We start from the raw sequence: 56,412 nt of genomic DNA, 5'->3' as shown, positions 1-56,412 counted from the left end.
GCTGGTGGATGACAGCCATCTGGCCAACCCGCGCCGGGTTACGCTGGGGCTGGATCAGAATCGACTGGCCATGCTGCTGGCGGTCCTGCACCGCCATGGCGGCATTCCCACCCACGACCAGGACGTGTTTCTCAACGTGGTCGGTGGGGTGAAGGTGCTGGAAACCGCTTCCGACCTGGCGCTGATGGCGGCGGTCATGTCCAGTTTGCGCAACCGGCCATTGCCCCATGACCTGCTGGTGTTCGGCGAGGTCGGCCTGTCTGGCGAGGTTCGCCCCGTGCCAAGTGGTCAGGAGCGTTTGAAAGAAGCCGCCAAGCACGGTTTCAAACGTGCCATTGTGCCCAAGGGCAACGCGCCCAAGGAGGCGCCGCCAGGGTTGCAGATCATTGCGGTCACCCGTCTGGAGCAGGCCCTCGACGCCTTGTTCGAATAGCTGAAGGCCGAGCCAGGCCGTGAAGGGATGAAACGCTGGGAGCGAGCCTGCTCGCGAAGGTGATATTGCAGTCGCCGAAGCTCTTTACAGGCGTACCGGCCTTTTCGCGAGCAGGCTCGCTCCCACAGGATCTTTCAGGCCTCGATCAGTGCGCCGAGCTCGCGTTCGAGTTCCTCAGGATCACCCAGGTTGAACTCGATCAGGCGCCGCAGTCGTTCGATCGACTCCAGGCTGATGTGCCGGCACACGAAACCGAGTTGGCCGTGGTCTTCATGGGTCAATTGCACATCCATCCTGATGTCGACGTCGTCGCTCAAATGAATGTCCACGGAAAAATCCTGTTCCCGATTGCCCAGCCACGGTTCGGGGCACTCGACCAGCAAACCCTTGAGTGACAGGTCGATCAGTTTCACAGGCCAGATGAAGGGCCCCTGGATCAGCTCTGTTCGGGCATCGAACGCAATTCGTTTGAAACGGCGGCGATCGGCAGGGTGCTCGCTCATGGCGCAATCCTCGGATGGGTTCGCTGACTATAGACCCCCCTTGTGACAGCCTGCCAGCCGGGAGCGGCGGCTAGACCAATGTGGGGTATGGTCTTTGGCGTCAGGAGAGCTAAACTCGGGGTGGCTGTCTTTCTTGTCCACCCTGGCTGGAATTAAAAAATGAAAAATAACAATAGCCTGCTCCGCCACATACCCTGGCTGCTGCTGGCAATCGTGGGAGCGTGCGCCCTTGGCGTCGTGGCATTGCGTCGAGGCGAGGCCATCAACGCCTTGTGGATTGTGGTCGCTGCCGTGGCCATCTACCTGGTCGCGTACCGTTACTACAGTCTGTTCATCGCCAACAATGTGATGCAACTCGATCCACGACGGGCCACCCCTGCCGTGCTCAACAACGACGGTCTGGACTATGTGCCGACCAACAAGCACATCCTGTTCGGTCACCACTTCGCAGCCATCGCTGGCGCAGGGCCGCTGGTCGGTCCGGTCCTGGCGGCGCAGATGGGCTACCTGCCCGGCACGCTGTGGCTGATTGCCGGCGTGGTGCTGGCCGGTGCGGTGCAGGACTTCATGGTCCTGTTCCTCTCCACCCGCCGCAACGGTCGCTCCCTGGGCGACATGGTGCGTGAAGAAATGGGCCGTATTCCCGGCACCATCGCGCTGTTTGGCTGCTTCCTGATCATGATCATCATCCTCGCGGTGCTGGCGCTGATCGTGGTCAAGGCCCTGGCCGAGAGCCCGTGGGGCATTTTCACAGTGATGGCGACCATCCCGATCGCGATGTTCATGGGCATCTACATGCGCTATATCCGCCCGGGTCGCATTGGCGAAATCTCGGTGATCGGCGTGCTGTTGCTGCTCGGGTCGATCTGGCTCGGCGGGCAGATTGCCGCCGATCCGGTATGGGCCAAGGCCTTCACCTTCACCGGCGTGCAAATCACCTGGATGTTGATCGGTTACGGTTTCGTGGCCGCGGTATTGCCGGTGTGGCTGATCCTGGCTCCACGTGACTACCTCTCCACGTTCCTGAAAATCGGCACCATCATCGCCCTGGCGATCGGTATTCTGGTGACCATGCCCGAGCTGAAAATGCCGGCACTGACCCAGTTCATCGACGGCACCGGTCCGGTGTGGAAGGGCGGTCTGTTCCCGTTCCTGTTCATCACCATCGCCTGTGGCGCGGTGTCCGGTTTCCACGCGCTGATCTCGTCGGGCACCACGCCCAAACTGCTGGATAACGAAACCAACGCCCGTTACATCGGTTACGGCGGCATGCTGATGGAGTCGTTCGTCGCCATCATGGCCATGGTTGCCGCGTCGGTGATCGAGCCAGGCGTGTACTTCGCCATGAACAGTCCGGCGGCGGTGGTTGGTGGTGACGTGGTGGCCGTGGCACAGACTGTCAGCAGCTGGGGCTTCGCCATTACCCCCGAAGCGCTGCAGGCCGTGGCCAAGGACATCGGTGAAACCACCATCCTGGCCCGTGCCGGCGGCGCGCCGACCCTGGCGGTCGGTATCGCGCAGATCCTGCACAGTGTCCTGCCGGGTGAAAACACCATGGCGTTCTGGTACCACTTCGCGATCCTGTTCGAAGCGCTGTTCATCCTGACCGCCGTGGATGCCGGCACCCGTGCCGGGCGTTTCATGCTTCAGGACCTGCTCGGTTCCTTCGTCCCGGCGCTGAAACGCACCGAATCCTGGACCGCCAACCTGATCGCCACCGCCGGTTGTGTGGCCATGTGGGGCTGGTTGCTGTACCAGGGCGTGATCGATCCATTGGGCGGCATCAACACCCTGTGGCCACTGTTCGGCATCTCCAACCAGATGCTGGCCGGTATCGCGCTGATGCTCGGCACTGTCGTGCTGATCAAGATGAAGCGCCAGCGCTATGTCTGGGTGACCATGCTGCCTGCGGTCTGGCTGCTGATCTGCACCTCCACCGCCGGTTTCATCAAGCTGTTCGATGCCAACCCGGCGATCGGCTTCCTGTCGCTGGCGAAGAAATACAGCGATGCGCTGGCCAACGGTCAGGTGCTGGCACCGGCCAAGAGCGTCGAGCAGATGCAGCACGTGATCTTCAACGCCTACACCAACGCCACGCTGACCGCGCTGTTCCTGTTCGTGGTCTTCAGTATCCTGTTCTACGCGCTCAAGGTCGGTATTGCCGCCTGGGGCACCAAAGAGCGTACGGATAAAGAAGCACCCTTCCAGGCCCTGCCGGATGCGTAAATCGAGGAGTGCAGCATGTTCAATGACCTGAGTCGCCTGGGTAAATACCTTGGGCAGGCTGCACGCCTGATGGTCGGCATGCCCGACTACGACACCTACGTCGAGCATATGCAGAGCAAACACCCGGACAAACCGGTGATGAGCTACGAGATGTTCTTTCGGGAACGCCAGGAAGCCCGTTACGGTGGCAAGGGTGGGCCGAAGTGCTGTTGATCCGCTGAGCGGGTCATGATGCAAGGCAAAAAACTGTGGGAGCGAGCCTGCTCGCGATGGCGATATGTCAGTCAACATCACTCTCGACTGACACATCGTTATCGCGAGCAGGCTCGCTCCCACATTTGTTTAGTATTGAACCCTGAAGACAGGAGACTCGCCTTTGTCCTCTCCCATTCCCGTCACGATCCTGAGCGGTTTCCTCGGCGCCGGCAAAACCACGCTGCTGCGTCACCTGCTCAAGGCCGAGCACGGCCTGAAAATTGCGGTGATCGAAAACGAATTCAGTGACGCCGGCATCGACACCCAGCTGTTGGGCGACGAGCCGGTGCAAGTGATGACGCTGTCCAACGGCTGCGTCTGCTGCACCATCCACACGGATTTGACCAAAGCGCTGTACCTGCTGCTTGAACGTCTGGACAGCGGCGAGCTCGCCTTTGACCGCCTGGTGATCGAGTGCACCGGCCTGGCGGATCCGGCGCCGGTGGCGCAAACCTTCTTCATCGACGAGGAATTGCGTGAGCGTTACATCCTCGACGGCATCATCACCCTGGTCGACGCCGCTCACGCCGATGTGCACCTGGCCCAGACCATCGCCCAGGCGCAGATCGGCTTCGCCGACCGACTGCTGGTGAGCAAGCGCGATCTGGTGGACGAACCGACGTTCAACGCCCTGAGCGAGCGCCTGACCCGCATCAACCGCCGCGCACCGATTCGACTGGTGGATCATGGCAAGATCGATCTGGCGGAATTGCTCGATGTGCGTGGGTTCAATCTCAATGCCGACCTCGGGGGCGGCGTCAGTTTGCGTCCGGTCAGTTCGACACCTTCGGTCGATCGCATCTCCAGCCTGGTGCTGCGCACCGACAAGCCGCTGGATATCGACAAACTCAGCGAGTTCATGAACGAGCTGCTCGAAGACCACGGCAAGCAATTGCTGCGCTACAAAGGGGTATTGAACATCCAGGGCGAGCCGCGACGCATGGTGTTCCAGGGCGTGCTGAAGCTGTACGGTTTCGATTGGGATACGGAGTGGGAGGAAGGCGAGACACGGGAAAGCGTGATCGTGTTCATCGCCGACGATTTGCCGCAGGAGAAGATTCGTGAAGGGTTTGCGCGGGTCGCGGCGTCAGACTGACACGCGCTGATCATTGCCCAGGCAATAAAAAAACCGGCCCTTTCGGGCCGGTTTTTTTATTGCGATGCAGCGGTGCGCTTAAGCGCCGTACACCGGCAGCTTCTTGCAGATGGCCTTGACCTTCTCGCGAACGGCGTCGATCACCGCTTCGTTGTTCAGGTCAGCCAGGATGTCGCAGATCCAGCCGGCCAGTTCCTTGCACTCGGCTTCCTTGAAACCGCGAGTGGTCACGGCCGGAGTGCCGAAGCGCAGGCCGGAGGTGACGAACGGGGAGCGTGGGTCGTTTGGCACGGAGTTCTTGTTCACGGTGATGAATGCCTTGCCCAGTGCGGCGTCAGCATCTTTACCGGAGATTTCCTGCTTGATCAGCGACAGCAGGAACAGGTGGTTCTGAGTACCGCCGGAAACCACGTCGAAACCGCGCTCGATGAACACGCTGGCCATGGCCTGGGCGTTTTTCACCACTTGTTGCTGGTAGGCCTTGAACTCAGGCTGCAGCGCTTCCTTGAAGCAGATCGCCTTGGCGGCGATCACGTGCTCCAGCGGGCCACCCTGGGCACCCGGGAAGACCGCGGAGTTGAGTTTCTTCTCGATGTCGGCGTTGGCGCGAGCCAGGATCAGGCCGCCACGTGGACCGCGCAGGGTCTTGTGGGTGGTGGTGGTCACGACGTCGGCGAATGGCACCGGGTTCGGGTACACGCCTGCGGCCACCAGACCGGCCACGTGGGCCATGTCGACGAACAGGTAGGCGCCGACCTTGTCAGCGATTTCACGGAAGCGCGGGAAGTCGAGGATCTGCGAATAGGCGGAGAAACCGGCCACGATCATCTTCGGCTTGTGCTCGATCGCCAGGCGCTCGACTTCGTCGTAGTCGATCAGGCCGTTGGCGTCGATGCCGTACTGCACGGCGTTGTACAGCTTGCCGGAGGAGGAAACGCTGGCACCGTGGGTCAGGTGACCGCCATGGGCCAGGCTCATGCCCAGGATGGTGTCGCCCGCTTGCAGCAGGGCCAGATAAACGGCGCTGTTGGCTTGCGAACCGGCGTGCGGTTGAACGTTGGCGTAATCGGCGCCGAACAGCTCCTTGGCGCGGTCGATGGCCAGTTGCTCGACCACGTCGACGTACTCGCAACCACCGTAGTAGCGCTTGCCCGGGTAGCCTTCGGCGTATTTGTTGGTCAGAACCGAGCCTTGAGCTTCCATCACCGCAGGGCTGGTGTAGTTTTCCGAAGCGATCAGCTCAATGTGCTCTTCCTGGCGCTGAGCTTCTTGCTCCATGGCGGCAAAGAGATCGGCGTCGTACTTGGCAATAGTCAAATCACGGCTGAACATGGCGGTCCTCAAGGATCGGGGGCAGAAAAGGGAGGCATTCTAACCCAATGGGTTTTAGATGGCATATGAAAGGACATCATGTCGTAGACAAGCGGGCTTCATGACGGGATCGGCGGTGAACAAGCCGCCACATCACGAGCAGGCCCGCTCCCCAAAGGGTCAGGGGCCTACCTGGAAAGCTGCGCAAGCCTACCTGCTCGCGATGCGACCCGCCCGCTCACCCCGGACCTCAGTCGAACACGAACAACGCATCATTGCTGAACTGGGCTTCGAACCGGCCTGCCGCCATCGGCCGTCCGAACAGGTAGCCTTGAACCTCATCGCAACCGTGCTCGCGCAGGAAGTCGAGCTGCTCATGGGTTTCCACGCCCTCGGCGATCACCGCCAGGTTGAGGCTGTGGGCCATGGCGATGATCGCCCGCGCGATCTGCGCGTCCTGTTCACCCGACGGCAGGCCGTCGACGAAGGTGCGGTCGATTTTCAGCACATCGATCGGGAATTGCTTGAGGTAGTTGAGCGACGAGTAACCGGTACCGAAGTCATCGACGGCGATGCTCAACCCTAGGTTCTTTAACCCGTCGAGAATCTGCATCGCCTCGCTGACCTCGCGCATCAGGATACTTTCGGTCAGCTCCAGCTCAAGGCACGCCGGCGGCAGACCGGTTTCCTTGAGGATGTTGGCGATGCGCGTACCCAGTTGACCATCGGAAAACTGCCGCGCAGAAATGTTCACCGACACTTTCGGGACGCGGACCTTGGCCTGGTGCCAGGTCTTGAGCTGGCTGCACGCTTCCCTGATCACCCAGTCCCCGACATCGACCACCAGCCCGAGCTCCTCGAGCACCGGGATGAAATCCCCTGGTGGCACCAGGCCGCGGCGTGGATGGCGCCAGCGCAGCAAGGCTTCGGCGCCGGTCAGGCGTTTGCCGTCGCCACTGAATTGCGGCTGGTAATACAGGATGAATTCGTTCTGATCCAGGGCATGGCGCAGGTCGCTTTCCAGCTCCAGGCGTTCCAGGGCACTGGCGTTCATGTCGGTCTGGTAGAACTGGAAGTTGTTCTTGCCGCGCTCCTTGGCGTGGTACATCGCGGTGTCGGCGTTTTTCATCAACTGGCTGAGTTCATTGCCATCCTGCGGGCTCAAGGCAATGCCGATACTCGCGGTGACGAAGAACTCGCGACCTTCCAGTACGAAGGGTTTGACCAGGCTGGCGAGAATCTGCTCGGCCACGTGAATCGCCCGGTTCAGGGCGACTTCCCGGTTGACCCGCGGTTGCAGGAGCAAGGTGAACTCGTCGCCGCCCATGCGGGCCACGGTGTCGTCATCGTCGACGCAACCGAGCAGGCGCGTGGCCATTTCCTTGAGCATGCGGTCGCCGGCGGCGTGGCCCAGCGAGTCGTTGATCGGCTTGAAGCGGTCAAGGTCGAGGAACATCAGCACCACCCAGAACTTTTGCCGTTCCGCCGATTGCAACGCGGTGTGCAGGCGGTCCTGGAACAGGGTGCGGTTGGGCAGATGGGTCAGGGCGTCATAGTAGGCGAGGCGGTGAATGCGCTGCTCGCTGGCCTTGCGCTCGCTGATGTCGGTGAAGAAGCAGACGTAACTGGCCAAGTCGCCTTCGTCGTCGAGCACTGCCGTGATACCGACCCACGCCGGGTAATGCTCGCCATTGCGGCGCTTGAGCCAGACTTCGCCTTCCCAGGTGCTGTTCTGGTTCAGTTGCTTGAGCACATAACGCAGGTGGGCTTCCTGTTGCTCGTCGACCGTCAGGATGTTCGGCAGCTGATCGAGTACCTGCTCGACCGCGTAACCGCTGACGCGGCTGAAGGCCTCGTTGGCCTGGACGATGTAGCCCGCCGGGTCGGTGATCAGGATCGCCGAGGTCGAGTGCTCGAATACCGTGGCCGCCATGCGCAGGTCTTTCTCGGCACGTCGTTGCTGGCTGATGTCGCGACCGACGCCGAGCACGCCTTCGAAAGCGCCGTGTTCGTCCCACACCAGCACCAGGCGCAGCTCGATCGGAATCTTGCGCCCGTCGCCGCGCAGGCAGTCGAACACGAACAGCTGGGTCTGCACCTGGTTGCGCAGCAGCGCCAGTTGATCGGGTTTATCCAGCGCTTTGCTGACACGGTCCATCAGGCTGAAGATGCCGGACAATTGCTGGGGGTTGGCAATGGTGGTCTGCCAGCCATTGCGGAAAATCCAGTCGACGTCATAACCCAGCACGCCTTGCACCGATGGGCTGACATAGTTGAGCGAGAGTTTGCTGTCGGTGGAGAAGATCACGTCGCTGATGCTTTCGGCCAGCATCCGGTAGCGCTGCTCGCTGTCGCGCAAGGATTCGCTGGCCTCGATCTGCTCGGTAATGTCCTTGGCCACGCCGATGATCCGGGTGACCTGATCGTATTTGTCCCGCGCCAGGGCCTGCTCGCGAATGTCGAAACGCCGCCATTTGCCGTCCCGGTGACGGAAGCGCAGCTGGCATTGCAGCAACTGGGCGTAGCCCGAATGTCGCTGGGCCTGGCGCGAACGATGATAGTAGTCGGCATCTTCGGGGTGCAGGAGGATTTCCCAGAAATACTCGCCCATCTGGTGCAGTTCGGTGCGGTTGTAGCCGAGTGTCTGGCCCAGGTGGTGGTTGCTGAAGATCATTCGCTGGCTGATCACGTCCTGCACGTACAGGTGATCCGGCACGGTGCGCACCACGTCCGACCAGAACCCTTCACGCTCGAGCAGCGACAGTTCGATGAGCTTGCGGCTGGTGATGTCGTTGATGCTCAGGATCACCGCTTTATAGTCGCCCGGGTCTTCCGGCAGGCGCAGCACCAACCACAAGTGTTGGTCGCGGCCGTTGGCGTCCGGCAGTTTGATTTCCAGTTCGAGCTGTTTCTGCTGGTTGAGCACCGCATCGAGCACCTGATTGCCGATGGCGATGCCGTCCAGCGGGTTGCCGTCGATCAACAATTTCCAGGCTTGTTCGCAGGTGCCGACGTTGAGCAGTTGCAGGGCCACCTGGTTGACCTCGGTGATCCGCAGTTCCTGCAATATCTGCCGCCGCTGGTCCGTGACGGCCAGCCAGGTTTGCAGTTGTTCGCTGCCGTGCAGATTCGCCTTGTCGAAAGCACTCCTCAAGCCCGACACGTCGAGGACGCACAGCGCGACGCCGGTGCCTTCGAAAATATCCTGGTAGCGGCGACGACCTTCCGTCACCTGGCGTTGGCGGCGGCGCAGGTTCAACAGGGCAATCAGCGGCAACAGGGAGAACGCCAGTCCCAGCAGGCATTTGCCGATGAAGGCGGGCAGCAGTTCCTCGATGACCCGTTGACGATCGAACAACCCGCGCAATTGCCAGTCGCTGTAGCTCAACGGCACCGTCAGCACACTGTTGGCGACATCCGCTTCGGTCAGTTCGCCGGGTTTGGCCAGGGGGCCCGACGGGTCACGGCTGAGGACCTGGTGATTGACGCGGTTCTCCACCAGCCACATCGGGCGGATGCCGGTTTCGTTCAGTTGGGTCAGCGCCGAGAAAAAGTTCGGCTTCAGGCGCAACGCCCAGTAACCGCGCGTACTGCCGCTGGCCTGATGCAGCAGCAGGTGCACCATCGAGCCATTGTCGGCGTTGCTGAAGTAGTGCACCTGGGCGCGGCTGCGTCGAACCAGCTCGGCAAGGTAGTCGGCGTCGTCGCTGTCGGTGGCGCTGTCGCTGAGGATTTTGCCGGAAGGGCTCAGTAACGCAATGCTGAGCAGGTCGGGCATGCTTTTTCGCAGCTTGCGCAACAGCTCCTGTTGTTCGTCTGCACTTTGCGGTTGCTCGACGATCGGTAGCAGGTTGAGGGCAATCTGCGCGTTGAGCGACATGTTCAGGCTGACTTGCGCGGCCAGGTCGGCGGTGTAGTCGATGGTGTACTGGCGCTGGTTTTTCTGGGTTTCCCGCAGTTGATCCAGCAGCTGCCAGAAGAGCAGGGCGAGCAGCAACAGCACCAGTGTCGCCAGCACGCCTTTCAGGGTTCCGCGCAGGGGGGAGCCGGGCGCACCGGTCGGTGCACGGGTGATCGGGGGCGGCGTGACGTTGGACAAGCTGTGATCCTGCGGTTTGGCTGGACTGGCGCGACGTGCACTATAAGCCGGACGCCCGAAGGGCGCCTAGCATGCCTTGACTTGTGGCAAAGTGCCAGCCCCGTTCGGCTGGACTGCCTCTCGTCATTCAGGTAGCTTTGCCGGTTACGCGGGAGCGTTCCAGCTCCTAGAATCAGGTTTTTTCAGCGCGCAGCAATGATAGCCATCAAGCGTCGACGCGCACCGGCCTGGCCAGGCTTCGCCTGCGCTCCACCCATTCATCAGTCACTGACCCAAGGTTCTCCATGGCTCAATACGTATTCACCATGCATCGGCTGGGCAAAGTTGTTCCGCCGAAGCGGGAAATCCTGAAAAACATTTCGCTGTCCTTCTTCCCTGGCGCCAAGATCGGCGTGCTCGGCCTCAACGGTTCGGGTAAATCCACGCTGTTGAAAATCATGGCCGGCGTCGACACCGAATTCGAAGGCGAAGCCCGTCCGATGCCGGAGCTGAACATCGGTTACCTGCCACAGGAACCGATCCTGGACCCGACCAAGACCGTCCGTGAAGTGGTCGAGGAAGCGGTCAGCGTGATCAAGGACGCCCAGGCGCGCCTGGACGAGGTCTACGCGGCCTACGCCGAACCGGATGCCGACTTCGACAAACTGGCGGCTGAACAGGCCAAGCTCGAAGCCATCCTGCAGGCGGGCGACGGTCATAACCTGGAACGTCAGCTGGAAGTTGCCGCCGATGCGCTGCGTCTGCCGGCGTGGGACGCCAAGGTCGAACACCTGTCCGGTGGTGAAAAACGTCGTGTGGCCCTGTGCCGCCTGCTGCTGTCCGCTCCGGACATGCTGCTGCTCGACGAACCGACCAACCACCTGGACGCCGACTCCGTCGCCTGGCTGGAGCATTTCCTCCACGACTTCCCGGGCACCGTGGTGGCGATCACGCACGACCGTTACTTCCTGGACAACGTCGCCGGCTGGATTCTGGAACTCGACCGCGGTGCGGGCATTCCTTACGAGGGCAACTATTCGGGTTGGCTGGAAGCCAAGTCTGACCGTCTGGCCCAGGAGTCCAAGCAGCAGTCGGCCCATGAAAAAGCCATGAAGGAAGAGCTGGAGTGGGTGCGCAAAGGCGCCAAGGCCCGCCAGTCCAAATCCAAGGCGCGTCTGCAACGCTTCGAGGAAATGCAATCGCAGGAATTCCAGAAGCGCAGCGAAACCAACGAGATCTACATCCCGGCCGGTCCGCGCCTGGGCGACAAGGTCATCGAGTTCAAGAACGTCACCAAGGGCTACGGTGATCGCGTGTTGATCGACAACCTGTCGTTCTCCATGCCCAAAGGCGCCATCGTGGGCGTGATCGGCGGTAACGGTGCCGGTAAGTCGACCCTGTTCCGCATGCTGATGGGCAAGGAAACACCGGATTCGGGCAGCATCGAAATCGGCGAAACCGTGCAACTGGCCTGCGTCGACCAGAGCCGCGAAGACCTGGACGGCAGCAAGACCGTGTTCCAGCAGATCTCCGACGGTTCGGACCAGATCCGCATCGGCAACTACGAGATTCCGTCGCGTACCTATGTCGGTCGCTTCAACTTCAAGGGCGGCGATCAGCAGAAGTTCGTCAAGGACCTGTCCGGTGGTGAGCGCGGTCGCCTGCACCTGGCCCTGACCCTGAAAGAGGGCGGCAACGTCCTGCTGCTCGACGAACCGTCCAACGACCTCGACGTTGAAACCCTGCGCTCCCTGGAAGAAGCCCTACTGGACTTCCCGGGCGCCGCCATTGTGATCTCCCACGATCGGTGGTTCCTGGACCGTGTGGCCACGCACATCCTGGCGTACGAAGACGACTCGCAAGCGGTGTTCTTCGAAGGCAACTACACCGAGTACGAAGCCGACCGCAAGAAACGCCTCGGCGAGGCGGCCGCCCAGCCGCACCGCGTACGACACAAGAAGCTGGCCTGATTTCGGGTTGGCTGGATGAAAGAGCGGAGCCTTCGGGCTCCGTTTTTTTTGCGTTTTTCCTGTGGCCGCGTGGGGTATTCATCGCGAGCAGTGGCACAGGACCGATTTTGTGGGAGCGAGCCTGCTCGCGATAGCCTTTCAATGGGTGGTGCAATGCCTGGCTCCGACATCCCTTTTCTGGTGCAAAAAACGCCGTATTTCCGGATGAACTTATATCCAATGCACCATTTAATTTCATAACTGCGACATTTTGCGCTGTTCCAGTGCGTGAATCGTTTGTTACAGTCCGGCTCAAAATCTTCCAACGACAACAAATTTGCCGAGACTTTTCCATGATTGAATCCGTCGACTCCTTCCTTGCCCGACTGAAAAAACGCGACCCGGACCAGCCGGAATTCCACCAGGCCGTGGAAGAAGTCCTGCGCAGCCTGTGGCCGTTTCTCGAGGCCAATCCGCATTACCTGACCTCCGGCATCCTGGAGCGGATGTGCGAGCCGGAGCGGGCGGTCGTGTTTCGCGTGTCATGGGTCGACGATCAAGGCAGGGTGCAGGTCAATCGCGGTTTCCGCGTGCAGATGAACAGTGCCATCGGCCCTTACAAGGGCGGCTTGCGCTTCCATCCGTCGGTCAACCTCGGCGTGCTGAAATTCCTCGCCTTCGAGCAGACCTTCAAAAACTCGCTGACTTCGTTGCCGATGGGCGGCGGCAAGGGCGGTTCGGACTTCGACCCCAAGGGCAAGAGCGACGCGGAGGTCATGCGTTTCTGCCAGGCCTTCATGAGCGAGCTGTACCGCCACATCGGTGCGGACGTTGACGTGCCGGCCGGCGACATCGGCGTCGGTGCGCGTGAGATCGGTTTCCTGTTCGGCCAGTACAAGCGCCTGAGCAATCAGTTCACCAGCGTGCTGACCGGCAAGGGCCCGAGCTACGGCGGCAGCCTGATCCGCCCGGAAGCCACCGGTTTCGGCTGTGTGTACTTTGCCGAGGAAATGCTCAAGCGCCGCGGTGAAACCGTCGAAGGCAAGCGCGTGGCCATCTCGGGCTCGGGCAACGTGGCGCAATATGCCGCGCGCAAGGTCATGGACCTGGGCGGCAAGGTGATTTCCCTCTCCGACTCCGAAGGCACGCTGTATTGCGAGGCCGGCTTGACCGAAGCGCAATGGCTGGCGTTGCTGGAGCTGAAAAACGTCAAGCGCGGCCGCATCAGCGAGTTGGCCACGGCATTTGACCTGGAGTTCCGGGCCGGCCAGTGCCCCTGGGACCTGGCGTGCGATATCGCGCTGCCGTGCGCGACCCAGAACGAACTCGACGCCGAGGCTGCGCGCACCCTGTTGCGTAACGGCTGCGTCTGCGTGGCGGAGGGCGCGAACATGCCGACCACCCTGGAAGCGGTGGACCTGTTCATCGACGCCGGCATCCTGTTTGCGCCAGGCAAGGCGTCGAATGCCGGCGGTGTGGCGGTTAGCGGTCTGGAGATGTCGCAGAACGCCATGCGTCTGTTGTGGACCGGTGGCGAAGTGGACAGCAAGCTGCACGGGATCATGCAGTCGATCCACCACGCCTGCGTGCACTACGGCGAAGAGAACGGCCGGGTCAACTACGTCAAGGGTGCGAACATCGCCGGTTTCGTCAAAGTTGCCGACGCCATGCTCGCCCAGGGTGTGGTTTAAGCCGTTTCGATGCGGATGATCTCGATCGTCTGATCCCCGGCCGGGCGTTGCCACAGCACCTCGTCTCCGAGTTGTGCGCCGAGCAATGCCCGGCCCAGGGGGGAGCCCCAATTGATCAAGCCGGCCGGCGCGTCGGCCTGGTCCTCGCCCACCAGTTGCACGGTGCGCTCGGTGTCGTGTTCGTCGGCGAACGTCACACGGCTGCCGATCTGCACTTTTTGCGTTGAGCTGGGTGCCGGCACGACCTGCGCACTTTGCAGGCGTTGATTGAAGTAGCGCAGATCCCGCTCCAGGTCGGCCAGGCGTTGCTTGTCGGCCTGCTCGCCTTTGGCCGACTGCTCGCCGTGGCGTTGCTGCAGCTCGCCAACCTTCGCCTGCAACTGGGCAAGGCCTTCGGGCGTGACGTAATTGGGCTGCGTGCTGACCTGGCGTTCGACGGGCTGGTCGGCTTGCGCGGCGGCGTTATCTTCATTGACGAAGGCGCGACTCATGGGTGTCCTCCCTGTTATAGGGTTTGGGCCATGGTCACAGGCTTTTGGTTTCCTGTCAGTGACTCATTGCGAGTGAAAGGCCCGGGCGGTGTCCTGGTCTTTCTGCTGCTGCCAGGCTTTTTCCCGCTCGTCCCAATGGTGGCTGCGATAGTCATCGCGCTCCTCGCTCTCGCGCATGGCCTGGCACTGGCGAAAGCCATCGCTCCAGCCCTCGGCGTAGGGCCGGTCCTTGAGGTAGCGCGCAACGTTCTTGCGAAATTCGCCGGTGATCGCACCGGCGGCCTGGCGACCGCTGCTGCAACCATCGTCGAAGCCATCGGCGAATGCCGGCGGGTAACCCCTGGCAATCAACGCTTCGTGGGTCGTCTGGCAACCCGCGATCAACAGCACCACACCCACCACCGCCATACAGCGCCGCATCGTCGTCTCCCGAGCCGCTCAGCGGCTGATGAAGCAAGTCTACGAGCAGGTTCGTGAGGCGTTCGTGAAAGGCGTGTGATGGATCTGTCATATCGAATGTGGGAGCGAGCTCCCACAGGATTTGCGTCAGTAGTGATACCACTTCACCTCGAGCATCACCTCGTTTTCAGGGGTGGCCAGGTGGCTGAATTCACGTTGGGCGCTCAGGCGCAGGCCGAGGTTGCGCGACAATTCCCACTGCTGATTCAGGCTCAGGCTGCGGCGCACCTCGCCATTGGTGAAGAAGTCACCCTTGGCTTCCAGGCTGAAGTTGCCCAGCGGGTTCTTCCACAGCAGGCCACTGTTGAACCCGGCGGCGGGCGAGATGAACTCGGCGAAATCGTTGTTGTGTTCGACCCGCACGGTGCCCAGGGCAAAACCCAGCATGTCCTCACTCAGTTGCCACGTGCCGCCGCCCCCACCGTTGACGTGGCTGACCAGGGTTTCGTCATCATGCTTGCCGGGAACGCGCTCCAGCCCGCCAGTGACTTGCCAGGACAGCGGCTGCAGCAGCTCGTTGCGCGGCGTCAGCGAGCGGATGGTCGCCAGGTCCAGTTGCTGCAATTGCCACTGATTGCCTTCGTACTGGCGCAGTTTCATCTGCAGGATTTCGATCTGTGCGCCCAGAGGGAAACTCTCGGCGTTGTCGTTGAGGTCGTGATAGGCCATGCGCAGGCCGTATTCGCCGAAGGCCTGGTCGCCCCGGGTGCCGATGCCGGCCTGCCAGGTGCGGGATTCGTGGCCATCTTCGGGCAGGCCGGGTTGGGCGATGTCCAGTTCCGGCGCCGGGTTCTGGTTGATCGCCCGCAGCAGTTCGAAACTGCGCTGGGCCCGCTGCGGGTCACGTTCCTGACCGTTGGCGCGGTAGCGTTCGAGGCGATAAGCGGCATCGATGATCAAGGCCTGGCGCTCGCGGGGTTGTGCCTTGAACGCCGGCTCCTGCAATTGTCGCTGATCGGCGCTGACCTTCAGCACCCACTGTTGTTCTTCAGGGTCCAGCGTCTCGGCGCGACTCAGCAGTTCGCGCTCACGCGATGGCCGGTACTGGATCGACTCCACCAGGCCGGATTCCTTGACCGCCTTGACGGTGTCGGTGGGGATCGCCGTCAGGGGGAACTGTTCCGTCAGGCGCAGACTCGGGCGTGCGACCTGCAACAGTTCCAGCAGGCGATAGGAGCAGTTTTCGTCGAAGAAGAAGTAGTCGAACTGGATCTGCTTCAGCTCCCAGACGTGCTCGACCATGCGCTCGGTTTCCTGCTGCGTCAGGTTCAGGCGGTATTCCCACAGGTCACGGTTTTCCAGGCTGCGGTATTCCGAGAGTTTTTCCTGGTAGGGCACCAGCGCAAACAGGCCCGGATAGCCGCCCATCAAGCCCTTCCAGGCGTACAGGATGCTGTTGTCCGAGCCTTCGATGTAGGCGCCGAAGTTGATGGCGTAGCTGAGCAGCGAGGTCTTGTCGCTCTGGACATCCGCCTGGTCGATGCGCAACAGGGTGTGGCCGAACATCGACGACGGGCTGTTCAGGTAGGCCGCCGGGAAAATCATCACCGCGCTGTGGGGCGAGACATCCTTGAACCATTGCTTGAACTCGGCGCATTCAGGCGTCGGCAGGTCGGTCAGATCGAGCTGCGCCTTGAGCCAGCGGGTACGGGAGGGATAGACGCATTGGGCGTGTTGCTCGCCGGCACTGGCCGGTGCATACAGCGCCTGGACGGTGGCTGCCAGCTCACGGTCGGGGTGTTCGTTGCCGTCCGGCGCCAGGAAGAATTTCCGGTCGCTGACATAGCTGCGCCAGCCGCCCAGTTTGGCGGTTTCGTAGTGGCCCAGGGAAATCCAGAAGGGATCGTTGGCCAATTGCTGCAAACGTTGATTGTCGATGTGAGGCGCGGCGGAGAGCGGGGCGCAGACACACAGCGCCAGCCAGGCAAGGCGTTTGAGCATAGTCGGGCAACTTAAATTCGAAAAAACAAAGACCCAAGGAGGGGCAGGTCCAAAAAAACAAAACCCGCTCCCCGAAAGGAACGGGCGGGTCGAGCTTAAGCTTGAGTAGCGTACTTGGCCAGACGCGGATCGTTCTTCAGAACGGCCAGGGTGTTGGTATGCACGTCTTCAGCGGTCACGTCAGCCTTGCTGAAGATCTGCTGGAAGTGCTCGTGGGTCACGGCAGCGAAGTGCGCACGGTCTTCCGGCGCCACGCCCAGCACCACGGCATAGGTCGTCAGTGCTTCGCCATTGCCTTTGGCCATGTCTTCCGACAGCTCGTTCATCATGCCATTCATGGCAAACCAGGATTTGCCGCCATAGGTCAGCGACGCATTGGTCGAGCAACCGTTGGTGCCGGAAGTCATGCCGAACGTTGCGTTACCGGAAGTGCCGTTGGTGGTGGATGCCAGGAAGTGAGCCGGAGTACCACGCTGACCTTCGAACAGCATGTTGCCCCAACCGCAATCCGGGCCGCCTGGCGCCTGAGCCATGGCGTTGATGGATACAGCGGTGAAGAGAGTACCGAGAAGAATCCGTTTCATAGCTTTGTTCTCTTTATGTGCATACCAATGGACAAGGGTTTGGCCCGAACTGGCGCCAGAGGGCCGGTTATTGTTCCAGCCGCGCAGGTTGGAGTTTAGGCAGGTTCCAAGGGTTCCGTTACTTTTTGCGAAATATTCGTTGAAAACGTTGATTTAGACCCGGTCCGCCTGGGGGAGCCGGTTTGTCTATGCTCAGGCTGACGCTGCGCCTTGCAAGTGGGCTATGGGCAGCGCCAGAATGCCGTTATCTGCCCCGCCTGATGTAAGGAAGCCCGATGCCTGATCCTGTTGCTGCCAGCTTGCGTCTAGCGCCCGAAGCGCTGACCCGTCCGTTTTCCGCTGAACAGTTCAGCTTCTCTACCACCAATGATCTGGAGCCCTTCCGCGGTGTGCTTGGCCAGGAACGTGCGGTCGAAGCCTTGCAGTTTGGCGTGGCCATGCCGCGCCCCGGTTACAACGTGTTCGTCATGGGTGAACCCGGCACTGGCCGGTTTTCGTTCGTCAAACGTTACCTGAAGGCAGAGGGCAAGCGATTGCAGACCCCGTCGGACTGGGTCTACGTCAACAACTTCGATGAACCGCGCGAACCCCGTGCCCTGGAGCTGCCGTCGGGCAGCGCCGGCGCGTTCATCGGCGACATCAACGCCTTGATCGACAACCTGCTGGCGACGTTTCCGGCGGTGTTTGAACACCCTTCCTACCAGCAAAAGAAAAGCGCCATCGATCGCGCGTTCAACCAGCGCTACGACAAGGCGCTGGACGTGATCGAGCGTCTGGCGCTGGAGAAGGACGTCGCGCTTTATCGCGATGCCAGCAACATTGCGTTTACCCCGATGAGCGACGGCAAGGCCCTGGATGAAGCAGAGTTCGCTCAGTTGCCGGAAGCCGAACGCGATCGCTTTCACGACGACATTTCCGCCCTCGAGGAGCGCCTGAACGAAGAACTCGCCAGCCTGCCGCAATGGAAGCGCGAGTCGAGCAACCAGTTGCGTCACCTCAATGAGGAAACCATCACCCTGGCCTTGCAGCCGCTGCTGTCGCCATTGTCGGAAAAATACGCCGAGAACGCGGCGGTGTGCGGTTACCTGCAGGCCATGCAGGTCTACCTGCTGAAAACCGTGGTCGAACAATTGGTCGACGACAGCAAGTCCGACGCGGTCGCCCGCAAGATGCTCGAAGAGCAGTACGCGCCGAGCCTGGTGGTCGGGCATGCCGCCAGCGGCGGTGCGCCTGTGGTGTTCGAGCCGCACCCGACATACGAAAATCTGTTCGGCCGCATCGAATACAGCACCGATCAGGGCGCGCTCTACACGACTTATCGGCAGTTGCGTCCGGGAGCGTTGCACCGGGCCAATGGCGGGTTCCTGATCCTCGAAGCAGAAAAAATGCTCAGCGAGCCGTTCGTGTGGGATGCCCTCAAGCGCGCCCTGCAATCGCGCAAGCTGAAGATGGAATCGCCACTGGGCGAACTGGGCCGCCTGGCCACGGTGACCCTGACTCCGCAACACCTTCCGTTACAGGTCAAGGTCGTCATCATCGGTGCGCGCCAGTTGTATTACACGCTGCAGGATCTCGATCCGGACTTCCAGGAGATGTTCCGCGTCCTGGTGGATTTCGACGAAGACATCCCGATGGTCGACGAGAGCCTGGAGCAATTCGCGCAATTGCTGAAAACCCGCACCTCGGAAGAAGGCATGGCGCCGCTGACGGCGGACGCCGTCGCGCGCCTGGCGACCTACAGCGCGCGCCTGGCCGAGCACCAGGGGCGTCTGTCGGCGCGTATCGGTGACCTGTTCCAGCTGGTCAGCGAGGCGGATTTCATCCGTCACCTGGCGGGCGACGAAATGACCGACGCCGGGCACATCGAGCGCGCGCTGAAGGCCAAGGCCACCCGCACCGGGCGCGTTTCGGCGCGGATTCTCGACGACATGCTGGCCGGGATCATCCTGATCGACACCGATGGCGCCGCCGTCGGCAAGTGCAACGGCCTGACGGTACTGGAGGTCGGCGATTCGGCCTTCGGTGTGCCGGCGCGGATTTCCGCCACGGTCTATCCGGGCGGCAGCGGCATCGTCGACATCGAGCGCGAAGTCAACCTCGGCCAGCCGATCCACTCCAAGGGGGTGATGATCCTCACCGGTTACCTGGGCAGCCGTTATGCCCAGGAATTCCCCCTGGCGATCTCCGCGAGCATTGCCCTGGAGCAGTCCTACGGCTACGTCGACGGCGACAGTGCCTCGCTGGGCGAGGCGTGCACCTTGATCTCGGCCTTGTCGAAGACACCGCTCAAGCAGTGTTTTGCGATCACCGGTTCGATCAACCAGTTTGGCGAAGTGCAGGCGGTGGGCGGGGTCAACGAGAAGATCGAAGGCTTCTTCCGCCTCTGTGAGGCCCGCGGGTTGACCGGCGAGCAAGGGGCGATCATTCCGCACGCCAACGTGGCCACGCTGATGCTCGACGAGAAGGTGCTGGCGGCGGTGCGTGCGGGGCAGTTCCACGTGTACGCGGTTCGCCAGGCGGACGAAGCCCTGAGCCTGCTGGTGGGCGAACCGGCCGGTGCGCCGGACGAGAACGGTGAGTTCCCCGAAGGCAGCGTCAATGCCAGGGTGGTCGAGCGTCTGCGAGTCATTGCCGAGATGATCAGCGAGGAAGACCTCAAGGAAGCCGAGAAGGAAGCGGCACAGGAAGCGTTGGCGGAGGCCAAGCCGGCCTGATTGGCCGGTGAAGCCAAAACGCTATGAACTGTGCGGACTTGCTCGCGAAAGCGGTGAATCAGTCAGCGATCCCGTTGAGTGTTGAACCGCCTTCGCGAACAAGCCCGTCGCCACCGGCGTACTGGATGCACCGCCAAAAAGTGCCATCACTCTGGCGTCAATATTCACACAATGACCGCTCGGCGCCTTCTGGTCTCAGTTGGCGTCCTGTTCGAACTTTTCTTCTATCCTCAGCTCAAGGATAAGGAGAGTCATCACTGGATCGAGACAGCTCCCCTCTGGGGGCTGAACAGCGGATCTACCGAGGGGCGCCGCCATGTCGCGCAACCTTTGCCTCACCCGTCAATGCCTGGGCCTTGTGACCCGTATCGAGTGTGCCATCCGCCCTTTGGCGGGGGATACGGGCATGTGGACCTTGCTCTTCGCTGCCGGAATGGCCGGCGAACAACCTTCAGCCATCAAGGCGCAGGGCCCGTTTCATGGTCCGTTCGTGGCTGAGTCCATCCTCGACACCATCGTTGAAAGCCTGACCTTGCATGGTTACGAGCTGGCGGACGATCCGCAGATCTGGTGCCTGCACCTGCAGGCCCAGTTGCGGGAAATCAACGGCGGACGTTGCCGCAGTTCGGGCGGTTTTCCGTCCTGACGGTCGACAGAGTCACGGCGCCGGGTCGGACGTCTCAGCCTTGTCGAGCTTGACCTCGAAACCGTACTGCACGGTGCTGAGGTCGGTACGCTGATAGGTTTCCAGGCGTGTGGGCTGGCCGTAGAAGTAATGCACGCCGAATAACGCCGGGCCTTCGGGGCTCGCGTCGTGGCTGACCGAAAGAATCTCCTTGAGGTAGTGACCGCTGTTGTCCCTGGCGAAAAAGCGCCAGTCCTGGGCGGGAAATTGCTTCAGGTCCACCACCAGTGCATTGCCTTTGAGCTCCAGTCCTTTGGGCAGCGCGTGGGTATCGTAGGTCTGCTTGTCGACCGTTGCCAGGAACAGGGGCATGGAGCCCACGGCGTAGGCGGGCGTCTGCGCGAACAGGTTCAAATCGTAGGTGATGACGCCTCTCAGGGGGTCGATCTGATAGGCCTCTGGCGGCAGTTCGATCGGCTCATCGCGCTTGCCGCGGCTGTCCTCGGTAAAGAAGGTGACCGGGCTTTCGCCAGGATTGAATTCGCTGCCCAACAGCTCATCGTTGAAACTTCGGGTGTGCTCGAACTCGATGCGCGCGGCGCTCGGTTCATCGACCGACTGGCGGATGCTGACGCTTTTTTTCAGTTGTTCCTCGCTCAGCGCTGCACCTTTGAGCCAGGTGGGGGCCTGGTCGTCGTACACCACCACGGGCAGCGCCAGGGGCTGGATGGCTTTTTCCGTGGTGTGCCGATCGAAGCGACGGACCGGCAGGTCAAGGTCCTTGCGCGTGACCGTGGCGGTCGAGAAGTCGAGCAGGCTGACCTCGAGGCTGTCGACCGGCCCGTTGAAATACACTTTGGAATACAGGTTTTTCTGTTGCTGCTCGAAGACCCGTTGCTCGTCTTCAAGCTGTTTTTCGAACGCTTCGCTCCAGGCCTTTTCCTTCTGCATCTTTGCCAGTTGTTTTTGGTAGAAGGCAATTTGCGTGGCGCTCTGGTTGATCGAGCCCGAGCGCGAAAGAAATTGCCCGGTGGCGTCCCTGGCCTGGACGATCAGCGGGTTGAGGGGCGTTTCGGCGACCTCGGGCGCCAGCGGCGCGCTGTTGTTGTACTCGATTTCGGCGTAGTTGCCGGTCAGCTTCACCAGCGTGACGCTGAGGTTGTCGTTGCGGCGGGTCTGGCCGATGTCCTTTTTCGTCAGGTCGAAGCTGTAGAGGCGACGCGGTGCGATGACTTCCACTTTGCCCTGCAGGCTGACGGGTTGTGGCTGGTGCTTGTTTTGCAGGCCGTCGATGAACGGGTAGGTCACCGTGAGGTCGTCAGGATCGGTCAGGTTCGAGCTGGAGGGGCTCAGTTGGATGCCGGGATCGGTTTCCGACCATTCCGGCTGGAACGCGATCACGCGCTTGTCACTCAGGGTCACCGACTGCCATTCCAGCCCGTGGGGAAAGAAAAAACCGGCCGGTATGTCGAAATTGAAGGGGAACAGCGGTTGCAGGTCGGTCAGGTAATCGGAACTGGAGTCCTTGTGCAGCACGATCAGGCCATTGATGTAGGTGTCGACCAGGGCCTGGGGCGTGGCGTAGTGCTTGAGCACGGCCAGGACATCTTCTCCGTATTCGGTTTCCACGGGCTTGCTGTCGAGCTTGAGCTGCGCCCGTTCGAGCAATAACAACGAACTGCCCAGTTCGGTCACGGCATCCTTGAGCCTGGGGTCCTGAATCGCTGCCAGCGACGTTTCGAACTGCGCGGTCTTTTCGTCCAGATTGGTCTGAGGTTTGTCATCGCCGGGCGAGCAGCCACCGGTCAACAGTGCCAGAAACATGCCGAGGCTTTTCAAAGGCATTCGCCCATCCATTTCCAGTCTTCCTGTCTGATATCACTGCGCTGTCAATGGTTTGGACACTAGCAGAAAAACCTTGTCATACACGTGCAGGTGGCGGATTTACCGACGGTTTATGGGTGTAACAGGCGGCTGGTATACTCGCGGCCATTTCCAACCACGTGTGAGATTCAATGGAACGCTTTATCGAAAATGCAATGTACGCCTCCCGCTGGCTGCTGGCGCCGATCTACTTCGGCCTCTCCCTCGGTCTGCTGGCCCTGGCGCTGAAATTCTTCCAGGAAGTCTTCCACGTCATCCCCAACGTGTTCTCGATGGCCGAGTCCGATCTGATCCTGGTGCTGCTGTCGCTGATCGACATGGCGCTGGTGGGCGGCCTGCTGGTGATGGTGATGATTTCCGGCTACGAGAACTTCGTGTCCCAGCTGGACATCGACGACACCAAGGAAAAGCTCAACTGGCTGGGTACCATGGACTCGTCTTCGTTGAAGATGAAGGTCGCGGCATCCATCGTGGCCATTTCGTCGATCCACCTGCTGCGTATTTTCATGGACGCAAAGAACGTCGATCCCGAGCACCTGATGTGGTACGTGATCATCCACATGACGTTCGTGGTCTCGGCATTCGCCATGGGGTACCTGGACAAGCTCACCAAGCACTGATTGGCCCGGTGCGGGTGTGAAACAGACGGGCGGTGGCGTTCCGGCTTGTACTTTGAGGTTCTGAAGCCTATCCCTAAAGGGATGTTGTCTCGCCAGTGCGTGGGGTGCGTTCATGAACTTCGTAGAGCTACATGCTTATGCCATCGCCGGGAAAATCGATGAGCTGAACCTGGTCTCGCTGGAAGGCGGGATCTATCTGCTGGAGGCGCGCATGCACGGTGCGGCGTATCCGTTGAGCGATGCCCGGGGCCAGATGTTCCACTTGCGCTCGGTGGAGCACGCACGGGCGGTGCTTCACGACTTTCCCGACTTGCCGTTCAACCTGGTGCACACCTCGGTCCATGATGAAATGTGCGGGCTGGAGGCGGGGACCGGGGAAAGCCTCAAGGTGCCCATCGGCTTCGGTTCTGCCTGGCATCACTGACGCCCCTCATCAGCACATCGACATCTGTGCTAGTCTGCTGGCCCTTTTTGGTTCCGGGCGCTCCGGGGACGCTGTGCATGCACGGCAAATCCAGGGTCGCCCGCACAGCGGAGCAGTGTCATGTCCGAAGTAAATCTGTCCACCGACGAAACCCGCGTCAGCTACGGCATTGGCCGTCAGTTGGGCGACCAACTGCGTGACAACCCACCACCGGGCGTCAGTCTGGACGCGATCCTGGCCGGTCTGACCGACGCGTTTGCCGGCAAGCCAAGCCGTGTGGGCCAGGAAGAATTGTCCGCCAGCTTCAAGGTGATCCGCGAAATCATGCAAGCCGAAGCGGCTGCCAAGGCTGAAGCGGCCGCTGCGCAAGGCCTGACCTTCCTGGCTGAAAACGCCAAGCGCGACGGCATCACCACCCTGGCCTCCGGTCTGCAATTCGAAGTGCTGACCTCCGGTGATGGCGCCAAGCCGTCCCGTGAAGACACCGTGCGTACCCACTACCACGGCACCCTGATCGACGGCACTGTGTTCGACAGCTCCTACGATCGTGGTCAGCCTGCAGAATTCCCGGTTGGCGGCGTGATCGCCGGCTGGACCGAAGCCCTGCAACTGATGAACGCCGGCAGCAAATGGCGTCTGTACGTGCCGAGCGAACTGGCTTACGGCGCTCAAGGCGTCGGCAGCATTCCGCCGCACAGCGTACTGGTCTTCGACGTCGAGCTGCTCGACGTTCTGTAAGACCCGGCCCGATGGCACATCGGGCTAATGTGGGAGCGATCCTGCTCGCGAAGGGGTGATACTCAACGCCTTCAATGAGGGTGACACCCTTTGCGAGCGGGCTCGCTCCCACTGTTCTTTCGCTGTTTCATAGTTCGATCTTGTTGTGCAGCTCATGGGTCGGTCGCAACGCCCGGGCATAGCAGAACAGAAACAGATTGCGCACCAGTTCCTTGAGCACCACCGGCTCGCTGGAACTCAAGCCACTGACGTCCAGGTCACCCTGATCCTGCAGCTCGCTCAAGGCTTCCTCTTCCAGTACCGCACAGACTTCCCCGGTTTCCCGGTGCAGGATCCGGAGGTAAGGGTGTGGGCGATCCAGCCAGGCGTCGATCAAATAAGTCATGGTTCTCATCTCCATTGATTGGGTTCAATGAGAATAATTCTTATTCAAGAAATAGCAAGGGCCTATTGGCCAATTGTGATTTTTTCCGGGTACAGATTGTGTCAGGTCAAACGGCTGGCGTCTGGCGATTGCGGGGGGAGGGGAGGGCGAAGCACCATCCCACGCCGGGCGTGGGATGGCATGCGGCAGGCTCAGACTTTTCTGACGAACTCGGACTTGAGCTTCATCGGGCCGATACCGTCAATCTTGCAGTCGATGTCATGATCGCCATCGCACAGGCGGATGTTCTTGACCTTGGTGCCGACCTTGACCACCAGTGAAGTGCCTTTGACCTTGAGGTCCTTGATCACGGTGATGGTGTCGCCATCCTGCAGGACGTTACCCACCGAATCCTTTTTCACCGCATCATCGGACGCAGCCTCGGCTTCGCCACTGGCGGACCATTCGTGGGCACACTCCGGACAGATCAGCTGGGCGCCGTCTTCATAGGTGTATTCGGAATTGCATTTCGGGCAGGGTGGCAACGTGCTCACTAAAGCTCCTTGGGTTCAGGATCGCTAAAAAGCGCACATTGTATAGGGTTTTTCCGGGGAGGGGCTAACGCTGCAGGAGCGAGCGTGCTCGCCCCTACAGAAACCGGGAGGCTTCAGTGTGTACGGGCGACCGCAAATTCGCTCAGCTCCACCAGCGCATCGCGATACTCGCTGGCCGGCAGTGCCTCGAGGCATTTGATCGCGCGGGCCACGTAATCGCGGGCCAGTTGTGCGGTGTATTCCAGCGAGCCCGAGGCTTCCACAGCGGCGCGGATGCTTTCGAGGTCTTCGATGCCGCCTTTCTGGATGGCCTGGCGTACCAGTGCAGCCTGTTCCGGCGTGCCTTCGCGCATGGTGTAGATCAGCGGCAGCGTCGGCTTGCCCTCGGCCAGGTCGTCGCCGACGTTCTTGCCCAGGGTGTCCGCATCGCCCTTGTAGTCCAGCAGGTCGTCGACCAGCTGGAACGCCACGCCCAGGTGATCGCCAAACGTGCGCAGGGCTTCGGCCTGCTCCGGCGTCGCTTGGCACAGGGCCGCGGCGCTGTGGGTCGAGGCCTCGAAAAGCATCGCGGTCTTGCCGCGGATGACTTCCATGTAGGTTTCTTCGGTGGTGCTGGCGTCACGGACCTTCGACAACTGCAGCACCTCGCCTTCGGCGATGATGCGCGTGGCTTGCGAAAGGATCTTCATCACCGGCATGGAGCCCAGTTCGACCATCATTTCGAAGGAGCGCGAGTACAGGAAGTCGCCCACCAGCACGCTCGGGGCATTGCCCCACATGGCGTTGGCGGTCGAGCGACCGCGGCGCATGCCGGACATGTCGACCACGTCGTCATGCAGCAGGGTGGCGGTGTGCAGGAACTCGATGGTCGCGGCCAGCAGGCGCAGGTCGTCGCCTTCGCGGCCCAGGGCCTTGCCGCACAGCAGCACCAATAAAGGACGCAGGCGTTTACCGCCGGCCGAGGTGATGTAGTCGCCGATTTTCGACACCAGCGGCACGCGGGACGTCAGCTGCTTCTTGATGATGCCGTCGACGGCGCTAAAATCGTCCGCCACCGCGCGGTAGAAAGCTTGGGGTTGCATCAGCGACAGTCGCTCCAGAAGGGTTGCGCGGCATGCTAGGACCCACGTCCGGGCCTGTCAAGGCGCGATGGACGGCCTATTGCAAGGCGCTCGTGCCTTGCGTACAATCGCGCACCCTGAACTTCCTGGGCAGCACCTGCCTTACGCAATTGCAACGGGCCTTCCAGCCCATGCAGCCATGCCAGCCAATACCTCTTCCTATAAAGAGCTGGGTGAGCAGGATTATCGGAGAAATACCATGTCTTATGCAGTAATCGTTACTGGCGGCAAGCAGTACAAAGTCGCCCCAGGTGAATACCTGAAGATCGAAAAACTGGAAGTCGCTACCGGCGAATCCGTTACCTTTGATCGCGTTCTGTTGGTTGCCAATGGTGACGACGTGAATATCGGCGCTCCAGTTGTTGCTGGCGCTACCGTTGTGGCTGAAGTGATCTCCCAAGGTCGTCACGATAAAGTCCGCATCATCAAGTTCCGTCGCCGTAAGCACCACATGAAGCGTATGGGCCACCGCCAGTGGTACACCGAGATCAAAATCACCGGTATTCAGGCTTAATTTCAGCCTAATTCCTCACTAGGAGAATTGAACTCATGGCACACAAAAAAGCTGGTGGTAGTACCCGTAACGGTCGCGACTCAGAAGCCAAACGCCTTGGCGTGAAGATGTATGGCGGCCAGGCTATCAAAGCAGGCAACATCATCGTGCGTCAGCGCGGCACCCAATTCCACGCTGGCTACGGCGTTGGCATGGGTAAGGATCACACCCTCTTCGCTAAAGTCGAAGGCGTGATCAAGTTCGAAGTAAAAGGCGCCTTCGGTCGTCGTTACGTGAGCGTAGTCGCAGCTTAATTGCGAACTCGCTGGAAAAGCCCTGTCTCGCGACGGGGCTTTTTCGTTTGTGGGGTGAGTCTCTTGCAAAACTGTTTGTACGGGTTGTCGGCGCGCTGGACTCGCCGTCGGTGATTGAGGTCGCTACGCTCATTTTTGCAAGAGTCTTATGTCTGGATTTTTTCGGCTCGTCCGTATGGCGAGAGGCGTTGTGTTATGAAGTTTGTTGATGAAGTATCCATTCGAGTAAAGGCCGGTGACGGCGGCAACGGTTGCATGAGCTTCCGTCGCGAAAAATTCATTGAGAACGGCGGCCCGAACGGCGGCGACGGTGGTGATGGCGGCTCGGTCTACATGATCGCCGACGAAAACCTCAACACCCTGGTGGACTACCGTTACACCCGGCACTTCGATGCCGAGCGCGGTTCCAACGGTGGCAGTACCGACTGCACCGGCAAGAAGGGCGAGGACCTGGTGCTGCGCGTGCCGGTCGGCACGACCGTGATCGACTCCGCCACCCAAGAGGTGATCGGCGACCTGACCAAGGCTGGCCAGAAGTTGCTGGTTGCCCATGGTGGCTGGCACGGTCTGGGGAACACCCGTTTCAAGTCCAGTACCAACCGTGCTCCGCGCCAGACGACGCCGGGCAAGCCGGGCGAGCAGCGTGACCTGAAGCTGGAGATGAAGGTGTTGGCGGACGTGGGCCTGCTGGGTCTGCCGAACGCCGGTAAAAGTACCTTCATTCGTTCGGTGTCGGCCGCCAAGCCGAAAGTCGCCGACTACCCGTTCACCACGCTGGTGCCGAACCTGGGTGTGGTCTCCGTTGATCGCTGGAAAAGCTTCGTGATCGCGGACATTCCGGGTCTGATCGAAGGGGCTTCCGATGGTGCGGGCCTGGGGATTCGCTTCCTCAAGCACCTGGCGCGCACGCGTCTGCTGCTGCATCTGGTGGACATGGCGCCGCTGGACGACAGCAGTGCGCCGGACGCGGCTGAGGTGATCGTCAGCGAGCTGACCAAGTTCAGCCCGTCCCTGGCTGAGCGCGATCGCTGGCTGGTGCTGAACAAGTGCGACCAGATCCTTGAAGAAGAGCACGACGAGCGGGTCAAGGAAGTCGTCGAACGCCTGGAGTGGACCGGTCCGGTCTACGTGATCTCCGCGATCTCCAAGCTGGGTACCGAGCGCCTGTGTCACGACATCATGCGTTACATGGAAGATCGTGCCGACCGCCTGGCGAACGACCCGGCTTACCAGGAAGAGCTGGCAGATCTCGATCAGCGCATCGAGGATGAGGCGCGTGCCCAGTTGCAGGCCCTGGACGACCAGCGTGCCCTGCGTCGCAGTGGCGTCAAGTCGGTCCACGATATCGGTGACGATGATTGGGACGAAGAAGACGTGGATGATGAAGATGGTCCGGAAATCATTTACGTGCGCGACTGATTCGTTGCGATAAACTGAAGCGCCGCTCAAACGAGCGGCGTTTTAGTATCTGGAAATCGTCAGTATCTGGGAACTGGTAGACACGAATAACGTTACGGGCAGCGCCAAGTCGTGCTGCCCTCAAGCTAAGGTTGAAGATGATGCGGAGCAAGGTGACAGGTGCGCAGCGTTGGGTCGTGAAAATCGGCAGCGCGTTGCTGACGGCGGACGGCAAGGGCCTGGATCGCACGGCCATGGGCGTATGGGTTGAGCAGATGGTGGCCTTGCATGAGGCGGGCGTCGAGCTGGTGCTGGTATCCTCCGGCGCGGTGGCGGCGGGCATGAGCCGTCTGGGCTGGACCGTACGACCCAGTGCGATGCACGAGCTCCAGGCCGCCGCCGCAATCGGCCAGATGGGGCTGGTGCAGGCCTGGGAGTCGAGCTTTGCCGAGCATGGCCGGCACACCGCGCAGATTCTCCTGACGCATGACGACCTGTCCGATCGCAAGCGCTACCTCAACGCCCGCAGTACGTTGCGCGCCCTGGTCGAATTGAAAGTGATCCCGGTGATCAACGAAAACGACACCGTGGTGACCGATGAGATCCGTTTCGGCGACAACGACACCCTGGCAGCATTGGTGGCCAACCTGGTCGAGGCCGACCTGTTGGTGATCCTGACCGACCGTGACGGCATGTTCGACGCCGATCCGCGCAACAATCCTGACGCCCAACTGATTTACGAGGCGCGCGCCGATGATCCGGCGCTCGATGCGGTAGCCGGCGGAACGGGTGGCGCGCTGGGGCGTGGCGGCATGCAGACCAAGCTGCGTGCGGCGCGCCTGGCCGCGCGTTCCGGTGCGCACACCATCATTGTCGGCGGGCGCCTCGAGCGTGTGCTGGATCGCCTGAAAGCTGGCGAGCGCATCGGCACCTTGCTGTCGCCGGAGCGCGGCATGCTGGCAGCGCGCAAGCAGTGGCTGGCCGGGCACCTGCAGACCCGCGGCACGCTGGTGCTCGATGCGGGGGCGGTGACGGCGCTGTCCAAGGGCAACAAGAGCCTGCTGCCGGTGGGTGTCAAACTGGTCCAGGGCAGTTTCCGTCGCGGTGAAATGGTGGTGTGCGTGGCTCCGGACGGTCGTGAGATTGCCCGTGGCCTGGCCAACTACAGCGCGCTGGAAGCACAGAAAATCATTGGGCAGTCGTCCGAGGCGATTGTCGGTCTGTTGGGTTACATGGCGGAGCCGGAGCTGGTTCACCGCGATAACCTGATCCTGGTCTGAAGGAATACCTGAATGCGTGTGGCAAAAGGATTGTTGGGTCTGCTGTTGGCAATGCCGCTGCTGGCGTCGGCCGAGGAAATCGGTCAGGTGTCGACGGTGTTCAAGTTCGTCGGACCGAACGACCGTATCGTCGTCGAGGCATTCGATGACCCGAAAGTCGAGGGTGTGACCTGCTATCTGTCGCGCGCCAAGACGGGCGGAGTGAAAGGTGGTCTGGGGCTGGCGGAGGATCGTGCCGAGGCCTCCATCGCTTGTCGCCAGGTCGGGCCGATCAACTTCAAGGGGCAGTTGAAGGATGGCGAGGAGGTGTTCAAGGAGCGCACTTCGCTGGTGTTCAAGACCATGCAGGTGGTGCGCTTTCTCGACAAGAAGCGCAACACGCTGGTGTATCTGGTCTACAGCGATCGTCTGATCGAGGGCAGTCCGCAGAATGCGGTGACGGCGATTCCGATTTTGCCGTGGGCGAGCGCTCAGTAACCTCGCACAATTCAATCTGTGGGAGCGAGCAGGCTCGCGATAGCGGTGGATCAGTGGCATTGTTGCTGGCTGACCCCACCGCTATCGCGAGCAGGCCCGCTCCCACATTTTTTTGCGCCGGTTTGTTAAATTTCAGGCAATAAAAAACCGACCCTGAGGTCGGTTTTTCAGTGAACGCGTCGCTTAGGCAGCAGCGGCAACGTTCAGGGCCTTGACGTGGCCATTCAGGCGGCTCTTATGACGAGCAGCTTTGTTCTTGTGGATGATGCCTTTATCGGCCATGCGGTCGATAACTGGCACAGCCAGAACGTAAGCGGCTTGAGCCTTTGCAGCGTCTTTTGCGTCGATGGCTTTAACTACATTCTTGATGTAGGTACGAACCATGGAACGCAGGCTGGCGTTGTGGCTGCGACGCTTCTCAGCCTGTTTAGCACGTTTTTTGGCGGAAGGTGAGTTGGCCACCGTCGAGCTCCTCGAAAGACTTTTTAGGAAATAGCAAACAAAATAGGCCGCGAATCATGCCGATGAGTTGAAGTCTTGTCAAGGGCGGGTGAGACGTTCCGCTAAGTGGTAGGTATAAAGAGGCGGGAGATTTCTTTCCGGCGTTTGACCTGTAAACTCGCGAGCTTTGGCTCTGTGCTGTTGCGGCGCGGAGTATCGCACAAGTAGGCGCGTTGTTCGCCTGCTGTTTATCGACAGGCACAAACTCTTTCAATGAATCTGCTCAAATCGTTGGCCGCCGTCAGCTCCATCACGATGCTTTCCCGGATTCTCGGGTTCGTTCGTGACACCCTCATCGCCCGTGCCTTCGGTGCGGGGATGGCGACGGACGCCTTCTTCATCGCGTTCAAGCTGCCCAATCTGTTGCGGCGGATCTTCGCTGAAGGGGCCTTTTCCCAGGCATTCGTGCCGATTCTGGCCGAATACAAAAACCAGAAGGGCGAGGAGGCGACCCGCACCTTCGTTGCCTATGTCAGCGGCCTGCTGACGCTGGTGCTGGCGCTGGTGACCGCATTGGGCATGCTGGCCGCCCCCTGGGTAATCTGGGTGACGGCGCCGGGCTTTACCGACACCCCGGAAAAATTCGAGCTGACCTCCAGCCTGCTGCGCGTGACCTTTCCTTATATATTGCTGATCTCCCTGTCTTCCCTGGCGGGAGCCATCCTCAATACCTACAACCGTTTCTCGGTGCCGGCTTTCGTGCCGACCCTGCTCAACGTCAGCATGATCATCTTTGCGGTGTTCCTGACACCGTATTTCGATCCGCCCGTGATGGCCCTGGGATGGGCCGTACTGGCCGGTGGCCTGGCGCAGCTTCTGTATCAACTGCCGGCCTTAAAAAAGATCGGCATGCTCGTACTGCCGCGCCTGAACCTGCGTGACAGTGGCGTCTGGCGTGTCATGAAACAGATGCTGCCGGCGATCCTCGGGGTCTCGGTCAGTCAGATTTCGCTGATCATCAACACCATTTTTGCGTCGTTCCTGGTCGCCGGCTCGGTGTCGTGGATGTACTACGCCGACCGCTTGATGGAACTGCCCTCCGGGGTGCTGGGGGTGGCGCTGGGCACGATTCTCCTGCCGACCCTGGCCAAGACCTACGCGAGCAAGGATCGCAGCGAATACTCGCGAATTCTCGATTGGGGCCTGCGTCTGTGCTTTGTGCTGGTGCTGCCGTGCTCACTGGCCCTGGGAATCCTGGCGGAGCCACTGACGGTTTCGCTGTTTCAATACGGTCAGTTCAGCGCCTTCGATGCGTCCATGACGCAACGGGCGCTGATCGCCTATTCGGTCGGGTTGCTCGGCATCATCGTGATTAAAGTGTTGGCGCCGGGCTTTTATGCGCAACAAAACATCCGTACACCGGTAAAAATCGCGATTTTCACGCTGATCGTCACACAGTTGTTCAACCTGTTGCTGATCGGGCCGCTGGCTCACGCCGGCCTGGCCCTGGCCATCAGCGCGGGCGCGTGCCTGAATGCCGGGTTGCTGTTCTATCAACTGCGCAAGCAGCAGATGTATCAGCCGCAACCGGGCTGGGTGAAGTTCGGCGCCAAGCTGGTGGTTGCCGTGCTGGTGATGTCTGCGGTATTGCTGGTTGCAATGCACTTCATGCCGCCCTGGGACCAGGGGCACATGCTCGAGCGCTTCCTGCGTCTGGGCGCGTTGGTCGTGGCCGGTGTCGTCTCGTATTTCGGCATGTTGCTGTTGATGGGTTTCCGTTTGCGCGATTTCAATCGCAAGGCGTTGAGCTAAGTCTTCGCCTTGAAAATCATGGGCGGGCCGGCGGTTTTGTCGGCCCGATCACTTTGGGTTACGGTGCTGCCTGTCGTCGGCCGCCGGGTGTGGTTATAATCGACCACTTTATGAGCAAGAAGCGCGTTATGCAGCTGGTTCGAGGCCTCCACAACCTGCGCCCCCGGCATCGGGGATGTGTCGCCACTATTGGCAACTTTGACGGTGTTCACCGTGGTCACCAGGCTATCCTGGCAAGGCTGCGTGAGCGCGCGCGCGAGTTGGGCGTACCCAGCTGCGTGGTGATTTTCGAACCCCAGCCCCGGGAGTTTTTCGCCCCCGACACGGCGCCTGCGCGCCTGGCCCGCTTGCGGGACAAGCTGCAGCTGCTGGCGGGCGAGGGTGTCGACCGGGTCTTGTGCCTGGCTTTCAATCAGCGCCTGAGCAAGCTCAGTGCCAGCGAATTCGTCGATACCATCCTGGTCGACGGCCTGGGCGTGAAGCACCTGGAAGTCGGTGACGACTTCCGGTTCGGCTGTGACCGGGTCGGCGATTTCGAGTTCCTGCAACAGGCCGGCGTCATGCAGGGCTTTACCGTCGAAGCGGCGCAAACCGTCGAGCTCGACGGTATTCGCGTCAGCAGCACCCAGGTGCGTAATGCCCTGGCGGCGGCTGATTTCGCCCTGGCCGAACGCTTGCTCGGTCGTCCGTTCCAGATCACCGGGCGGGTACTGCATGGCCAGAAACTGGCGCGCCAGCTGGGTACGCCCACCGCCAACATTCAACTCAAGCGTCGCCGTGTGCCGTTGACCGGGGTTTACCTGGTCAATGTCGACATCGACGGCAAGACCTGGCCCGGTGTCGCCAACATCGGCGTACGACCAACGGTCCAGGGGGATGGCAAAGCCCACCTCGAAGTACATCTTTTGGATTTTGCCGGCGATCTGTACGACCGGCGTTTGACCGTGGTTTTCCACCACAAGCTGCGTGAAGAGCAGCGTTTTGCCTCCCTGGAGGCCTTGAAAACGGCGATCAACGCGGATGTCGCCGCCGCCCGTGCACTAGCCGCACCTAGCGCCCATCGCTAATGAAGAGCCTTAAATGACCGACTATAAAGCCACGCTAAACCTTCCGGACACCGCCTTCCCAATGAAGGCCGGCCTGCCTCAGCGCGAACCGCAGATTCTGCAGCGCTGGGACAGCATTGGCCTGTACGGAAAGTTGCGCGAGATTGGCAAGGATCGTCCGAAGTTCGTACTTCACGACGGTCCTCCGTACGCCAACGGCACGATTCACATCGGTCACGCGTTGAACAAGATTCTCAAGGACATGATCATCCGCTCGAAGACCCTGTCGGGCTTCGACGCACCCTACGTGCCGGGCTGGGACTGCCACGGCCTGCCGATCGAGCACAAGGTCGAAGTCACCCACGGCAAGAACCTTGGCGCGGACAAGACCCGCGAACTGTGCCGTGCCTACGCGACCGAGCAGATCGAAGGGCAGAAAACCGAATTCATCCGTCTGGGCGTGCTGGGCGACTTCGCCAACCCGTACAAGACCATGGACTTCAAGAACGAGGCCGGTGAAATCCGCGCCCTGGCCGAGATCGTCAAGGGCGGTTTCGTGTTCAAGGGCCTCAAGCCGGTGAACTGGTGCTTCGACTGCGGTTCGGCCCTGGCCGAAGCGGAAGTCGAGTACGAGAACAAAAAATCTTCGACCATCGACGTGGCGTTCCCGATTGCCGACGAGGCCAGGCTGGCGGCCGCTTTCGGCCTGTCGTCGCTGGCCAAGCCAGCCTCGATCGTGATTTGGACCACCACCCCGTGGACCATTCCGGCCAACCAGGCGTTGAACGTTCACCCGGAATTCAACTACGCCCTGGTCGATATCGGCGACAAGCTGCTGGTACTCGCTGAAGAGTTGGTGCAAGCGTGCCTGTCGCGCTATGGCGTAGAAGGTTCGGTGCTGGCCACCGCGACCGGCTCGGCGCTGGAGCTGATCAATTTCCGTCATCCGTTCTACGACCGTCTGTCGCCCGTGTACCTGGCCGACTACGTTGAACTGGGCGCCGGCACCGGCGTGGTTCACTCCGCCCCGGCCTATGGTGTGGACGACTTCGTGACCTGCAAGAAGTACGGCATGGTCAACGACGACATCCTCAACCCGGTGCAAAGCAACGGCGTGTACGTGCCGTCGCTGGAGTTCTTCGGCGGCCAGTTCATCTGGAAGGCCAACCCGGCCATCGTCGACAAGCTGACCGAAGTCGGTGCACTGATGCACACCACGGTCATCGAACACAGCTACATGCACTGCTGGCGCCACAAGACCCCGCTGATCTACCGTGCCACCGCACAGTGGTTCATCGGCATGGACAAGCAGCCGACCACTGGCGATACCCTGCGCCAGCGCTCGCTCAAAGCTATCGAAGAGACCGGTTTCGTTCCGGCGTGGGGCCAGGCGCGCCTGCATTCGATGATCGCCAACCGTCCGGACTGGTGCATTTCCCGTCAGCGCAACTGGGGCGTGCCGATCCCGTTCTTCCTGAACAAGGAAAGCGGCGAGCTGCACCCGCGCACTGTCGAGCTGATGGAAGAAGTCGCCAGGCGCGTCGAAGTCGAAGGCATCGAGGCCTGGTTCAAGCTGGACGCCGCAGAGCTGCTGGGCGATGAAGCGCCGCAGTACGACAAGATCAGCGACACCCTGGACGTCTGGTTCGATTCGGGTACCACGCACTGGCACGTCCTGCGTGGGTCGCACCCGATGGGGCACGAAACCGGCCCGCGCGCCGACCTGTACCTCGAAGGCTCCGACCAGCACCGTGGCTGGTTCCACTCGTCGCTGCTGACCGGTTGCGCCATCGACAACCACGCGCCGTACCGCGAACTGCTGACTCACGGCTTCACCGTCGATGAGGCCGGGCGCAAGATGTCGAAATCGCTGGGTAACGTCATCGCGCCGCAAAAAGTGAATGACACCCTGGGCGCCGACATCATGCGTCTGTGGGTGGCATCGACCGACTATTCCGGCGAAATGGCGGTTTCCGAGCAGATCCTGCAACGCAGTGCGGACGCTTACCGGCGTATCCGCAACACCGCGCGCTTCCTGCTTTCGAACCTGACCGGTTTCAACCCGGCCACCGATCTGCTGCCGGCCGACGAAATGCTGGCCCTGGACCGTTGGGCCGTGGATCGCACCCTGCTGCTGCAACGTGAGTTGCAGGAGCACTACGGCGAATACCGGTTCTGGAACGTCTACTCGAAGATCCACAACTTCTGCGTGCAGGAGCTGGGTGGTTTCTACCTCGACATCATCAAGGACCGCCAGTACACCACCGGCGCCGACAGCAAGGCCCGCCGTTCGTGCCAGACCGCGCTGTTCCATATCAGCGAAGCACTGGTGCGCTGGATCGCCCCGATCCTGGCGTTCACCGCCGACGAGCTGTGGCAATACCTGCCGGGCGAGCGCAATGAATCGGTCATGCTCAACACCTGGTACGAAGGCCTGACCGAGCTGCCGCAAGGCTTCGAGCTGGATCGTGCGTACTGGGACCGGATCATGGCGGTCAAGGTCGCGGTCAACAAGGAAATGGAAATCCAGCGCGCGGCCAAGGCCGTCGGCGGCAACCTGCAAGCCGAAGTGACACTGTTCGCCGAAGACGCGCTGAGCGCCGACCTGGCCAAGCTGAGCAACGAATTGCGCTTCGTGCTGATCACCTCGACGGCCAGTGTTGCACCGTTGGTGCAGGCACCGGCCGATGCGGTGGTCACCGAAGTCAGCGGCTTGAAACTGAAAATCGTCAAGTCGGCCCACGCCAAGTGCGCCCGTTGCTGGCACTGCCGTGAAGACGTGGGTGTGAACCCGGAGCATCCGGAAATCTGCGGTCGTTGCGTCGACAATATCAGCGGTACTGGCGAGGTTCGTCACTATGCCTAATGGCGTTGGTCGTTTCGGACGGCTGAGCTGGCTCTGGTTGAGCTTGCTGGTCCTGGTCATCGACCAGGCCAGCAAGTTCTACTTCGAAGGCTCGCTGAAGATGTACCAGCAAATCGTGGTGATCCCCGATTACTTCAGCTGGACCCTGGCATATAACACCGGTGCGGCGTTCAGCTTCCTGGCCGACAGCTCCGGCTGGCAGCGCTGGTTGTTCGCTCTGATCGCCGTTGCGGTCAGCGCGGTGCTGGTGGTGTGGCTCAAGCGTCTGGGGCGCAACGAAACCTGGCTGGCCGTTGCGCTGGCCCTGGTGCTCGGTGGCGCGCTGGGCAACCTGTATGACCGCATCGCCCTGGGTCATGTGATCGATTTCATCCTGGTGCATTGGCAGAACCGCTGGTATTTCCCGGCGTTCAACTTCGCCGACAGTGCTATTACTGTCGGTGCCGTGATGCTGGCGCTGGACATGTTCAAATCCAAAAAAACCGGAGAAGCCGTTCATGACTGAACAGGTAGTGGCTGAACAACGCATCCGCGAGCACACGGAAGTCACTTTGCACTTTGCACTGCGCCTGGAGAACGGCGACACGGTCGACAGCACTTTTGACAAGGCCCCGGCGACCTTCAAGGTCGGCGACGGTAACCTGTTGCCGGGTTTCGAAGCCGCCCTGTTCGGCTTCAAGGCTGGCGACAAGCGTACGCTGACCGTCCAGCCGGAAAACGCATTTGGCCAGCCCAACCCGCAAAACGTGCAGGTCATCCCGCGTTCGCAGTTCAAGGACATGGAGCTGTCGCCAGGATTGCTGGTGATCTTCAACGATGCGGCCAATACTGAACTGCCGGGTGTGGTGAAAGTGTTCGATGACGAGCAAGTGACCATCGACTTCAATCACCCGCTGGCCGGCAAGACACTGACCTTTGACGTGGAAATCATCTCCGTCACAGCGCTGTAACAGGTGGGGCGAGCCTGCTCGCTCCCTCAGTGGTTATTCATTGTTTCGCCCGCAAGACACGAGGCACACCATGCAAATCAAACTCGCCAACCCCCGTGGCTTCTGCGCCGGTGTGGATCGGGCGATCGAAATCGTCAACCGCGCCCTGGAAGTCTTCGGCCCGCCGATCTATGTGCGCCACGAAGTGGTCCACAACAAATTCGTCGTCGAAGACCTGCGGGCTCGCGGCGCGATCTTCGTCGAGGAACTGGATCAGGTGCCGGACGACGTCATCGTGATCTTCAGTGCCCATGGCGTCTCCCAGGCCGTGCGCAGTGAAGCCGCCGGTCGTGGCCTCAAGGTCTTCGATGCGACCTGTCCGCTGGTGACCAAGGTGCACATCGAAGTCGCGCGCTACAGTCGCGACGGTCGTGAATGCATCCTCATCGGCCATGCCGGTCACCCGGAAGTCGAAGGCACCATGGGCCAGTACGACGGCAGCAATGGTGGCGCGATCTACCTGGTGGAAGACGAAAAAGACGTCGCCGAATTGCAGGTGAACAACCCTGACAAACTGGCGTTCGTGACCCAGACCACCCTGTCCATGGACGATACCAGTCGCGTCATCGATGCCCTGCGCACACGCTTCCCGGCCATCGGCGGCCCGCGCAAGGACGACATCTGCTACGCCACGCAAAACCGCCAGGACGCCGTCAAAACGCTGGCCGACGAGTGCGATGTGGTGTTGGTGGTCGGCAGTCCCAACAGCTCGAACTCCAATCGTCTGCGTGAACTGGCCGAACGCATGTCCACCCCGGCCTATCTGATCGATGGCGCCGAGGACCTGCAAAAGAGCTGGTTCGAGGGTGTCGAGCGGATCGGCATCACCGCCGGTGCTTCCGCTCCGGAAGTCCTGGTACGTGGCGTGATCCAGCAATTGCAGGCCTGGGGCGCCACCGGTGCCGATGAGCTGGCAGGGCGCGAGGAGAACATCACGTTCTCCATGCCCAAGGAACTGCGCGTTCGTTCGATCTGATTCACTTCTCGCACACTGTCTGCTCAGCCTTGTCGCTGCGCAGGCTGGTGCGGCCACTGGGGGCCAGCACCACCTGTAGCTGACTCATCGGCTCGCGGGCATCGCAAAGGTGCAAGGTCCCACCCTTGAAGGCCTTTGTCGGTGCTTGCGGCATACCCAGCCTGTCGAAGCGTATGTGACGCCTGATCCACCAATTACCCACGATTGGCAGGTCAGCGGCGCTCGCGTGCTCGGTCACCTGCGGATTGTCCGGGTCATCCGCCCCCTTGCCGCTGAGGTCGAAAATGATCCGCCAACCCCGGCCCCAATCGCCGTCGATGCCATGGATCACCACGGTCTGATGATGGGTGATGGCCAGGGCGCGGGCGCTGCGGATGCCGCCAATGATCGACCTCGCGGCCTCTTCTCGTCGGGTTGATTCGGTGAGCGTCGCCAACGCCGGACTGATCAGGTGCAGAACAATCCCGACAATTGTCAGTCCCATAAGCAGTTCGATCAGGCTGAAACCCTGCTGATGCATGACATCTCCCTCCATGGCGTCGGGCAGAGGCGCAATCCTTGTGCCAGTAATGGCAAAACAACCGCACGTCTGTCGGTCGGATGTTCTAGCGTGTAAGCAGGTATAGCCGACGGCAACGGAGGGCACCGATGGATCATCGTACAAAAGGTTTCACGCTGATCGAGTTGCTGATTGCGCTCGCGGTTTTTCTGATTCTCATCACGATGGCCGTGCCCATGTTCACCCGTTCGGTGCAGGGGACCCGGGCCGACACCGAGATCAGCGACCTGCAGCGCGGTCTGAATTTTGCCCGGCTCGAGGCCATCGATCGGGGCATTACCACCCGGGTGCGGCCAACGGCCGGCGGCAGTGGCTGGACCGGGGAGCTGTCGGTGTATGACAGTACGGGCAATGCGGCCAATGTATTGCGGGTTGTTCCAGCGATGAGCAGCGGTGCGACTCTGACGCTAACCTCAGGAGTGACCACCATCGACTTCAACAACCTGGGTGGTCTGTCGGCACCTTCGACAGCGGTGGTGATCAACTATGTACTGGGGACGCAGAGCAGGACGCTGAACGTGTGCTTGAATGGACGAATTCTATTGGGTGGAAGCTGCGGATGAGGGGAAGGAGCAAGCGTGCACAGGAAGGCACCACGCTGATCGAAGTTCTGGTGGCGCTGCTGATCCTGAGTGTCGGCCTGCTGGGGGCGGCCGCGTTTCAGCTCAACGCGCTGAAGTACACCGACAGCGCGCGGATGACCAGCCAGGCCAGTTTCATCGCCTATGACATGCTGGATCGCATTCGTGCCAATTCCGGTGCGGACTACACTGTCACACCGCCGACCTCGGGCAACCTGAATGTCGCCCGGGATCAGGACCTCTACGACTTCGCCTCCAACATCACCACGCTACTGGGCAGCACCGCCACGGGCAGCGTCACCCTGAATCAACGGGTGTACACCATCACCATCACCTGGGACGACTCGCGTGCCGCCAACACGCCCAACGCCCGGCGCAGTCTGGTGCTGAGCAGTCGCGCCGCTGTCGATCCGGTGGTGACCCCATGAACCGGCACCATCGCGGTTTCGGTTTGATCGAGCTGCTGGTCGCCCTGGCGCTCGGCCTGGTGGTGGTGCTCGGCGTGGCGCAGATTTTCATCGCGGCCAAGAACACTTACGTCAGTCAGAATGCGGCGGCCAACATGCAGGAGGACGCGCGTTTCGTGCTGAGCAAGATGATCCAGGAAATCCGCATGGTGGGAATGTTCGGTTGCCTGGCCACGATCGCCGACGCGAGCGCAGGGACGACTTTCGGCGCAAACCAGGCTACGCCGATCAGTTGGGACAACGCCAACCTCAAGCTGACCCTGATCACCGCCGATGTGGGGACGAGTGGGGGGACGCCGACCTGGACGGTGGTGTCCGATTGTCGCAGTACGGCCACCGCCTATTCCGACGCGCGGGCTCCCGCCAGCGGGCAAGTGGCGTTTCCGATCCGGCGCCTGGTCTACAGCCTCAAGAACAATCAGCTGACGATGGGCGTCGGCGTCGGGACGCCGGCCCAGGCAGTACTGGTGGATAACGTCAGCGCCTTCAATGTCATGTTCGGACTGGCCAGTTCGCCCACCGATGGCGCCGCTTCCAGCTACAGCAGCAACCCTGCGGACCCCGCGCGCATCCGCAGCGTTCGCCTGACGCTGACCCTCAGGGATCCGACCAGCCAGGTGCGCGATCAGACCTTCAGCGTGGTTGCCGCTTTGCGCAACCGCCTGCCATGAGGGGAGGGCCGATGAGTTTTTATCCTGTCACTTCGCATCGTCAGCGCGGCATGGCGCTGCTGGTCAGCCTGGTGTTTCTGTTGTTGCTGACGCTGATCGGCATCTCGTCGATGCAGAACGCCAACCTGCAGGAAAAGATGGCCAGCAGTGTGACCCTGCGCAACCAGTCGTTCCAGAATGCCGAGGCGGCGTTGCGCATGGGTGAAAGCGCGGTGCAAGTGAGCACCTACACCTTGCCGATTTGCAGCGGCACCACCCAATGCGCACCACCGGCCGAGTCCTCGTCGCTTACCGGTGCCGGGTTCAATTCCACCTCTGGGGTGACCTGGATCGCAGCCGGCAATGGTTTTTACGGGGTGCAGAACATCGGCGCCACGATGAACGCCGTGAATGTGCCGAGCAACACCTCTGCGACGCTCTACCGGGTCACGGCAGTGGCCATTGTCGGCAACAACGTTCGCAGCGTGGTGGAGAGCATTTATGCCAAGTACTGACACGCGTCCGCAGTTCTGGCGGCAGTGGCTGTGTGGCGTTGCGGCGGGCCTGTACTTGTCGGCCCCGGTATACGCCTTCACGCCTGCGGAGTCGCCCTTGCTGAGCGCGGCGGCGGTGCCGCCCAACGTGATGCTGCTGATCGATGATTCCGGGAGCATGAACAACATTATCTGGGCGCCGGGTTTCGATCCGACCATGAGCCGCCCACAGATCGCGACCTGCAGTTCCAGCTTTTTATGCCTGAGCGGGCAGAACCTGGACATGAGCGATACCAACATCGCACTGTCGAGCCTCAACCGTGGCGGCTGTTCGACCAATGGCAACTGGTACGGCTTTTATCGGGGATTGCTGGGGTTGTCATCGATCTGCCTGAAACTGCCCGATCCGGTGGGCAACCAGAACACCCGCTACACGGCGAACTACCTGTCCTATCTGGTCAGCCAGGCCAACGGTGTGAGTCGGGACTACACCACCGGGGCGATCCCCACCGATTACCGGATCGGCGTGGCGCAGGACGTCTCGACCAACCTGGTCAGCAACAACCGCTCGTTGCGAATCGGCCTGTCGACTTTCAACCCGCCGGCCAGCGGCAACCCGGGCCCGGGCGGCTTCATTGCCCGCGCCATCAGTGACCTGACGCCCGTCAGTGGCAGCGTCACCCAGGCGCAGGCGGACGCCAACTACAACGCGCTGATCAACTCGATCAATGGCTTGAGTGCCATCGCCAATACCCCGCTGGCGGAAACTTATTACGAGATTACCCGGTACATGCGTGGCATGGCGCCGTACTACAACTCGACGCCCACGACCTATACCAGCCCGATCCAGTATCGCTGCCAGAAAAACTATGGCGTGGTCATCACCGATGGCTTGCCGACGTACGACCGGACTTTCCCGAGCAACGATCCGCTGGGCGGCAGTCGTCTGCCGAACTGGGACGGCAACAGCGCGAACGATGGCGACAACCTTTCGGGGGACGGGGAGGGGGACACCCTGTACCTGGACGACATTGCCAAGTTCGCCTTCGACATCGACATGCGCAGTACCGGCACCGATGCCGCCGGTAAAAGCTGGAATGCCGTGGACTTCCCCAGGCAGAACATGAACACCTACACCGTGGGTTTCACCGCCGCCAATCAGATGTTGTCGGATGCCGCGAGTTACGGCCAGGGCAAGTACTATCAGGCCACCGACAGCGCCGGCCTCAGCACCGCGCTGGCCTCGGCATTGAGCGATATCACCTCCAAAGCCGGCTCGGGAGGCAGTGGTACCACCAGCAGCAGCATCGTCGGGGCCGGCTCTGCGTATTACCAGACCAGCTATGACCCCAAGGATTGGCGCGGCACGATCAAATCCTATGGGTTCACGGCCACAGGCTCGGTGAACACCTCCTCGGTGCTCTGGACCACTGACACCGCCATCGTGCCCGGCGCCACCGCACCGATTTATCAATCATGGAACAACGCGACCACACCCCCGAGCGCCATCACCCTGGCCTACGCGAATTTTTCGACGGCGCAGAAGACCGCCCTGGATCAGGGGCTGCCCACCGGCATCAGCGGCACCGATCTGGTGGAGTGGAGCAAAGGCACCTCTAAAACCGGCTTGAAAGCGCGCAGCGTGCTGCTCGGCGACATCATCAATTCGCCACTGGTGCTGGCTTCGCCGACCGAGCAAACGGCGTCCGATCTGGTGAACGACACCAGCTACAGCAGCTACCTGGCCACCAAGGCCAGTAACATGAGCAGCAGCCTGGTGGTCAACGCCAACGACGGTTTTGTCAGCGTCATCAACGCGGCCAATGGCGCCAGGCGTTATGCCTATATGCCTTCCAGCGTACTGCCCTTCCTGCGCTTGATCGCCGATCCCGCTTACATCAACGGCGTCAGCCACAAGTTTCTGGTGGACGGTCAGGTCGGTGTCTTCGACGCGCAAGTCGAGAATGCCTGGAAAACCCTGGCGCTTGGCGGGACCGGGGCGGGCGGCAAGACCTTCTACGCGTTGCAGCTGTTCGATGCATCGGCCGGCAATGCGACCAAGGCGTTGTGGGAAATCAGTGCGCCGACCACGGCAAATCCCGCGAACGCTTTCAATGATCTGGGTTATGCCTACGCTCGCCCGGAAGTGGCACGCTTGCCCAATGGTAAATGGGCGGCGTTCATTTCCAACGGCTATGGCAGCAATTCCGGCGTGGCAGCGTTGTATGTGGTGGATATCGCCAATGGGGCGTTGATCAAGAAAATCGTGATCGACAGCACCGAGACCAACAACGGCCTGTCTTCGGTGAAACTCAAGGTCAACTCGCAGAATGTGGTGCAGGCCGCGTACGGCGGCGACCTGAAAGGGCGGTTATGGAAGTTCGATCTGAGCGGCTCGTCCACCGATACCTGGGGCGTGGCGTTTTCCGGAAAGCCGTTGTTCACCACTGCCGACGGCGCCACCCAGCCGATCACCGCGCAGCCGTTGCTGGCGGACAACACATTGGGCGGTAAAGTGGTGTTTTTCGGCACCGGCAAATTCAACGAGGCCGTGGACAAGACCAACAAGGACCTTCAGGCGTTTTATGCGGTATGGGACGCGGACGGCGGTTCCGGGCAGATCACCACGTCCAGTTTGCAGGCCCAATCGATCACGGGCGTGTTCTCGGGCAGCTCGGGGCAGTTCATCACTACCAGCCAGAACGAGGTGACTTATCCGGGGGAGAAGGGCTGGTACCTGCCGTTGGTCTACAACAACGCATTGACCGGTGAGCGGGTGATCAACCAGGCGGCGCTGGTGTTGGGTCGCATCGTCTTCACCACGGCCAGCGTCGACACCACGGACCCCTGCGCCAGTTTCGGTACCGGCAAGCTGGTCGAGCTGGATGCGTTCAGCGGTAAGATGCTCAACTACGCGGTGCTCGACACCAACGGCGACGGGGTCGTCGATGGCGCGGACACGATTTCCAGCGGGGTGGTGTTCACGGGCGGGATGCCGGTCTTGAATGCCATCGTCAACGGCGGGGCCCGCAAGGTCGTGAACGACTCCAGCGGAACACCCACCACGCTGGTGGAAAAAGCCGGGGGTGGCAGCCGTCGCATCATGTGGCGGCAAATTCAATGAGTGAGAGTTGAGGCATGCGCATATCCAACCGAGGTTTTACCCTGATCGAAATCATGATCGTGATTGCAATCATCGGTATCGTGATCACCATTGGCTATCCAAGCCTCACCGAGTACGTGAAGAAGGGCCGTCGGGCGGAAGTGGCCGGCCTGCTTTCCGAGCAGGCGCAGATTCTCGAGCGATTTTACTCGAGGACCAACCTCTATACGGGTGCCACCGGCCTGAGTGCCGGCAATGACTACTACACCCTCACTCCGACCCTTGCGGACCAGACCTTCCTGCTGACTGCCACGCGCAAGGCGGGCAGTGCCATGGCCGGGGACAAATGCGGTGATTTCACCCTCACCAACACCGGTGTCAGGAGCATGGTCAATGCGACGTCCGGGCTGACCACCAAGGATTGCTGGGGTCGCTGAGTTTGAGTTTTCGGGTGCTTTTTGCGCCTTCTGTCTATCTAACGGTTGGATCGGAACATGACCATGCAACAGCAAGTAGTGATCGTCGGCGGTGGTGTGATTGGCCTGCTGACGGCGTTCAATCTCGCCTCCGAAGTGCAGAGTGTCGTGCTGCTGGATCGGGCGAGTGTCGGCCAGGAGTCGTCCTGGGCCGGCGGCGGCATCGTTTCGCCGCTTTACCCGTGGCGCTACAGCCCGGCGGTCACTGCGCTGGCCCACTGGTCCCAGGATTTTTATCCACAGCTGGGCGAGCGCCTGTTTGGCGCCACCGGTGTCGATCCCGAGGTGCACATCACCGGCCTGTACTGGCTGGATCTGGAAGACGAGGCCGAGGCGCTGGCCTGGGCCGAGCGGGAAAACCGCCCGTTGCGGGCTGTGGATATCTCGGCGGTACACGATGCCGTGCCGGTATTGGGCGCCGGTTTCTCCCGGGCGATCTACATGGCTGACGTGGCCAATGTGCGCAATCCACGGTTGGTCAAGTCGCTCAAGGCGGCGCTGCAGGCGCTGCCGAACGTAACGATCCATGAGCAATGCGAAGTCAGCGGTTTCATTCGTGAAGGCGATAAGGTCGTGGGGGTGCAGACATCGACGGGCGATGTCCACGGCGATCAGGTGGTGCTGACTGCGGGTGCCTGGAGCGGCGACTTGCTCAGGAGCCTGGGGTTGGAGCTCCCGGTGGAGCCGGTCAAAGGGCAGATGATCCTTTACAAGTGTGCAGCCGACTTCCTGCCAAGCATGGTCCTGGCCAGGCGGCGCTATGCGATTCCGCGTCGGGATGGGCACATTCTGGTCGGCAGTACGCTGGAGCATGAAGGCTACGACAAGACGCCGACCGATGCTGCGCTGCAGAGCCTGAAGGCCACGGCGGTGGAGTTGATTCCGGCGCTGGCGGAGGCCGAAGTGGTCGGGCACTGGGCCGGGCTGAGGCCCGGTTCGCCGGAGGGTATTCCCTACATTGGCCGGGTGCCGGGTTTTGACGGGCTGTGGCTCAACTGCGGGCATTACCGCAACGGCCTGGTGCTGGCGCCAGCGTCTTGCCAGTTGTTTGCCGACGTGATGTTGGGCAGGCAGCCGATCATCGATCCGGCACCGTATGCGCCGACGGGGCGAATCTAGCCTCGATAGGGCGTCTGTCGGATCGCCTCGGCCGCCAAGCCATGCTCCCACGGGTCGATTCAAATGTTGTGAACGACGCAGATTCTGTGGGAGCGAGCCTGCTCGCGAAGGGGGCTCAATCCAGGCCGAATTTCTTCAGCCGGTAACGCATCGACCGGAACGACAAATTCAACCGCTGCGCCGCCGCCGTGCGGTTCCAGCGGGTTTCCTCCAGGGCCTGGAGGATGAGCTTGCGCTCGACGTTGTCCAGATAGTCTTCCAGGTTGTCGATCTGCGTCAGGTCCGGTACGCCACTGTCTGCGGAGCAATTGCCTTCGGCCAGACGCAGGTCGCCGGCCTCGATCTGCTTGTTTTCGCACAAGGTGTGCGCCCGCTCGAGCATGTTCTCCAGCTCTCGCACGTTGCCGGGAAAACGGTAGCCCTTGAGCGCGTCGAGGGCCTGCGGATGCAGCCTGGTGACGGGTTGGCCGCTGCTCGCGGCAAGCCGCTTGAGCACATGGCCGGCCAGCGTTTCGATGTCGTCGCGGCGTTCGCGCAAAGGTGGTACGCGTAGCTCGATGACGTTGAGCCGATAGTACAGATCCTGACGAAAGCGTTCGCCGGCGACTTCGGCGTCGAGGTCTTTGTGGGTGGCGCAGAGAATGCGTACATCGACCACGGTTTCCTGTTGGCCACCGACGCTGCGCACAGCCTTTTCCTGTATCGCGCGCAGCAGTTTGACTTGCATCGCCAGGGGCAGATCCGCCACCTCATCCAGAAACAGCGTGCCGCCATGGGCTGCCTGGAACAGCCCGGGTTTGTCTTCGATGGCGCCGCTGAAGCTGCCTTTGCGATGGCCGAAAAACTCGCTTTCCATCAGTTCCGACGGGATCGCCCCGCAGTTCACCGGGATAAAGGGCTGGTTGGCGCGCGGGCCTTGCTCGTGGATCAATCGCGCCACCAGCTCCTTGCCACTGCCGGATTCACCGCTGATGTAGACCGGTGCCTGGCTGCGGGCCAGCTTGTCGATTTGCTTGCGCAGGTTGCGCATGGGCAGCGAGTCGCCTAGCAGGCGGCGGTCGACGCTGCTGCCTGGCGCGGGCATGCGCAGGGCGCTGCCGACCAGCTCGCGCAAGCGGGTGAGGTCCACCGGTTTGGTCAGGAAATCGAAGGCCCCGGCCTTGAGCGCGTTGATCGCGGTTTCCAGGCTGCCGTAGGCGGTGATCATCGCCACCGGCAGTTGCGGGTAGCGTTGCTGGATGTGTTGCACCAGATCGAGGCCCGTGCCGTCCGGCAGGCGCATGTCGGTCAGGCACAGGTCGAAGGTCTCGCGCTTGAGCAAGGACTGTGCTTCACCCAGGTTTCGAGCACTGAAGGTGTCGAGTTTCATGCGTCCCAGGGTGATTTCCAGCAGTTCGCGAATATCCGGTTCATCGTCGACGATCAAGACTTTTTGCGGTTGGCTCATGTTCAACTTTGTTTCCGTCCGTGAGCAAAGGTGATGCGGAAGCAGCCGCCCTGGTGTGACTTGAAGTCTAGGCGGGCCTGGTTGCTTTCGCACAGCTCTCGGGACAGATAAAGCCCCAGGCCGGTGCCTTGAGCACTGGTGGTGAAGAACGGCTCGAACAAATGCGCCTGTTGCTCCGGTGGAACGCCGGCGCCATCGTCCAGCACCTCGATGATCGGCAGTTGGGTGTCGGCATCGATGAACAGGCTCAACCAGACCTGCGCCCGCTCATGTATCTGTGCGCTGTGGCGCCAGGCGTTGCGCACAAGGTTGTCGAGAACCTGGGTCAGTTGGTTCGGGTCCATCAAGGTGTTGAAATCACCCTGGCCGATGTCCAGGTGAATCTGCTGGTGGTCGAGCGCACCTTCGCGGCTTTCGGCGACGAACCTTTCCAGCCACGGCTTCAGGTCGAGCCGTTGCGGCACGGTCTGCTGGCGACGGGACAGTTGCAGGACGTTTTCGATAATCCGGTTCATGCGCTGCGAGTGATCTTGAATGATCTGGGTCAGACGCCGATCCGCGCCGTTCAGTTCCTCCGATTCCTGCAACAGCTGGGCGGCGTGACTGATGGCACCCAGCGGGTTGCGTATTTCGTGGGCGATCCCCGCTGTCAGGCGACCGAGTGCCACCAGCTTTAGCTGTTGCGCCTGCTGGGTGATTTGCGCCAGGTCTTCGAGAAACACCAGGGTCTGACGGTTCGCACTCTGGTCCAGGGCAATGAAGCTCGGTTGCAGCTCCAGCCCGCTGCCAGCGACCTTAAGGCTCTGGGGGCGCAATGTCGGGTTGTTCTGCCACAAGTGCAGGCGTTCGATCAGCGCGGGCGAACAGGCGTCGATGGGTTGACCTTCAAGCGTGTCCCGGCCGAGCAGCACCAAGGCGCTGTGATTGGCCAACTGCACGCGCTGTTGGTCATCGAGCACCAGAATGCCGGTGCGCATGCGCTGCAGGATCAAGGCATTGAGCGCTTCGAGCTCCACGACTTCACTGGCCCGCTGTTCGGCGAGGATCTCGCTGACTTCCACGCGTTGCATCAGCCCCTGCACCAGCAAGGCGGCGGCAAAGCACAGTGCGCCCAGCGTGGCGGCTTGCAGGTAGTCGTTGGGGCTGGCGGGGTGGCCGAGGCTCAGGAGTACGGTCTGCCCGACAATGCCAAGCGCGCCGACGGCGGCGATCAGCAGGCCGACCCGTCCTCGCAGTAACGCATTGCTGATGGCCACCGAGACCACCAGCAGGTTGCCAAAACCACTGGCGACGCCGCCGGCGGCATAGAACAGGCTGCACAGCATCAGAACGTCGATCAACGCCAGGCTGAACAGTTGCGCCGGACGTCGGATGTTCTCGAGGAAGACCACCAAGAGAATGTTGAGCACCAGGTACAGCCAGCTGCCATTGCGCAGCAGGCCGTCATTGGTGGAGGTCAGCAACTGGTTGTCCAGGTTGCTGGAAATCAGCAGCACCAGCGTGATGCCGATACTGAGGCGGTAGAGATGATAGAGGCGCAGCAGTCGCTGCGCCTGTTTGCTGTCGGGGCGGGATGCCTCAGCGGTCACTGGGGCCCGGGCCTTGCTCAAGGTGAGCCTGGCTGCAGTACCACTGTTGTTGGAGATTCAGCGCGCGGTCGCGGGGCAGATGCAGGCCGCAATGGGCGCAACGTACCATGGGGGCGGCCTGCGGTTCGGCAGGAGGCCTTGGTGCGCTGCTCGACCCCTTGAACTTGCGCCAGAACCATACGGCGGCGGCAATCAGGGCGATCCAGAACAATAAACGAAGCATGATGGGCTGCTTTATCAGGAGAGATGCTGCAGTCTAGCCAATGACATGGGCAGCGCACAGCCTGTCGGCGTGCAAATGCGCACGATAAAAGACCCACCCTCGCGAGGCTGGCGCCGATCCGTCAAGCGTTGGCGGATCGGCGAGGTCGTGCCAGCACGAATTTACTTCGATGCCGTGCGCGGGTCGTCATGGCTATCGATGTACTCGATACCCAGCGGGCCAGTCCCGTACACCTGCGAGATGTACGCGCCGGACCGCGCCCAGTGGAAGTGCGGGGTGTTGGCCGGGAGTATCACCACGCTGCCCGGGCCATACGCGACCAGCTTGTCCGGGTCGAACACACTGCCAAAACCAATGTAGAAAACGCCGGACATCACGGTATAGATGCGGTCTTCAGGGTGCGTGTGGGGCATCAGCCGGATGCCGTTCGGCACCTTGACCCTGACCACATAAGGCGCCGGTTTACTCGGGTCGCCGGCCACAACGGCCAGTTTCACCTCCGCAGGGAAGGCGGGAAAGCTGCGCCATTCCACGTCCTCGTTGTGGACCGAGCCGGTTTTGTCCAGTGGCAAAGGCTGGGCCTGCACCACTGGCAGGAGTGCACTCGTCGCCAGCAAGGCTGCCAGCGCTGCCGTCATTGCGGTTTTGTGAATCATGATGGACACCTCGGTACGCGGTTTTGGTTGAAGTCGTCATGGCGTTCGCCACGGGTCAGGCCGCAAGCCCGCCGTCGATCAGGTAGATCGCCACCGAAAATGTCAGGATGGACAGCACGGTACTGACCAGGATGGAGGTCGCGGCTTCGCTCTGGTAAGCACCGGTCTGGTTGGCGAACATCGCCGGGATCGTTGCCGAAGGCAGCGCGCACAACAGAATCATCTGTTGGGCATACAACCCATTCACGCCCAGCACGACGGTGGCGGCGAACATCAGGACCGGGTGGATGAACAACTTGAGCCCCAGGTTGCCCCACACTTCACCGGACATTTTCAGCTTCTCCGACGACATGATCAGTCCCAGACACAGCAGTGAAACGCCCGGTGTTGCCTTGCCCAGAAGGTTGAGGGACTCGGCCGCGAGGGGCGGCAGCTTGATCTGCAGCAGGGAGAGCACGATGCCCAGGGCCGGCGCCCACATCAGCGGACGGCGTACCGCGCCCGAGAGGCTCGACATGAATGCCTGGCTGCCGCTGCCTTTGCCGTCGGCAATGGTCAGCAACATGGTTGTCAGCGGAATCATGACCAGGCTCGCCACCAGGTTGAGCACCAGCACCGAATAGATGCTGCCCGCTCCGTACATGGCGCCCAGAATGGGGATGCCCATGAACGCGGCGTCCGGGTAACCGTTGACGAAGCCCTTGAGCGTCGCCACCTTGAGATCGCGATGGCGCCACCAGCCGATGGCCAATGCGAGGATGTACATGCCCATGATGCCGATGAACGTGGCCAGGACGAATTTGAAATCGAACAGTTGTTCCCGTGGCGTGCTCGCCATGCCCGCGAATAACAGCGCCGGGAAGATCCAGCCGAGCACCAGGCGGCTGATCAGCAGGCTGTCCGACTGGGTCAGTCGCCCGCGTTTGCCGGCGATGAAACCCAGGGCGATTACAAAGGCGACGGGCAAGAGGGGCCCTACGATCCTGTCAAACATGGCTCAATCCTCGTATTTATTTTTATCAAGACTGTGGAAAAGGCTCGGGAAGGCCGCCAGGCACCGGCGGCCAGCGGGGTCAGACTTCGATGCGGTAGTCGCGAATGACGTCCTGGTCAGGTTCGAGGCCTAGCCCCGGTCCCTGCGGTACGTCGATGCGGCCGTTACGCGGAATGATGGCGTCGCCATAGAGTTGCGCTTCGAGGTCGAAGTAGCGCCATTCCACCAGGGATTTCGCGCCGCCCAGGGCCGCACTCCCGTGCACGGCAGCCAGCAGGCCAGGGCCGTCGTAGAAGGCGTGGACCATCACTGTGACGCCATGGGCATTGGCCAGCGCATAGACTTTCTGCAGTTCGGTGATACCGCCCATCTTGGCCGGGCTCGGCTGCACGAAATCCACCGCGCCGGCCTCGAGCAGGTGCTGGAAATCCATGAGCGTCGACGCGTTCTCTCCGGCCGCCACGGGGATGCCGCCGTGCTTGCGCACCGTTGCCAGGCCGGCATAGTTTTCCGGCGGCCACACCGGTTCTTCGATCCAGCGCAGGTTCAACGGACGAAGTTGTTCGGCGATGTCCAGCGCTTCGCGCACGGTCCATGGAGCGTTGACGTCCAGGGTGATCTCGACGCCCGGGCCTGCGGCTTCACAGGCAGCACGAATGACCTCGACATCCACCTCATGCAACTTGAGGTGGCGGAAGCCCGCGTTGACCGCACGCTTCACGTTGGTGCGAATCAGGTCCGCGTCGGCGTAGCGGATCAGGCTCGCATACGCCGCCAGCGACGTGGCTTCACTGCCGCCGAGCAGCTTGAAGACCGGTTGGCCTGCGGCTTTGCCGGCGATATCCCAGAGCGCGATATCGATTGCCGACAGGCCGTAGATGAACGCGCCGCTGCGCCCGAAGACGTGAAATTTCTTTTGCAAGTCGCCCTGCAATTTCTCCCGCCGCGAGACATCGCAGCCGATCAGTTCCGGGGCGAGGATCTGGTCGATCACCACTTTCACTGCCGGTATGGCGGTGAACCCGAAGGTTTCGCCCCAGCCGACAATGCCGTCGTCGGTGGTGATCTTGACCACAAGTGAATCGACCATCTGCAGATCCTTCGGCCCCCAGACTCCGCCGGCAGACCGGCCGCCAGTGGTGAAGGGGATTCGAAGTGCAATGGTTTCGATGCTGGCAATTTTCATGGAGCGACGCCTCCGGCAGGTTGTACAAGGAGCGCGGGGATTTGTGGGTTTAACCGCGTCCAGGTGCAAATCAACCTAAATGATGTTCAGTTGTCCTTCAACAGAACAAGTAGGCGCCTTTCTGATTCGGTCGATTATTTGTGCATAACCTATTGATGTATATGTATTTAATGATTACTTCGATTGAGTAATTTCAGTTATTCCTGTCTGGAACAAGTCTTCTGATGTAGATTAAGTAGACAAGTAAAAGGGATGACTCAGCATGAGTGAAATGAACGTGCAGCCCGTGTCGCGCAGACCTCATCTGGCCGAGCACATCGCTCGATCGCTGAGCGATGAAATAGCCTCGGGCCGACTGCGACCGGGAGATCGGCTGCCCACCGAACAGTTTCTCTCGCAAAACTTCGGAGTCAGCCGCAACGTCGTGCGCGAAGGCATCGCCACGCTTCGGGCGCAAGGGCTGATTCAGTCGCGCCAGGGCGTGGGGGTCTTCGTTGCGGCGGCGCCGGCGGCGGAGCGTGCGCCCTTGCCGGAAAACGCGCCGTTGCTTGACGGCGACAATACGATTCGCAACATGTTTGAAGTGCGAGCCATCCTGGAAAGCCAGGCCGCCGCGCTGACGGCGACGCACATGACGCCGCGCAAGCTGAAAACCATCCAGGATGCGGTCCTGCGCATGCAGTATGAGGGCGAGCCGACGCTGGACACGGTCAACGCCGACCTGGACTTTCATCGGGCGGTGGCCGCCGCGTCAGGCAACGATTACCTGGAAACGATGATTCGCACCGTGCTGGAACCCATGCGGGCATTGATCACGATGAACTTCGCGCGGCGTGGCCCGGTGTTCAGCAATATTCCGCATGCCGCCCGTGGCGAGCATGAGGAACTGGTGCAGGCATTCATCGACCGGGATGCCGGCGCAGCACGGCAGATCATGGGCCAACACATCGTCAGTGCGGCATCGCGCTTTGGTTACGAGATCAGGTTCTTCTGAGAGAGCCACGGCGGGGCTTGTTGTTTCGTTGTTCTACAAGCAGCCAAGTGCTTTGCCCCTGGCAAAAAAAATCCGATGCCAGCTGGCATCGGATTTTTTTGTGGCTGCGGTCAACCGAATCGGTTTGGCCGATCAGCGCTTAGTCGAACACGCCGAAAGTCATGTAGCTGAACCAGGAGCGGTCTTCGTTGTTACCTTCCGCTTCGTGCTCTTCTTCTTCGATCACGTCGCCATTTTCGTCTTTAGGCTTGAGCTCGTTCGGGATTGCATCCTTGGCGTCCTGGAATTGCTTCTGGACGTCCTGGTTGGCGCGGGTTTCTCCCGGCGGCAGCGGTGGACGGGATTCGATCAGGCCCAGGGTGGCCTTGCTCAGCCACGAACGGTTGTCGGCTTCGTCCATCGAAGGCACGAACTGACCGTCCACCAGGCTTGGGTGGTTCGGGTAGTTGAGCTTCAGGGTTTCGAGGCTGGTGGCGGCCAGTTCGTCCAGGTGCAGGCGCTGGTAGGCTTCGGTCATCACCGCCAGGCCGTCGCCGACCGATGGGGTTTCCTGGAAGTTTTCCACCACGTAGCGGCCACGGTTGGCGGCGGCCACGTAGGCCTGACGGGTCAGGTAGTAGTCGGCCACGTGAATCTCGTAGGCCGCCAGCAGGTTGCGCAGGTAAATCATGCGCTGCTTGGCGTCCGGCGAGTAACGGCTGTTCGGGAAGCGGCTGGTCAGCTGTGCGAACTCGTTGTAGGAGTCGCGGGCAGCACCCGGGTCACGCTTGGTCATGTCCAGCGGCAGGAACCGCGACAACAGGCCAACGTCCTGGTCGAACGAGGTCAGCCCCTTGAGGTAATAGGCGTAATCCACGTTCGGGTGCTGCGGGTGCAGACGAATGAATCGCTCGGCGGCCGATTTTGCAGCCTCAGGCTCGGTGTTCTTGTAGTTGGCGTAGATGAGCTCGAGTTGAGCCTGGTCGGCGTAGCGCCCGAACGGATAACGCGACTCCAGCGCCTTCAGCTTGGCTGTGGCGGCGGTGTAGCTATTGTTGTCCAGGTCATGCTGAGCCTGTTGATACAGCTCGACTTCGCTGAGGTTTTCGTCTACGACTTCCTTCGATGAGCAAGCGGCGGTCAATGCGAGGATGGCGATCAGCAGCAGGTGTTTCACTTGCATGGCGGCTTGCGTCCCTATGACGGCCGCTGTCTTGGGCGAGGCCGTCCTGTTATGATGAGCGCCCCGTTGAATAGCCTCGGGGCAAAAGACGCCGTATTTAACCACAAGCGCGCAGCCGAAACCAAAGGCTGTGCCGACGCCTAGTCCGAGCATGTCCGATAAAATAGAACTTCGCGCAGAGGTGCCGTCCGAATTGGGCGGCCAACGCCTCGATCAAGTCGCCGCACAATTGTTTGCCGAGCACTCGCGCTCGCGCCTTTCCGCCTGGATCAAAGAGGGCCGGTTGACTGTGGATGGAGCGGTCATCCGCCCGCGAGACATCGTGCACGGTGGCGCCATCCTCGAGCTGACTGCCGAGCAGGAAGCCCAGGGTGAATGGGTCGCCCAGGACATCGAACTGGATATCGTCTATGAAGATGACGACATCCTGGTCATCAACAAGCCCGCCGGCCTGGTGGTGCACCCTGCCGCCGGCCATGCTGACGGCACCTTGCTCAACGCCCTGCTGCACCACGTGCCGGACATCATCAATGTGCCCCGCGCCGGTATCGTGCATCGCCTGGACAAGGACACCACCGGACTGATGGTGGTGGCCAAGACCATTCAGGCGCAGACAAAACTCGTCGCACAATTGCAGAGCCGCAGTGTCAGTCGCATCTACGAGTGCATCGTGATCGGCGTGGTGACCGCCGGCGGCAAGATCAACGCGCCCATCGGGCGTCATGGTCAGCAACGCCAGCGCATGGCCGTGATGGAAGGGGGCAAGCAGGCCGTCAGTCATTACCGCGTGCTCGAGCGCTTCCGCTCCCACACCCACGTGCGGGTCAAGCTGGAAACCGGTCGCACGCACCAGATTCGCGTGCACATGGCGCATATCAACTTCCCGTTGGTCGGCGACCCGGCCTACGGCGGTCGCTTCCGTATCCCGCCGGCCGCGAATCCGACCATGGTCGAGTCGTTGAAAAACTTCCCGCGCCAGGCCCTGCATGCGCGATTCCTCGAGCTGGAACACCCGAGTACCGGTGAACGCATGAGCTGGGAGTCGCCGCTGCCGGAGGATTTCGTCTGGCTGCTGACCCTGCTCAAGCAGGACCGCGAGGCGTTCGTCGGATGAGTGACTGGCTGATTCCCGACTGGCCTGCGCCTGCCGGGGTCAAGGCCTGTGTGACCACCCGTACGGGCGGCGTCAGCCTGGCGCCGTTCGACAGCCTCAACCTTGGCGATCACGTCGATGACAGCCCCGAAGCCGTCGCCGAGAACCGTCGTCGCCTCACCGAACGCTTTTCCATCCAGCCGGCCTGGCTGAAACAGGTGCACGGCATTGCCGTGGCCCATGCCGACCCCGGCCAGGTCGCCACCGCCGACGCGAGCTGGACGGCGACGCCCGGCATTGCCTGCGCGGCCATGACGGCCGACTGCCTGCCAGTGCTGTTTTGTGACCGTGCCGGCACCCGCGTAGCCGCGGCCCACGCCGGATGGCGCGGGTTGGCGGCGGGCGTGCTGGAGGCAACCCTCGACACCTTGGCCGTTCCAGCCGGGGACGTGCTGGTCTGGCTCGGCCCGGCTATCGGCCCGCAAGCCTTTGAAGTCGGCCCGGAAGTCCGGGAAGCCTTCGTCCGGCAGGTGCCGGAATCGGCCAGGGCGTTCGTCCCTGGCGCCCATGAAGGCAAGCTCATGGCGGACATCTATGAGCTGGCGCGCCTGCGTCTGGCTGCCCGGGGTGTCACAGCCGTGTATGGTGGCGGTTTGTGTACCGTGACCGACCCCCGCTTCTTTTCCTACCGCCGCCATCCGCGCACGGGTCGGTTTGCCTCCCTTATCTGGCTTGAACGCTAGACTTGTCTGATCTGCATCAACGTCAGGACGCTTGAAACTCCCAGAATCGACCGCATCTATAACGGTATCTGGCAGGCTTCTTCATTCAGGATGTTTATTGGTCCGGCCTGCTCCATAGGAAGGTGACCCATGCGAATAGATCGTTTAACCAGCAAATTACAGTTAGCCCTGTCCGACGCCCAATCCCTGGCCGTCGGCCTTGATCATCCCGGCATCGAGCCTGCGCACTTGATGCAGGCGATGCTGGAACAGCAGGGTGGTTCGATCAAACCCCTGCTGATGCAGGTCGGTTTTGACGTCAACAGCCTGCGTAAAGAGCTGACCAAAGAGCTCGACCAATTACCCAAGATCCAGAACCCGACCGGTGACGTGAACATGTCGCAGGACCTGGCGCGCTTGCTCAACCAGGCTGATCGCCTGGCGCAGCAGAAAGGCGACCAGTTCATTTCCAGCGAGCTGGTGTTGCTCGCCGCGATGGACGAGAACAGCAAGCTCGGCAAATTGCTGCTCGGCCAGGGTGTGAGCAAGAAAGCATTGGAAAACGCCATCAACAACCTGCGCGGTGGCGAAGCGGTCAATGACGCCAACCACGAGGAATCGCGTCAGGCACTGGATAAGTACACCGTCGACCTGACCAAGCGGGCCGAAGAAGGCAAGCTCGATCCGGTGATCGGCCGTGACGACGAAATTCGCCGCACGATTCAGGTGCTGCAACGCCGGACA

At 61.2% G+C, this 56,412-nt stretch carries 53 protein-coding genes (2 of these 53 running past the window's edge); 33 read left to right on the top strand and 20 right to left on the bottom strand.

Annotated elements, in window-relative coordinates:
* Positions 1-433, top strand: the final stretch of a protein-coding gene (gene radA / locus IB249_RS27110) for a DNA repair protein RadA (RefSeq protein ID WP_192309068.1). It extends 935 nt beyond the left edge of the window; the window shows 433 of its 1,368 coding nt (coding positions 936-1,368); the start codon falls outside the window, past its left edge; it ends in the stop codon at positions 431-433.
* Positions 434-567: 134 nt separating this feature from the next.
* Here the strand turns inward: radA and IB249_RS27105 are convergent, their stop codons facing one another.
* Positions 568-936, bottom strand: a complete 369-nt coding sequence (locus tag IB249_RS27105; protein ID WP_192309067.1) for a PilZ domain-containing protein — start codon at positions 934-936, stop codon at positions 568-570.
* A gap of 159 nt (positions 937-1,095) precedes the next feature.
* On the opposite strand from IB249_RS27105, the gene IB249_RS27100 reads away from it, so the two are divergent.
* The 3 genes from IB249_RS27100 to yjiA all read left to right on the top strand — a co-directional run bounded on the left by IB249_RS27100 (position 1,096) and on the right by yjiA (position 4,513).
* Positions 1,096-3,162, top strand: coding sequence for a carbon starvation CstA family protein (locus IB249_RS27100; protein ID WP_192309066.1), 2,067 nt, complete (start codon positions 1,096-1,098; stop codon positions 3,160-3,162).
* 15 nt (positions 3,163-3,177) lie between these two features.
* Entirely contained in the window at positions 3,178-3,375 is a 198-nt protein-coding gene (locus tag IB249_RS27095; protein WP_126366556.1) for a YbdD/YjiX family protein, read from the top strand.
* 163 nt (positions 3,376-3,538) lie between these two features.
* A complete protein-coding gene (gene yjiA, locus IB249_RS27090) occupies positions 3,539-4,513 on the top strand; it encodes a GTPase (RefSeq protein WP_192309065.1) in 975 nt (324 codons plus the stop codon).
* A 78-nt stretch (positions 4,514-4,591) separates the two neighbouring features.
* On the opposite strand, the gene glyA is transcribed toward yjiA, so the two are convergent.
* On the bottom strand, positions 4,592-5,845 hold the full coding sequence (glyA, locus tag IB249_RS27085; protein WP_192309064.1) for a serine hydroxymethyltransferase: 1,254 nt from the start codon (positions 5,843-5,845) through the stop codon (positions 4,592-4,594).
* Positions 5,846-6,074: 229 nt separating this feature from the next.
* A complete protein-coding gene (locus tag IB249_RS27080; RefSeq protein WP_192309063.1) occupies positions 6,075-9,923 on the bottom strand; it encodes a bifunctional diguanylate cyclase/phosphodiesterase in 3,849 nt (1,282 codons plus the stop codon).
* Between the two features lie 284 nt (positions 9,924-10,207).
* Here IB249_RS27080 and ettA point away from each other — a divergent pair, with 284 nt between their 5' ends.
* Together ettA and gdhA are read left to right on the top strand one after the other, a co-directional pair.
* The gene (gene ettA, locus IB249_RS27075) at positions 10,208-11,872 is read left to right on the top strand and encodes an energy-dependent translational throttle protein EttA (RefSeq protein WP_192309062.1); all 1,665 of its coding nucleotides are present in this window, start codon (positions 10,208-10,210) and stop codon (positions 11,870-11,872) included.
* A 332-nt stretch (positions 11,873-12,204) separates the two neighbouring features.
* Positions 12,205-13,542, top strand: a complete 1,338-nt coding sequence (gene gdhA / locus IB249_RS27070; protein ID WP_192309061.1) for an NADP-specific glutamate dehydrogenase — start codon at positions 12,205-12,207, stop codon at positions 13,540-13,542.
* On the opposite strand, the gene IB249_RS27065 is transcribed toward gdhA, so the two are convergent.
* The 4 genes from IB249_RS27065 to IB249_RS27050 form a co-directional block, all read right to left on the bottom strand.
* Positions 13,539-14,033, bottom strand: coding sequence for a GreA/GreB family elongation factor (locus tag IB249_RS27065; protein WP_192309060.1), 495 nt, complete (start codon positions 14,031-14,033; stop codon positions 13,539-13,541). The genes gdhA and IB249_RS27065 overlap by 4 nt on opposite strands.
* Positions 14,034-14,096: 63 nt before the next feature.
* Positions 14,097-14,453 (bottom strand): hypothetical protein, encoded by a 357-nt coding sequence (locus IB249_RS27060; protein ID WP_192309058.1) that lies wholly within the window; start codon positions 14,451-14,453, stop codon positions 14,097-14,099.
* A gap of 126 nt (positions 14,454-14,579) precedes the next feature.
* The gene (locus tag IB249_RS27055; protein ID WP_192309056.1) at positions 14,580-16,433 is read right to left on the bottom strand and encodes a DUF4105 domain-containing protein; all 1,854 of its coding nucleotides are present in this window, start codon (positions 16,431-16,433) and stop codon (positions 14,580-14,582) included.
* Between the two features lie 95 nt (positions 16,434-16,528).
* On the bottom strand, positions 16,529-17,017 hold the full coding sequence (locus IB249_RS27050; protein WP_192309054.1) for a DUF3015 domain-containing protein: 489 nt from the start codon (positions 17,015-17,017) through the stop codon (positions 16,529-16,531).
* Between the two features lie 275 nt (positions 17,018-17,292).
* On the opposite strand from IB249_RS27050, the gene IB249_RS27045 reads away from it, so the two are divergent.
* Both IB249_RS27045 and IB249_RS27040 read left to right on the top strand, forming a co-directional pair.
* Positions 17,293-19,731, top strand: coding sequence for a Lon protease family protein (locus IB249_RS27045; protein ID WP_192309052.1), 2,439 nt, complete (start codon positions 17,293-17,295; stop codon positions 19,729-19,731).
* Positions 19,732-20,047: 316 nt separating this feature from the next.
* Positions 20,048-20,377: a hypothetical protein gene (locus IB249_RS27040; RefSeq protein ID WP_192309050.1), complete on the top strand. Its 330-nt coding sequence runs from the start codon at positions 20,048-20,050 to the stop codon at positions 20,375-20,377.
* 12 nt (positions 20,378-20,389) lie between these two features.
* On the opposite strand, the gene IB249_RS27035 is transcribed toward IB249_RS27040, so the two are convergent.
* Positions 20,390-22,213 carry a hypothetical protein gene (locus tag IB249_RS27035; RefSeq protein WP_192309048.1) on the bottom strand — a complete coding sequence of 608 codons (1,824 nt, stop codon included), beginning with the start codon at positions 22,211-22,213 and terminating at the stop codon, positions 20,390-20,392.
* Between the two features lie 158 nt (positions 22,214-22,371).
* Here IB249_RS27035 and IB249_RS27030 point away from each other — a divergent pair, with 158 nt between their 5' ends.
* The 3 genes from IB249_RS27030 (at position 22,372) to IB249_RS27020 (ending at position 24,022) form a co-directional block, all read left to right on the top strand.
* On the top strand, positions 22,372-22,860 hold the full coding sequence (locus IB249_RS27030; RefSeq protein ID WP_192309046.1) for a TIGR00645 family protein: 489 nt from the start codon (positions 22,372-22,374) through the stop codon (positions 22,858-22,860).
* A gap of 112 nt (positions 22,861-22,972) precedes the next feature.
* Positions 22,973-23,284, top strand: a complete 312-nt coding sequence (locus IB249_RS27025; RefSeq protein ID WP_192309044.1) for a DUF6482 family protein — start codon at positions 22,973-22,975, stop codon at positions 23,282-23,284.
* A gap of 120 nt (positions 23,285-23,404) precedes the next feature.
* Positions 23,405-24,022 (top strand): FKBP-type peptidyl-prolyl cis-trans isomerase, encoded by a 618-nt coding sequence (locus tag IB249_RS27020; protein WP_192309042.1) that lies wholly within the window; start codon positions 23,405-23,407, stop codon positions 24,020-24,022.
* Between the two features lie 127 nt (positions 24,023-24,149).
* Here the strand turns inward: IB249_RS27020 and IB249_RS27015 are convergent, their stop codons facing one another.
* From IB249_RS27015 to IB249_RS27005, 3 genes are all read right to left on the bottom strand, one after another.
* On the bottom strand, positions 24,150-24,407 hold the full coding sequence (locus IB249_RS27015) for a hypothetical protein (RefSeq protein ID WP_192309041.1): 258 nt from the start codon (positions 24,405-24,407) through the stop codon (positions 24,150-24,152).
* A gap of 191 nt (positions 24,408-24,598) precedes the next feature.
* The gene (locus IB249_RS27010; RefSeq protein WP_008028840.1) at positions 24,599-24,940 is read right to left on the bottom strand and encodes a zinc ribbon domain-containing protein YjdM; all 342 of its coding nucleotides are present in this window, start codon (positions 24,938-24,940) and stop codon (positions 24,599-24,601) included.
* Positions 24,941-25,053: 113 nt separating this feature from the next.
* Positions 25,054-26,022: a polyprenyl synthetase family protein gene (locus IB249_RS27005; protein ID WP_192309040.1), complete on the bottom strand. Its 969-nt coding sequence runs from the start codon at positions 26,020-26,022 to the stop codon at positions 25,054-25,056.
* 238 nt (positions 26,023-26,260) lie between these two features.
* On the opposite strand from IB249_RS27005, the gene rplU reads away from it, so the two are divergent.
* The 5 genes from rplU (at position 26,261) to IB249_RS26980 (ending at position 30,023) form a co-directional block, all read left to right on the top strand.
* Positions 26,261-26,575, top strand: coding sequence for a 50S ribosomal protein L21 (rplU, locus tag IB249_RS27000; protein WP_007950961.1), 315 nt, complete (start codon positions 26,261-26,263; stop codon positions 26,573-26,575).
* A 35-nt stretch (positions 26,576-26,610) separates the two neighbouring features.
* Entirely contained in the window at positions 26,611-26,868 is a 258-nt protein-coding gene (gene rpmA, locus IB249_RS26995) for a 50S ribosomal protein L27 (protein ID WP_003281574.1), read from the top strand.
* A 195-nt stretch (positions 26,869-27,063) separates the two neighbouring features.
* Positions 27,064-28,287 carry an Obg family GTPase CgtA gene (gene cgtA / locus IB249_RS26990; protein ID WP_192309039.1) on the top strand — a complete coding sequence of 408 codons (1,224 nt, stop codon included), beginning with the start codon at positions 27,064-27,066 and terminating at the stop codon, positions 28,285-28,287.
* A 140-nt stretch (positions 28,288-28,427) separates the two neighbouring features.
* Entirely contained in the window at positions 28,428-29,546 is a 1,119-nt protein-coding gene (proB, locus tag IB249_RS26985) for a glutamate 5-kinase (RefSeq protein WP_192309379.1), read from the top strand.
* A 12-nt stretch (positions 29,547-29,558) separates the two neighbouring features.
* Positions 29,559-30,023, top strand: coding sequence for a CreA family protein (locus IB249_RS26980; RefSeq protein ID WP_192309038.1), 465 nt, complete (start codon positions 29,559-29,561; stop codon positions 30,021-30,023).
* Between the two features lie 183 nt (positions 30,024-30,206).
* Here IB249_RS26980 and rpsT read toward each other — a convergent pair whose 3' ends face one another.
* Positions 30,207-30,485, bottom strand: coding sequence for a 30S ribosomal protein S20 (gene rpsT, locus IB249_RS26975; RefSeq protein WP_007970922.1), 279 nt, complete (start codon positions 30,483-30,485; stop codon positions 30,207-30,209).
* A gap of 252 nt (positions 30,486-30,737) precedes the next feature.
* On the opposite strand from rpsT, the gene murJ reads away from it, so the two are divergent.
* The 6 genes from murJ (at position 30,738) to ispH (ending at position 38,153) form a co-directional block, all read left to right on the top strand.
* Positions 30,738-32,276, top strand: coding sequence for a murein biosynthesis integral membrane protein MurJ (gene murJ / locus IB249_RS26970; RefSeq protein WP_192309037.1), 1,539 nt, complete (start codon positions 30,738-30,740; stop codon positions 32,274-32,276).
* A gap of 128 nt (positions 32,277-32,404) precedes the next feature.
* Positions 32,405-33,343, top strand: coding sequence for a bifunctional riboflavin kinase/FAD synthetase (ribF, locus tag IB249_RS26965; protein WP_192309036.1), 939 nt, complete (start codon positions 32,405-32,407; stop codon positions 33,341-33,343).
* Between the two features lie 13 nt (positions 33,344-33,356).
* Positions 33,357-36,188, top strand: coding sequence for an isoleucine--tRNA ligase (gene ileS / locus IB249_RS26960; RefSeq protein WP_192309034.1), 2,832 nt, complete (start codon positions 33,357-33,359; stop codon positions 36,186-36,188).
* Positions 36,181-36,693, top strand: a complete 513-nt coding sequence (gene lspA, locus IB249_RS26955; protein ID WP_192309032.1) for a signal peptidase II — start codon at positions 36,181-36,183, stop codon at positions 36,691-36,693. Before ileS ends, lspA begins: the two co-directional genes overlap by 8 nt.
* Positions 36,686-37,138 carry an FKBP-type peptidyl-prolyl cis-trans isomerase gene (gene fkpB, locus IB249_RS26950; RefSeq protein ID WP_192309030.1) on the top strand — a complete coding sequence of 151 codons (453 nt, stop codon included), beginning with the start codon at positions 36,686-36,688 and terminating at the stop codon, positions 37,136-37,138. Before lspA ends, fkpB begins: the two co-directional genes overlap by 8 nt.
* Positions 37,139-37,208: 70 nt before the next feature.
* Positions 37,209-38,153, top strand: a complete 945-nt coding sequence (ispH, locus tag IB249_RS26945) for a 4-hydroxy-3-methylbut-2-enyl diphosphate reductase (protein WP_192309028.1) — start codon at positions 37,209-37,211, stop codon at positions 38,151-38,153.
* A gap of 1 nt (position 38,154) precedes the next feature.
* Here ispH and IB249_RS26940 read toward each other — a convergent pair whose 3' ends face one another.
* On the bottom strand, positions 38,155-38,673 hold the full coding sequence (locus IB249_RS26940; protein ID WP_192309026.1) for a GspH/FimT family protein: 519 nt from the start codon (positions 38,671-38,673) through the stop codon (positions 38,155-38,157).
* Positions 38,674-38,801: 128 nt separating this feature from the next.
* Between IB249_RS26940 and IB249_RS26935 the strand changes: the two genes are divergently transcribed.
* From IB249_RS26935 to thiO, 7 genes are read left to right on the top strand one after another with little or no spacing between them, the layout of a single operon-like run.
* Positions 38,802-39,275 carry a GspH/FimT family pseudopilin gene (locus IB249_RS26935; protein WP_192309024.1) on the top strand — a complete coding sequence of 158 codons (474 nt, stop codon included), beginning with the start codon at positions 38,802-38,804 and terminating at the stop codon, positions 39,273-39,275.
* The gene (gene pilV / locus IB249_RS26930) at positions 39,272-39,721 is read left to right on the top strand and encodes a type IV pilus modification protein PilV (protein WP_192309021.1); all 450 of its coding nucleotides are present in this window, start codon (positions 39,272-39,274) and stop codon (positions 39,719-39,721) included. The genes IB249_RS26935 and pilV overlap by 4 nt, the downstream gene beginning before the upstream one ends.
* Positions 39,718-40,431 carry a PilW family protein gene (locus IB249_RS26925; RefSeq protein WP_192309019.1) on the top strand — a complete coding sequence of 238 codons (714 nt, stop codon included), beginning with the start codon at positions 39,718-39,720 and terminating at the stop codon, positions 40,429-40,431. The genes pilV and IB249_RS26925 overlap by 4 nt, the downstream gene beginning before the upstream one ends.
* An 11-nt stretch (positions 40,432-40,442) precedes the next feature.
* Positions 40,443-40,925, top strand: coding sequence for a PilX N-terminal domain-containing pilus assembly protein (locus tag IB249_RS26920; protein ID WP_192309015.1), 483 nt, complete (start codon positions 40,443-40,445; stop codon positions 40,923-40,925).
* Complete coding sequence (locus IB249_RS26915) at positions 40,912-44,028, top strand: pilus assembly protein (RefSeq protein WP_192309013.1); 3,117 nt, start codon at positions 40,912-40,914, stop codon at positions 44,026-44,028. The genes IB249_RS26920 and IB249_RS26915 overlap by 14 nt, the downstream gene beginning before the upstream one ends.
* Positions 44,029-44,042: 14 nt before the next feature.
* On the top strand, positions 44,043-44,444 hold the full coding sequence (locus IB249_RS26910; protein ID WP_192309011.1) for a type IV pilin protein: 402 nt from the start codon (positions 44,043-44,045) through the stop codon (positions 44,442-44,444).
* A gap of 57 nt (positions 44,445-44,501) precedes the next feature.
* The gene (gene thiO, locus IB249_RS26905; protein ID WP_192309009.1) at positions 44,502-45,602 is read left to right on the top strand and encodes a glycine oxidase ThiO; all 1,101 of its coding nucleotides are present in this window, start codon (positions 44,502-44,504) and stop codon (positions 45,600-45,602) included.
* A 115-nt stretch (positions 45,603-45,717) separates the two neighbouring features.
* On the opposite strand, the gene IB249_RS26900 is transcribed toward thiO, so the two are convergent.
* The 6 genes from IB249_RS26900 to IB249_RS26875 all read right to left on the bottom strand — a co-directional run bounded on the left by IB249_RS26900 (position 45,718) and on the right by IB249_RS26875 (position 51,601).
* Positions 45,718-47,049 carry a sigma-54-dependent transcriptional regulator gene (locus IB249_RS26900; RefSeq protein ID WP_192309007.1) on the bottom strand — a complete coding sequence of 444 codons (1,332 nt, stop codon included), beginning with the start codon at positions 47,047-47,049 and terminating at the stop codon, positions 45,718-45,720.
* A 2-nt stretch (positions 47,050-47,051) separates the two neighbouring features.
* Positions 47,052-48,638 (bottom strand): sensor histidine kinase, encoded by a 1,587-nt coding sequence (locus IB249_RS26895; RefSeq protein ID WP_192309005.1) that lies wholly within the window; start codon positions 48,636-48,638, stop codon positions 47,052-47,054.
* Positions 48,628-48,861 carry a PP0621 family protein gene (locus IB249_RS26890; RefSeq protein ID WP_192309003.1) on the bottom strand — a complete coding sequence of 78 codons (234 nt, stop codon included), beginning with the start codon at positions 48,859-48,861 and terminating at the stop codon, positions 48,628-48,630. Before IB249_RS26890 ends, IB249_RS26895 begins: the two co-directional genes overlap by 11 nt.
* Before the next feature lie 161 nt (positions 48,862-49,022).
* Positions 49,023-49,517, bottom strand: a complete 495-nt coding sequence (locus IB249_RS26885; protein ID WP_192309001.1) for a cupin domain-containing protein — start codon at positions 49,515-49,517, stop codon at positions 49,023-49,025.
* 55 nt (positions 49,518-49,572) lie between these two features.
* The gene (locus tag IB249_RS26880; protein ID WP_192308999.1) at positions 49,573-50,511 is read right to left on the bottom strand and encodes an AEC family transporter; all 939 of its coding nucleotides are present in this window, start codon (positions 50,509-50,511) and stop codon (positions 49,573-49,575) included.
* 79 nt (positions 50,512-50,590) lie between these two features.
* Positions 50,591-51,601: a mandelate racemase/muconate lactonizing enzyme family protein gene (locus IB249_RS26875; RefSeq protein WP_225607216.1), complete on the bottom strand. Its 1,011-nt coding sequence runs from the start codon at positions 51,599-51,601 to the stop codon at positions 50,591-50,593.
* A gap of 358 nt (positions 51,602-51,959) precedes the next feature.
* Between IB249_RS26875 and IB249_RS26870 the strand changes: the two genes are divergently transcribed.
* Positions 51,960-52,691, top strand: coding sequence for a FadR/GntR family transcriptional regulator (locus IB249_RS26870; protein WP_192308995.1), 732 nt, complete (start codon positions 51,960-51,962; stop codon positions 52,689-52,691).
* Positions 52,692-52,830: 139 nt separating this feature from the next.
* Here the strand turns inward: IB249_RS26870 and IB249_RS26865 are convergent, their stop codons facing one another.
* On the bottom strand, positions 52,831-53,853 hold the full coding sequence (locus tag IB249_RS26865; RefSeq protein WP_192308993.1) for an outer membrane protein assembly factor BamD: 1,023 nt from the start codon (positions 53,851-53,853) through the stop codon (positions 52,831-52,833).
* A gap of 151 nt (positions 53,854-54,004) precedes the next feature.
* On the opposite strand from IB249_RS26865, the gene rluD reads away from it, so the two are divergent.
* From rluD to clpB, 3 genes are all read left to right on the top strand, one after another.
* Entirely contained in the window at positions 54,005-54,967 is a 963-nt protein-coding gene (gene rluD / locus IB249_RS26860) for a 23S rRNA pseudouridine(1911/1915/1917) synthase RluD (protein WP_192308991.1), read from the top strand.
* Positions 54,964-55,689 (top strand): peptidoglycan editing factor PgeF, encoded by a 726-nt coding sequence (pgeF, locus tag IB249_RS26855; protein WP_192308989.1) that lies wholly within the window; start codon positions 54,964-54,966, stop codon positions 55,687-55,689. Before rluD ends, pgeF begins: the two co-directional genes overlap by 4 nt.
* A gap of 129 nt (positions 55,690-55,818) precedes the next feature.
* Positions 55,819-56,412, top strand: partial view of an ATP-dependent chaperone ClpB gene (gene clpB / locus IB249_RS26850; protein ID WP_192308987.1) — the beginning only. Its footprint extends 1,971 nt past the window's final position; 594 of the gene's 2,565 nt are visible here — the first part of the coding sequence; its start codon is at positions 55,819-55,821; its stop codon lies beyond the right edge, outside the window.

Source organism: Pseudomonas sp. PDM04, assembly GCF_014851765.1.
In the GTDB taxonomy this organism is placed as follows: domain Bacteria; phylum Pseudomonadota; class Gammaproteobacteria; order Pseudomonadales; family Pseudomonadaceae; genus Aquipseudomonas.
Note: the sequence above shows the minus strand (reverse complement) of the source record. Positions and strands in the feature narration are given on the sequence as shown.

Excerpts from the sequence above, each read along its gene's own strand:
- rpmA (WP_003281574.1), top strand. The coding sequence starts at position 26,611 with ATGGCACACAAAAAAGCTGGTGGTAGTACCCGTAACGGTCGCGACTCA.
- rluD (WP_192308991.1), top strand. The coding sequence starts at position 54,005 with ATGTCCGATAAAATAGAACTTCGCGCAGAGGTGCCGTCCGAATTGGGC.
- IB249_RS27005 (WP_192309040.1), bottom strand. The coding sequence starts at position 26,022 with ATGCAACCCCAAGCTTTCTACCGCGCGGTGGCGGACGATTTTAGCGCC.
- IB249_RS27015 (WP_192309041.1), bottom strand. The coding sequence starts at position 24,407 with ATGACTTATTTGATCGACGCCTGGCTGGATCGCCCACACCCTTACCTC.
- IB249_RS26865 (WP_192308993.1), bottom strand. The coding sequence starts at position 53,853 with ATGCAAGTGAAACACCTGCTGCTGATCGCCATCCTCGCATTGACCGCC.
- cgtA (WP_192309039.1), top strand. The coding sequence starts at position 27,064 with ATGAAGTTTGTTGATGAAGTATCCATTCGAGTAAAGGCCGGTGACGGC.
- glyA (WP_192309064.1), bottom strand. The coding sequence starts at position 5,845 with ATGTTCAGCCGTGATTTGACTATTGCCAAGTACGACGCCGATCTCTTT.
- IB249_RS26880 (WP_192308999.1), bottom strand. The coding sequence starts at position 50,511 with ATGTTTGACAGGATCGTAGGGCCCCTCTTGCCCGTCGCCTTTGTAATC.
- gdhA (WP_192309061.1), top strand. The coding sequence starts at position 12,205 with ATGATTGAATCCGTCGACTCCTTCCTTGCCCGACTGAAAAAACGCGAC.
- IB249_RS27055 (WP_192309056.1), bottom strand. The coding sequence starts at position 16,433 with ATGCTCAAACGCCTTGCCTGGCTGGCGCTGTGTGTCTGCGCCCCGCTC.
- lspA (WP_192309032.1), top strand. The coding sequence starts at position 36,181 with ATGCCTAATGGCGTTGGTCGTTTCGGACGGCTGAGCTGGCTCTGGTTG.
- IB249_RS26935 (WP_192309024.1), top strand. The coding sequence starts at position 38,802 with ATGGATCATCGTACAAAAGGTTTCACGCTGATCGAGTTGCTGATTGCG.
- IB249_RS27025 (WP_192309044.1), top strand. The coding sequence starts at position 22,973 with ATGAACTTCGTAGAGCTACATGCTTATGCCATCGCCGGGAAAATCGAT.
- fkpB (WP_192309030.1), top strand. The coding sequence starts at position 36,686 with ATGACTGAACAGGTAGTGGCTGAACAACGCATCCGCGAGCACACGGAA.
- murJ (WP_192309037.1), top strand. The coding sequence starts at position 30,738 with ATGAATCTGCTCAAATCGTTGGCCGCCGTCAGCTCCATCACGATGCTT.
- IB249_RS27065 (WP_192309060.1), bottom strand. The coding sequence starts at position 14,033 with ATGAGTCGCGCCTTCGTCAATGAAGATAACGCCGCCGCGCAAGCCGAC.
- IB249_RS27060 (WP_192309058.1), bottom strand. The coding sequence starts at position 14,453 with ATGCGGCGCTGTATGGCGGTGGTGGGTGTGGTGCTGTTGATCGCGGGT.
- IB249_RS26875 (WP_225607216.1), bottom strand. The coding sequence starts at position 51,601 with ATGGTCGATTCACTTGTGGTCAAGATCACCACCGACGACGGCATTGTC.
- IB249_RS26890 (WP_192309003.1), bottom strand. The coding sequence starts at position 48,861 with ATGCTTCGTTTATTGTTCTGGATCGCCCTGATTGCCGCCGCCGTATGG.
- proB (WP_192309379.1), top strand. The coding sequence starts at position 28,428 with ATGCGGAGCAAGGTGACAGGTGCGCAGCGTTGGGTCGTGAAAATCGGC.
- IB249_RS27035 (WP_192309048.1), bottom strand. The coding sequence starts at position 22,213 with ATGGATGGGCGAATGCCTTTGAAAAGCCTCGGCATGTTTCTGGCACTG.
- IB249_RS26900 (WP_192309007.1), bottom strand. The coding sequence starts at position 47,049 with ATGAGCCAACCGCAAAAAGTCTTGATCGTCGACGATGAACCGGATATT.
- IB249_RS26940 (WP_192309026.1), bottom strand. The coding sequence starts at position 38,673 with ATGCATCAGCAGGGTTTCAGCCTGATCGAACTGCTTATGGGACTGACA.
- IB249_RS27105 (WP_192309067.1), bottom strand. The coding sequence starts at position 936 with ATGAGCGAGCACCCTGCCGATCGCCGCCGTTTCAAACGAATTGCGTTC.
- IB249_RS26920 (WP_192309015.1), top strand. The coding sequence starts at position 40,443 with ATGAGTTTTTATCCTGTCACTTCGCATCGTCAGCGCGGCATGGCGCTG.
- IB249_RS27020 (WP_192309042.1), top strand. The coding sequence starts at position 23,405 with ATGTCCGAAGTAAATCTGTCCACCGACGAAACCCGCGTCAGCTACGGC.
- IB249_RS26870 (WP_192308995.1), top strand. The coding sequence starts at position 51,960 with ATGAGTGAAATGAACGTGCAGCCCGTGTCGCGCAGACCTCATCTGGCC.
- ispH (WP_192309028.1), top strand. The coding sequence starts at position 37,209 with ATGCAAATCAAACTCGCCAACCCCCGTGGCTTCTGCGCCGGTGTGGAT.
- IB249_RS26915 (WP_192309013.1), top strand. The coding sequence starts at position 40,912 with ATGCCAAGTACTGACACGCGTCCGCAGTTCTGGCGGCAGTGGCTGTGT.
- pilV (WP_192309021.1), top strand. The coding sequence starts at position 39,272 with ATGAGGGGAAGGAGCAAGCGTGCACAGGAAGGCACCACGCTGATCGAA.
- ileS (WP_192309034.1), top strand. The coding sequence starts at position 33,357 with ATGACCGACTATAAAGCCACGCTAAACCTTCCGGACACCGCCTTCCCA.
- IB249_RS27045 (WP_192309052.1), top strand. The coding sequence starts at position 17,293 with ATGCCTGATCCTGTTGCTGCCAGCTTGCGTCTAGCGCCCGAAGCGCTG.
- IB249_RS26925 (WP_192309019.1), top strand. The coding sequence starts at position 39,718 with ATGAACCGGCACCATCGCGGTTTCGGTTTGATCGAGCTGCTGGTCGCC.
- ribF (WP_192309036.1), top strand. The coding sequence starts at position 32,405 with ATGCAGCTGGTTCGAGGCCTCCACAACCTGCGCCCCCGGCATCGGGGA.
- IB249_RS26885 (WP_192309001.1), bottom strand. The coding sequence starts at position 49,517 with ATGATTCACAAAACCGCAATGACGGCAGCGCTGGCAGCCTTGCTGGCG.
- IB249_RS26910 (WP_192309011.1), top strand. The coding sequence starts at position 44,043 with ATGCGCATATCCAACCGAGGTTTTACCCTGATCGAAATCATGATCGTG.
- IB249_RS27040 (WP_192309050.1), top strand. The coding sequence starts at position 20,048 with ATGTCGCGCAACCTTTGCCTCACCCGTCAATGCCTGGGCCTTGTGACC.
- IB249_RS27030 (WP_192309046.1), top strand. The coding sequence starts at position 22,372 with ATGGAACGCTTTATCGAAAATGCAATGTACGCCTCCCGCTGGCTGCTG.
- IB249_RS27095 (WP_126366556.1), top strand. The coding sequence starts at position 3,178 with ATGTTCAATGACCTGAGTCGCCTGGGTAAATACCTTGGGCAGGCTGCA.
- IB249_RS26980 (WP_192309038.1), top strand. The coding sequence starts at position 29,559 with ATGCGTGTGGCAAAAGGATTGTTGGGTCTGCTGTTGGCAATGCCGCTG.
- ettA (WP_192309062.1), top strand. The coding sequence starts at position 10,208 with ATGGCTCAATACGTATTCACCATGCATCGGCTGGGCAAAGTTGTTCCG.
- IB249_RS27100 (WP_192309066.1), top strand. The coding sequence starts at position 1,096 with ATGAAAAATAACAATAGCCTGCTCCGCCACATACCCTGGCTGCTGCTG.
- thiO (WP_192309009.1), top strand. The coding sequence starts at position 44,502 with ATGACCATGCAACAGCAAGTAGTGATCGTCGGCGGTGGTGTGATTGGC.
- rplU (WP_007950961.1), top strand. The coding sequence starts at position 26,261 with ATGTCTTATGCAGTAATCGTTACTGGCGGCAAGCAGTACAAAGTCGCC.
- IB249_RS27050 (WP_192309054.1), bottom strand. The coding sequence starts at position 17,017 with ATGAAACGGATTCTTCTCGGTACTCTCTTCACCGCTGTATCCATCAAC.
- pgeF (WP_192308989.1), top strand. The coding sequence starts at position 54,964 with ATGAGTGACTGGCTGATTCCCGACTGGCCTGCGCCTGCCGGGGTCAAG.